Source organism: Actinophytocola sp. (genome assembly GCF_036002505.1).
In the GTDB taxonomy this organism is placed as follows: Bacteria; Actinomycetota; Actinomycetes; order Mycobacteriales; family Pseudonocardiaceae; genus DASYTH01.
Map to the genome: position 1 here is coordinate 1 of NZ_DASYTH010000369.1, position 42028 is coordinate 42028.

At 70.4% G+C, this 42028-nt stretch carries 46 protein-coding genes and 2 pseudogenes; 25 read left to right on the forward strand and 23 right to left on the reverse strand.

From position 1 onward, the window contains the following. Positions 1-17: 17 nt before the first annotated feature. The 11 genes and pseudogenes from VGR06_RS32470 to VGR06_RS32520 form a co-directional block, all read right to left on the reverse strand. Entirely contained in the window at positions 18-206 is a 189-nt protein-coding gene (locus tag VGR06_RS32470; RefSeq protein ID WP_327563000.1) for a hypothetical protein, read from the reverse strand. Next, a complete protein-coding gene (locus tag VGR06_RS32475; protein ID WP_327563001.1) occupies positions 196-567 on the reverse strand; it encodes a hypothetical protein in 372 nt (123 codons plus the stop codon). The genes VGR06_RS32470 and VGR06_RS32475 overlap by 11 nt, the downstream gene beginning before the upstream one ends. 24 nt (positions 568-591) lie before the next feature. Beyond that, entirely contained in the window at positions 592-1362 is a 771-nt protein-coding gene (locus VGR06_RS32480) for an ESX secretion-associated protein EspG (RefSeq protein WP_327563002.1), read from the reverse strand. A gap of 19 nt (positions 1363-1381) precedes the next feature. After that, complete coding sequence (locus VGR06_RS32485; RefSeq protein ID WP_327563003.1) at positions 1382-2659, reverse strand: hypothetical protein; 1278 nt, start codon at positions 2657-2659, stop codon at positions 1382-1384. 1 nt (position 2660) lies between these two features. Further along, positions 2661-3293: a DUF3558 domain-containing protein gene (locus tag VGR06_RS32490; protein ID WP_327563004.1), complete on the reverse strand. Its 633-nt coding sequence runs from the start codon at positions 3291-3293 to the stop codon at positions 2661-2663. Positions 3294-3310: 17 nt separating this feature from the next. Continuing rightward, positions 3311-3778 (reverse strand): hypothetical protein, encoded by a 468-nt coding sequence (locus tag VGR06_RS32495; RefSeq protein WP_327563005.1) that lies wholly within the window; start codon positions 3776-3778, stop codon positions 3311-3313. Positions 3779-3897: 119 nt separating this feature from the next. Further along, entirely contained in the window at positions 3898-4644 is a 747-nt protein-coding gene (locus tag VGR06_RS32500) for an ABC transporter permease (RefSeq protein ID WP_327563006.1), read from the reverse strand. A gap of 141 nt (positions 4645-4785) precedes the next feature. Next, a pseudogene (locus VGR06_RS32505) lies at positions 4786-5676 on the reverse strand (protein kinase domain-containing protein); the annotation flags it as partial. A 42-nt stretch (positions 5677-5718) separates the two neighbouring features. Beyond that, positions 5719-6132 (reverse strand): annotated as a pseudogene (locus VGR06_RS32510) (toll/interleukin-1 receptor domain-containing protein); the annotation flags it as partial. A 67-nt stretch (positions 6133-6199) separates the two neighbouring features. Then, the gene (locus VGR06_RS32515; protein WP_327563007.1) at positions 6200-7696 is read right to left on the reverse strand and encodes a CoA-acylating methylmalonate-semialdehyde dehydrogenase; all 1497 of its coding nucleotides are present in this window, start codon (positions 7694-7696) and stop codon (positions 6200-6202) included. Positions 7697-7866: 170 nt separating this feature from the next. After that, the gene (locus VGR06_RS32520; protein WP_327563008.1) at positions 7867-9156 is read right to left on the reverse strand and encodes an aspartate aminotransferase family protein; all 1290 of its coding nucleotides are present in this window, start codon (positions 9154-9156) and stop codon (positions 7867-7869) included. Positions 9157-9239: 83 nt separating this feature from the next. Between VGR06_RS32520 and VGR06_RS32525 the strand changes: the two genes are divergently transcribed. Together VGR06_RS32525 and VGR06_RS32530 are read left to right on the forward strand one after the other, a co-directional pair. Continuing rightward, entirely contained in the window at positions 9240-10880 is a 1641-nt protein-coding gene (locus VGR06_RS32525) for a PucR family transcriptional regulator (protein ID WP_327563009.1), read from the forward strand. A gap of 27 nt (positions 10881-10907) precedes the next feature. After that, positions 10908-11303, forward strand: a complete 396-nt coding sequence (locus tag VGR06_RS32530) for an SSI family serine proteinase inhibitor (protein WP_327563010.1) — start codon at positions 10908-10910, stop codon at positions 11301-11303. Between the two features lie 83 nt (positions 11304-11386). On the opposite strand, the gene VGR06_RS32535 is transcribed toward VGR06_RS32530, so the two are convergent. Further along, complete coding sequence (locus VGR06_RS32535) at positions 11387-13045, reverse strand: peptidoglycan-binding domain-containing protein (RefSeq protein ID WP_327563011.1); 1659 nt, start codon at positions 13043-13045, stop codon at positions 11387-11389. 244 nt (positions 13046-13289) lie between these two features. On the opposite strand from VGR06_RS32535, the gene VGR06_RS32540 reads away from it, so the two are divergent. Genes VGR06_RS32540 through VGR06_RS32555 form a run of 4 tightly spaced genes read left to right on the forward strand, consistent with a single transcriptional unit; the run spans position 13290 to position 18075 of the window. Continuing rightward, positions 13290-14816, forward strand: a complete 1527-nt coding sequence (locus tag VGR06_RS32540; RefSeq protein ID WP_327563012.1) for an NCS1 family nucleobase:cation symporter-1 — start codon at positions 13290-13292, stop codon at positions 14814-14816. A gap of 14 nt (positions 14817-14830) precedes the next feature. Next, positions 14831-15673: a nitrilase-related carbon-nitrogen hydrolase gene (locus VGR06_RS32545; RefSeq protein WP_327563013.1), complete on the forward strand. Its 843-nt coding sequence runs from the start codon at positions 14831-14833 to the stop codon at positions 15671-15673. 5 nt (positions 15674-15678) lie between these two features. Then, entirely contained in the window at positions 15679-17064 is a 1386-nt protein-coding gene (hydA, locus tag VGR06_RS32550; protein WP_327563014.1) for a dihydropyrimidinase, read from the forward strand. A gap of 15 nt (positions 17065-17079) precedes the next feature. Then, positions 17080-18075, forward strand: a complete 996-nt coding sequence (locus VGR06_RS32555; RefSeq protein ID WP_327563015.1) for a TIGR03842 family LLM class F420-dependent oxidoreductase — start codon at positions 17080-17082, stop codon at positions 18073-18075. Between the two features lie 11 nt (positions 18076-18086). Here the strand turns inward: VGR06_RS32555 and VGR06_RS32560 are convergent, their stop codons facing one another. Both VGR06_RS32560 and VGR06_RS32565 read right to left on the reverse strand, forming a co-directional pair. Next, on the reverse strand, positions 18087-18386 hold the full coding sequence (locus tag VGR06_RS32560; RefSeq protein ID WP_327563016.1) for a hypothetical protein: 300 nt from the start codon (positions 18384-18386) through the stop codon (positions 18087-18089). 32 nt (positions 18387-18418) lie between these two features. Continuing rightward, entirely contained in the window at positions 18419-18649 is a 231-nt protein-coding gene (locus VGR06_RS32565; RefSeq protein WP_327563017.1) for a hypothetical protein, read from the reverse strand. Positions 18650-18989: 340 nt separating this feature from the next. Here VGR06_RS32565 and VGR06_RS32570 point away from each other — a divergent pair, with 340 nt between their 5' ends. Both VGR06_RS32570 and VGR06_RS32575 read left to right on the forward strand, forming a co-directional pair. Continuing rightward, entirely contained in the window at positions 18990-19544 is a 555-nt protein-coding gene (locus VGR06_RS32570; RefSeq protein ID WP_327563018.1) for a hypothetical protein, read from the forward strand. Then, positions 19544-19978: an OsmC family protein gene (locus tag VGR06_RS32575; RefSeq protein ID WP_327563019.1), complete on the forward strand. Its 435-nt coding sequence runs from the start codon at positions 19544-19546 to the stop codon at positions 19976-19978. Before VGR06_RS32570 ends, VGR06_RS32575 begins: the two co-directional genes overlap by 1 nt. Here VGR06_RS32575 and VGR06_RS32580 read toward each other — a convergent pair. Continuing rightward, on the reverse strand, positions 19952-20818 hold the full coding sequence (locus VGR06_RS32580; protein ID WP_327563020.1) for a PPK2 family polyphosphate kinase: 867 nt from the start codon (positions 20816-20818) through the stop codon (positions 19952-19954). The genes VGR06_RS32575 and VGR06_RS32580 overlap by 27 nt on opposite strands. 161 nt (positions 20819-20979) lie before the next feature. Between VGR06_RS32580 and rocD the strand changes: the two genes are divergently transcribed. Continuing rightward, the gene (gene rocD / locus VGR06_RS32585) at positions 20980-22206 is read left to right on the forward strand and encodes an ornithine--oxo-acid transaminase (RefSeq protein ID WP_327563045.1); all 1227 of its coding nucleotides are present in this window, start codon (positions 20980-20982) and stop codon (positions 22204-22206) included. Between the two features lie 70 nt (positions 22207-22276). Here rocD and VGR06_RS32590 read toward each other — a convergent pair whose 3' ends face one another. Continuing rightward, positions 22277-23503 carry a cytochrome P450 gene (locus tag VGR06_RS32590; RefSeq protein ID WP_327563021.1) on the reverse strand — a complete coding sequence of 409 codons (1227 nt, stop codon included), beginning with the start codon at positions 23501-23503 and terminating at the stop codon, positions 22277-22279. Then, positions 23481-23891 carry a hypothetical protein gene (locus tag VGR06_RS32595; protein ID WP_327563022.1) on the reverse strand — a complete coding sequence of 137 codons (411 nt, stop codon included), beginning with the start codon at positions 23889-23891 and terminating at the stop codon, positions 23481-23483. Before VGR06_RS32595 ends, VGR06_RS32590 begins: the two co-directional genes overlap by 23 nt. A gap of 56 nt (positions 23892-23947) precedes the next feature. Between VGR06_RS32595 and VGR06_RS32600 the strand changes: the two genes are divergently transcribed. Further along, positions 23948-24562 (forward strand): TetR family transcriptional regulator, encoded by a 615-nt coding sequence (locus VGR06_RS32600; RefSeq protein WP_327563023.1) that lies wholly within the window; start codon positions 23948-23950, stop codon positions 24560-24562. An 80-nt stretch (positions 24563-24642) separates the two neighbouring features. Here VGR06_RS32600 and hemW read toward each other — a convergent pair whose 3' ends face one another. Further along, a complete protein-coding gene (hemW, locus tag VGR06_RS32605) occupies positions 24643-25872 on the reverse strand; it encodes a radical SAM family heme chaperone HemW (protein WP_327563024.1) in 1230 nt (409 codons plus the stop codon). Between the two features lie 286 nt (positions 25873-26158). Between hemW and VGR06_RS32610 the strand changes: the two genes are divergently transcribed. The 11 genes from VGR06_RS32610 (at position 26159) to VGR06_RS32660 (ending at position 36303) form a co-directional block, all read left to right on the forward strand. Then, on the forward strand, positions 26159-27865 hold the full coding sequence (locus tag VGR06_RS32610; protein WP_327563025.1) for a nitrite/sulfite reductase: 1707 nt from the start codon (positions 26159-26161) through the stop codon (positions 27863-27865). Between the two features lie 157 nt (positions 27866-28022). Further along, on the forward strand, positions 28023-28205 hold the full coding sequence (locus VGR06_RS32615; RefSeq protein WP_327563026.1) for an Insertion element protein: 183 nt from the start codon (positions 28023-28025) through the stop codon (positions 28203-28205). Beyond that, entirely contained in the window at positions 28202-28903 is a 702-nt protein-coding gene (locus VGR06_RS32620; protein ID WP_327563027.1) for a phosphoadenylyl-sulfate reductase, read from the forward strand. Before VGR06_RS32615 ends, VGR06_RS32620 begins: the two co-directional genes overlap by 4 nt. Then, positions 28785-29951, forward strand: coding sequence for a sulfate adenylyltransferase subunit CysD (gene cysD, locus VGR06_RS32625; RefSeq protein WP_327563028.1), 1167 nt, complete (start codon positions 28785-28787; stop codon positions 29949-29951). The genes VGR06_RS32620 and cysD overlap by 119 nt, the downstream gene beginning before the upstream one ends. Next, positions 29951-31408: a sulfate adenylyltransferase subunit 1 gene (locus tag VGR06_RS32630; RefSeq protein ID WP_327563029.1), complete on the forward strand. Its 1458-nt coding sequence runs from the start codon at positions 29951-29953 to the stop codon at positions 31406-31408. The genes cysD and VGR06_RS32630 overlap by 1 nt, the downstream gene beginning before the upstream one ends. Before the next feature lie 18 nt (positions 31409-31426). Beyond that, positions 31427-32503, forward strand: a complete 1077-nt coding sequence (locus VGR06_RS32635; RefSeq protein WP_327563030.1) for an ABC transporter substrate-binding protein — start codon at positions 31427-31429, stop codon at positions 32501-32503. Positions 32504-32540: 37 nt separating this feature from the next. Further along, positions 32541-33344: an ABC transporter ATP-binding protein gene (locus tag VGR06_RS32640; protein ID WP_327563031.1), complete on the forward strand. Its 804-nt coding sequence runs from the start codon at positions 32541-32543 to the stop codon at positions 33342-33344. After that, positions 33331-34236, forward strand: coding sequence for an ABC transporter permease (locus VGR06_RS32645; RefSeq protein WP_327563032.1), 906 nt, complete (start codon positions 33331-33333; stop codon positions 34234-34236). Before VGR06_RS32640 ends, VGR06_RS32645 begins: the two co-directional genes overlap by 14 nt. Continuing rightward, on the forward strand, positions 34236-34991 hold the full coding sequence (locus tag VGR06_RS32650; protein WP_327563033.1) for a sirohydrochlorin chelatase: 756 nt from the start codon (positions 34236-34238) through the stop codon (positions 34989-34991). The genes VGR06_RS32645 and VGR06_RS32650 overlap by 1 nt, the downstream gene beginning before the upstream one ends. A 67-nt stretch (positions 34992-35058) precedes the next feature. Then, positions 35059-35529 carry a DUF4396 domain-containing protein gene (locus tag VGR06_RS32655; protein ID WP_327563034.1) on the forward strand — a complete coding sequence of 157 codons (471 nt, stop codon included), beginning with the start codon at positions 35059-35061 and terminating at the stop codon, positions 35527-35529. A 9-nt stretch (positions 35530-35538) separates the two neighbouring features. Then, on the forward strand, positions 35539-36303 hold the full coding sequence (locus tag VGR06_RS32660) for an enoyl-CoA hydratase-related protein (RefSeq protein ID WP_327563035.1): 765 nt from the start codon (positions 35539-35541) through the stop codon (positions 36301-36303). Here VGR06_RS32660 and VGR06_RS32665 read toward each other — a convergent pair. Further along, complete coding sequence (locus VGR06_RS32665) at positions 36300-36749, reverse strand: ribonuclease domain-containing protein (RefSeq protein ID WP_327563036.1); 450 nt, start codon at positions 36747-36749, stop codon at positions 36300-36302. The two genes, VGR06_RS32660 and VGR06_RS32665, sit on opposite strands and share 4 nt — an antisense overlap. Continuing rightward, positions 36746-36937: a hypothetical protein gene (locus tag VGR06_RS32670; protein WP_327563037.1), complete on the reverse strand. Its 192-nt coding sequence runs from the start codon at positions 36935-36937 to the stop codon at positions 36746-36748. Before VGR06_RS32670 ends, VGR06_RS32665 begins: the two co-directional genes overlap by 4 nt. 229 nt (positions 36938-37166) lie before the next feature. Between VGR06_RS32670 and VGR06_RS32675 the strand changes: the two genes are divergently transcribed. From VGR06_RS32675 to VGR06_RS32690, 4 genes are read left to right on the forward strand one after another with little or no spacing between them, the layout of a single operon-like run. After that, positions 37167-38132, forward strand: a complete 966-nt coding sequence (locus tag VGR06_RS32675; protein ID WP_327563038.1) for a zinc-binding dehydrogenase — start codon at positions 37167-37169, stop codon at positions 38130-38132. Then, the gene (locus VGR06_RS32680; RefSeq protein WP_327563039.1) at positions 38129-38578 is read left to right on the forward strand and encodes a phosphohydrolase; all 450 of its coding nucleotides are present in this window, start codon (positions 38129-38131) and stop codon (positions 38576-38578) included. Before VGR06_RS32675 ends, VGR06_RS32680 begins: the two co-directional genes overlap by 4 nt. Before the next feature lie 36 nt (positions 38579-38614). Beyond that, positions 38615-38962: a metalloregulator ArsR/SmtB family transcription factor gene (locus VGR06_RS32685; protein WP_327563040.1), complete on the forward strand. Its 348-nt coding sequence runs from the start codon at positions 38615-38617 to the stop codon at positions 38960-38962. Further along, positions 38962-39387, forward strand: a complete 426-nt coding sequence (locus VGR06_RS32690; protein ID WP_327563041.1) for an SRPBCC domain-containing protein — start codon at positions 38962-38964, stop codon at positions 39385-39387. The genes VGR06_RS32685 and VGR06_RS32690 overlap by 1 nt, the downstream gene beginning before the upstream one ends. On the opposite strand, the gene VGR06_RS32695 is transcribed toward VGR06_RS32690, so the two are convergent. From VGR06_RS32695 to lepA, 3 genes are all read right to left on the reverse strand, one after another. Then, complete coding sequence (locus tag VGR06_RS32695; RefSeq protein WP_327563042.1) at positions 39384-39761, reverse strand: MmcQ/YjbR family DNA-binding protein; 378 nt, start codon at positions 39759-39761, stop codon at positions 39384-39386. The genes VGR06_RS32690 and VGR06_RS32695 overlap by 4 nt on opposite strands. Further along, positions 39754-40311 carry a Uma2 family endonuclease gene (locus VGR06_RS32700; protein WP_327563043.1) on the reverse strand — a complete coding sequence of 186 codons (558 nt, stop codon included), beginning with the start codon at positions 40309-40311 and terminating at the stop codon, positions 39754-39756. Before VGR06_RS32700 ends, VGR06_RS32695 begins: the two co-directional genes overlap by 8 nt. Positions 40312-40405: 94 nt before the next feature. Then, positions 40406-42028 (reverse strand): translation elongation factor 4 (gene lepA / locus VGR06_RS32705; RefSeq protein WP_327563044.1); only part of this gene is annotated, 1623 nt, incomplete at its 5' end.

Sequence of the window (42028 nt, forward strand, 5' to 3'; positions counted from 1 at the left end):
CCCCCTTCATCGCACCTCTACGTCGTGTCGGCCAGGTCCGCCCGCACCCGGCCGGCCCGCTCCGCCTCGCCGAGCGCCGCGCTCACCCTGGTCAGCAACCACGACGCGCGCCGCGCCCTGCTCCGCAACCGCAGTACCGCGGCCAACAGCACACCCGCCGCGAGCACCAGCAGCAACCCGGCGGCCAGCAGCAGCTCACCGGACACGGTGCAGCCTCACGTCCGCCTCGACCCCGGCCGCGGTCAGGTTCTCCCGCACCCGGCCGACCACTCTGCGATGAATCACGTCCCGCAGCAGCCGCGGGGTCAGCATCGACAGCGGCCGGGCCACCCAGGTCTCCCGGTGCGCCAACTCGAACAGGTTGAGCAGCTCCACCGAGATCACGTGCCGATCCTCGTTGCCGAATACCCGCGACAGGTCCGGCGGCAGCGCCTCCACCCGCCGCGCCACCCGCTCGGCCCGCTCCCCCAACGCCCGCACCTGGATCCGCAGCCGCACCAGAACGAACCCGGCCACCCCGAGCCCCAGCACCCCGACGAGCAGCAACACCACCGCCACGGTCTCCACGGAGCGGGATTCTCCCAGGCGCGGCTACCCGGACAGGGCCCGGTGCATCTCCTGCAGCCGCACCACGAGGTCGCGGCGGCTGGCGGGGGCGATGAGGATGCGGTTTTCGCCGCCGTTGACCGGGGTCATGAGGTTGAGCCAGCGGCCGGAGGCGGTGTCGGCGAAGCGGAGGGGGTGCGGGCTGGAGCGGCGGCGGCCGAGGCTGTCGCGGATGGCGACGGAGAGTTGACCGCCGCCGGTGGTGGGGAGTTCGGCGATCTTCTGGGCGAGGCGGACCTCGGTGCTGGCCGGGCGGGTGCCGACGCCGGCCTCGGTGCGCTGGCGGCCACCGACCGAGGCGAGCGCGTCGGCCTGCATGAGGCTGAACGCCTCGCCGCGGCCGGGCGGCAGGTCGGCGGTCTGGGCGACGAGGGCCTCGGGCAGGGTTTCCGGGCGGATCTGGCTCAGGGACACCAGGTCTCCGTCACGGATGGCGAGGATCGCCTCGCGGCCGATGGCGGCGGCGAGGACCGCGACGGTGTTGCCGCCCGTGGTGATCCAGCCGTAGAACTCGGCGCCCGGGCGGCACAGGACGGCGAGTGAGGCGACCACCTCGACGTCGAGCCGGCCGCGCCGGTCGAACAGCCCCATCCGGGCGAACTCGGCGCGGGCCGCGGTTTCCTCCTCGTGCTCGAGCTGCTGGGGCCGCCACACACCGGCCGGCTTCAGCGTGACGTGCAGCTCGCCGAGATTCTCCAGCGCCACCAGCCGGACCAGGGCCTCGGCCGGGAGCGTGAGCGGCTTCGGCAGCACCACCGGCCGCTCCCCCTTTCTGCTATTCGCCGATCACCGGCGGTGCGGTGACCTCGTCGGTTCCGAACGTCTCATCCGGGTCGGCCTCGACCAGGAACGACGGGCGCTGGTGCTCGCCGTCCTCGCCACCCTGCCCGCGCGCGCCGCCGCCCATGGGCATGCCGCCGCCCGCGCCGCCGCGCCCACCCGGGCCGGCCGCACCTCGGGCCGCCGCGGCCTCGGCCGCCGCCGCGCCACCGGCCCCCAAGCCGCCGGCGGCACCGCGCGATCCGAGCCGGCCGCCCTCCTCGGCGCCACCGGCGCCACCGCCACCCGGGCCGAAGCCGCGCGCACCGGACCCGCCGGAACCAGGACCGCCGAGACCGCCGCGGCCGCCCGGCCCGGTGCCGGTGCCCGATCCGCCGCCCCCGCCGGTCGGCCCGAAGCCGGTCGCCGGCAGGAAACCCGAGCCGAACCCGGGCCCACCGGGACCGGTGCCCGGCCCGGTCGGTACCGGCACGCCGGGACCCGGCCGTCCCGGCAGCGGCTGACCCGGCACGTACTGGTCGGGACCGGTCCGCCCGCCATTCGTCCCACCGGTCCCACCGTCGGTTCCGTTGGTTCCGCCCGTCCCCCCGGTCGAGCCGTCCGTGCCGCCGGTACCGGGCGGCGAGGTCGGCGTCCGGGTCGGCGAGTTGCCGGGATCCGAGGTCGTCCCGCGCGGCTGCGGCGGGACCGGCCGGGGCTCCGGCGGCAACACCGGGCCCTGCGGCTGCATCACCCCGATCGCCGAGTGGTCCGGCTCGATGGACCCGTACGACGTCGGCATGGCCGACGTGTTCTGACCGGTGACCGTCTCGTACGAGGACATCACCGTGACGTTGTGCTGGTTGGCCGAGTTGTACTGGTCCAACTTCTGCTCGTAGGAGTCGCCCGCGCTGCCGAGGGACGTCAGGTTGTCCCAGAAGCTCGGCTCCTTCGGCTGGTCCGGAACCTTCATCACCGAGTTCTTGGCGGTGTTGAACGCGGACACCTGGCTTTGCAGCGTGTCCTGCGCGATGTTCATGTCCGGCGCGGCCACCCCGTGCTCGACCGCCAGCGGACCGGCGCCCCGTTGTGCCGCCCCGCCGGCGTCGCCCTGCCAGGCCGACTCCATCTTCATGGTCAGCGTCGTGATCGACTGAGCCCGCTGCTCGTAGCTCTTGACCAGGTCCTGGATCTGCTTGGATGCGGTCGACATCCCGGTGCCGCCGACGCCGTTCTGGAAGTTGTTGTAGATCGCCTGACCGGACATGCACGAGCTTGCGCCGGATCCGTCCATGTCACGCCCCCTTCTTCAGTGTCTTGATCACCGCCGCGGCGGCTTCCTTGGCTCGATCACAGGACTTGACCCCCAACTTCGTGTCCTGCACGCCGACCCGGAACTCCGACGTGTCGGAGATTCCGACCGTGATGTTGCAGGTACCGTCGCTGCGGTAGTCCTGGATGTCGTTGAGCACCGCAGGATATCCGTCCACTTCGGTCGGCTCGAAGTAGCCTTTGAACCGGTCCTTGCCCTGGTACGTGTCGGAGAGTCCGTTCTTGTTCGCGGTCAGGAAACCGATCTCGACACCCGAGCCGGCATCGCGATCGAACCACGAGCAGCCCGGCCCGGCGGTCTTGGCCGTCTCACTGTCGGTGTCGGGCTTGCCCTGAGCGGGAAGGTGCAACGCCTGGAGCTGATCGGGCGCGATCGCCCCGCACGGTTGGCTGATGAACTTGCTCGCGTCCAGCGGATCCGTCACCTTCGGCGCGCCGCCCGACCCGCCCGGGTTCGAAGTGGACGTGGGGTCGTCGGTCGGCTGCGACCCGGACCCACCCGGGGTCCCCGTGGGACTGCCGGACTCCTTGCTCGAGCAACCCGCGACGAGAGCTGCCGCGACAGCCATCCCGAACACGATCGTGCGCACGCTCACCTGTGACGCCCCGGTCCCTAGTAGACGTTGTCCATCGTGGACTTTCCGCTCTGGTCTGTGTTGGCCATGCTCGCACGGCTGGCCTCGAGTTTCTTGATGTACTCGTCCGCGTACTTGAACATCTCCTGGTTGTGTTGGTAGAGCGCGTTCAGTGACGCAAGGGATGAGTCCTTCATGCCACCGCTCATGCCATCACCGGCGGGAGCCACTATGGCGCCGGCGGCCTGCCGGATCTTTCGACCGTCCTCGAAGATGGCCTCTTTCTGTTCCTTCCACTGGGCGATCACCGCGTCCAGGTCGGCGAGGCTGGTGAACATGTACTGGCCCCCGGTGCCCCCGCCGCCGGCCGAGGTCTCCCAATCCTGGCCGAACAGGTTGCCGAGCCAGTTCTTCACCGCGCCCAGCGAGATCTGCTGCTGGATCTGCTGGTCCGGGGGCAACGGTTCGGCGCCACCCTGCTGATCGGTGCTGGTTCCCTCCGGCACGACGATCCCTCCCCTCACTCAGTGCACACGCAACCCGACCCGGAGCTTACCGCCGGTGATTGTCTCAGGAACAACTGGTACTCCGAGGGTGTATGACGGAGTGTGGTTCCCACTGACTTTCAGTGGTGCACAATGTGACCCAGCAGTCCGCGCGCGACCATCTCGACGGTGACCAGCACGGCCACCGACTCCGCGGCCAGCAGCGAGATCAACACCAGTAGCTGCGTGACGCCGGCCTGGACCGGGCTGCCACCGCCGAGCAGCACCCCGACGAACGCGCCGGGCAGCGTCACCACCCCGACCGTCCGGGTCTGGTCCAGCACCGGGATCAACGCCTGCCCCGCCGACGGCCGGCTGATCTCCAACGCCGCGCCGCGCGGCAGAAAACCCAGCGCCAGCGCCGCTTCGTACTCGCCGTACCGCGCGGTGAGCTCGCCGAGCGCCCGCACCCCGGCCAGCGACGTCGCCGTCATCGCCCCGCCGATGACGATGCCCGCCACCGGAATCAGCACCACCGGCCGCATCGCCACCGACCCGGTCCCGAGCAGCAGGGCGAGCACCGGCACCACCCCGCCCCCGATCGCCACCCCGGCCCGCCACGCCGTCCGCACCGTGCCGATCCGCCGCGCCGACGTGCCCGCCGCCACCGTGAACATCACCACCACGAACCCCGCCGTTCCCCACGGCGATCCGAGCACCGCCGTGATCAGCAACGACACCGCGGCAAGCTGGACGGTCGCCCGCACCGCGGCGAACAGCACCGCCCGCCCGTCGCCGACCCGCCCCAGCCACACCACCACCGTGCCGGCCAGAGCGAGGAACCCGAGCACAACCACCAGAAGCGGTCCCACCGCGATCGGAGCCATGCACAGAGATCCTGCCGGCGCTCAAACCCTGAGGCTGGGTGGGGCCTACCGGCCCGTGCCTTTGAACCACCGGCGTGGCCGCGAACCGGGTCCGTCCTGGCCACTCCCCGGGTCGAGCCCGTGGTTGGCTGGGTATGCGAGCGCGAGGGGACGCTCCCCGGAAAGCACTCGGACCAGGTCGGCGCGCATCTCGGCGGCCGACACGTACCTGTCGGCCGGATGCTTCATCATCGCCTTGAGCACGACGGCGTCCAGCGCCGGGTTCACCCGCGGGTTCAGCGCGGACGGCGGCCTGGGGTCCTCGCGCACATGCTGGTAGGCCACCGCAACCGGGGAGTCGCCGGTGAACGGGGGTTCGCCGGTGAGCAACTCGAACAGCACGCACCCGGCGGCATAGACGTCGCTGCGGGCATCGACCGCCTCGCCTCGGGCCTGCTCGGGAGAGAGGTACTGCGCGGTGCCGATCACCGCGACCGGAGTGACCGTCTCGCCGGTGGAGATCACCCGAGGAAGGCCGAAGTCCATCACCTTGACCGCGCCGGTAAGTGTGATCATCACGTTGCCCGGCTTCAGATCCCGGTGCACGATCCCGTGCCGGTGACCGAAGTCCAGCGTGGCGCAGACATCGGCCATGATCTCCACGACGCGCTGGCCCGGCAATGGACCCTCGGTCCGCACGATCTCCCGCAGCGTCCGGCCGGCCACGTACTCCATCACGATGAACGGCTCCGGGCCGTAGTCACTGGGAGTCTCTCCGGTGTCGTACACCGCGACCATGGCCGGATGGTTGAGCCTGGCGGCGTTTGTGGCCTCCTGCCGGAACCGCTCCCGGAACAGCGGGTCGCGAACCAGATCGGCGCGGAGAACCTTCACCGCGACGTCACGGCCGAGGCGGACATCGCGTCCTCGATGAACCTCGGACATGCCGCCGTGACCGAGCGTCTCACCCAGCTCATAGCGATCGGCCAGCAATCGTGGCGCCGCGGCCGGCCGCGGCGCTTCCCGGCGGGGTTCGTCGACAACAGCTTTCAACTGCGTCAGCAGATTGCTGAGATCCGAGCGGAACGTGTCATGGTCGAGTCGGATCGCGTTGCGCCGGGCGAATGTGGCCAGTTGGTCCGGAAGCTCATCTCGCCGGGGCATCCGGGCACCGTCAACGAGAACGGGAATGACCCGGACACCGCGCTCCAGGGCGGTTTGGATCTCCAGTACCACGAAATCGTCCGGGTCCTCCAGCCGCCGCCGACCCCGCTCGTCGAGAGCGTCGATCCAGCCGGGTCCGATGACGGCCAGGAGCACCGCACACGTGCTGAGCTCGCGCTCGATGGTCTCGGCGAAATCGACCCCCGCCGGAATGGAGTCGACGTCGACAAAGACGTGGCCCGCCCCGAACTCGTCAGCCAGCCGGTCGCCGAGCCGGCCGACCAGGTGACGGGTCTCGTCCCGACGGTAGCTGACGAACACGCGCCCGACATCGCCGCTGCCCATCGAGATCCGCACTCCCGAAAACGCGATACAGGGTGAACCTGCTCACCTTATATCGGTCGGCAGATTTCTAGTCGTTGCGCGGGAAGCCCAGGTTGACACCGCCGTGCGAGGGGTCGAGCCAGCGGCTGGTGACGACCTTGTTCCGGGTGAAGAAGTGGATGCCGTCGGGGCCGTAGGCGTGGGTGTCGCCGAAGAGGGAGTCCTTCCAGCCGCCGAAGGAGTAGTAGCCGACCGGGACCGGGATCGGGACGTTGACGCCGACCATGCCGACTTCGATCTCGTTCTGGTAGCGGCGGGCGGCGCCGCCGTCGTTGGTGAAGATCGCGGTGCCGTTGCCGTAGGGGTTGGCGTTGACCAGTTCCACCGCGGACTCGTAGGTGGGGACGCGGACCACGGAGAGGACCGGGCCGAAGATCTCGTCGGTGTAGATGGACATGTCCGGGCGGACGTGGTCGAAGAGGGTGGGGCCGAGCCAGAAGCCGTCTGAGGAGCCGTCCACCGGGTGGTCGCGGCCGTCCACCGCCAAAGTCGCGCCTGACCCGACGCCGGAGTCCACATAGGACGCGACGCGGTCCCGGTGCGCGGCCGTCACCAGCGGGCCCATCTCGCAACCGGTGCGGCGGCCGTCGCCGACGTGCAGGCGAGCCATCCGGTCGGAGATCTTGCCGACCAGCTCGTCGCCGGTGGGGCCGACCGCCACGACGACGGCGATGGCCATGCAGCGCTCGCCGGCCGAGCCGAACCCGGCCGACACCGCGGCGTCCGCGGCCAGGTCGAGGTCGGCGTCGGGCAGCACCACCATGTGGTTCTTGGCGCCGCCCAGCGCCTGCACGCGCTTGCCGTGCCGGGTGCCGGTCTCATAGACGTAGCGGGCGATCGGGGTGGAGCCGACGAACGAGATGCCGCGCACGGTCGGATGGGTCAGCAGCCCGTCCACCGCGACCTTGTCACCGTGCAGCACGTTCAGCACGCCGTCCGGCAGTCCCGCCTCGGCCCACAGCTCGGCCACGAAGTTCGACGCCGACGGGTCCTTTTCGGACGGTTTGAGCACGACCGCGTTGCCGCAGGCGATGGCGTTCGGCACGAACCAGAGCGGCACCATGGCCGGGAAGTTGAACGGCGAGATCACGCCGACCACACCGAGGGGCTGGCGGATCGAGTACACGTCCACCCGGCGCGAGACGTTCTCGCTGAACCCACCCTTGAGCAGGTGCGGCACGCCGCAGGCGAACTCGACCGCCTCCAGCGCGCGCTGGATCTCCCCGGCCGCGTCGTCGAGGACCTTGCCGTGCTCGGCGGTGACGATCTCGGCGAGGTCTCGGCGGCGGGCGCTGAGCAGCTCCCGGAACGCGAACAGCACGTTGGACCGGGCAGCCAGCGACGTGTCCCGCCAGCCCGCGAACGCGCGCGCGGCCGCGGACACCGCCTCGTCCACTTCGGATGGTGAGGCGAAGTCCACGCGGCCGGACACCTGGCCGGTCGCCGGGTCGTACACCTCACCGGTCCGCTGGGCCACGCCGGCCCAGGGCTTCCCGTCGATCCAGTGGCTGATCCGCTTGGTCACTAGTCCGCCTCCCCGGAATTCAATGCGGTGGTTACGTTCCAGCGAACGCTGCGGCTGTCGGGATGATTGTGGCTGGGTACCGTCACGGTCCCCTGAGGTTCCGTTGGCCGGCACGAGGCTATGTCAACCCGTCCGCGATGTTCCATCAGACACGGCCCATCTGACACGGCTTACTTCCCTTCCTGTGCCGCGGCGATCGCACCCTCGAGGGCGCCGAGCGCCTCGTCCATCTCGTCCTCGGTCACCGTCATCGGCGGCGCCAGCCGGATCACGTTGTTGTGCAGGCCCCCCTTGCCGACCAGCAGGCCGCGCGCCCGGGTCTCCTCGAGCACCCGGGCGGCCGCCGCGACGCTCGGCGTCCGGCCGCCCGGTTCGACCAGCTCGACGCCGACCATGAGGCCCTTGCCCCGCACGTCACCCACCACCGGGTAACGCTCGGCGATCGCCCGCAGCCCGGTGATCAGCCGCGCGCCGAGCTTGGCGGCGCCGGCCTGCAGGTCGTGGTCGAACACGTAGTCGATCACCGCCCGGGCGCCGACCGTGGCCAGCGGGTTGCCGCCGAACGTGGAGATCGAGTTGGCGGTCAGGCAGTCCATCACGTCCGGCCGCGCCACCACGCCGCCGATGGCCAGCCCGTTGCCCAGCCCCTTGGCGAACGTCATCAGGTCCGGCACCACGCCGTGCGCCTGGATGCCCCAGAAGTGCTCGCCCGTGCGCCCCCACCCGGTCTGCACCTCGTCGGAGATCAGCAGGATCCCGTGCTCGGCGAGGACGTCCGCGAACGCGCCGTACAACCCGTCCGGGGGCAGGGTGAACCCGCCGACACCCTGGATCGGCTCGACGATCATGCACGCCACGTCCCCGGAGGTGGTGGTCTGGATGACCTCGCGCAGGTCCTCCACGCACGCCCTGATGTAGTCCACATCGGACAGTGCGGAGAACGGGCTGCGGTAACGGTAACCGCCATGCACGTAGCTCACCTTCACCGGCGACAGGGAACTTGCCGACCAGCCGCGGTTTCCGGTGATCCCCACGGTGCCGAACGCCCGCCCGTGGTAGGAGTTGCGCATCGCCAGGACCTGGTTGCTGCGCCGGAACTGGGTGGCCAGCATCAGCGCGGTCTCGTTGGCCTCGGTGCCGGAGTTGGTGAAGAACACCTTCGCGTCCGGGATCCCGGACAGCTCCGCGATCCGCTCGGCCAGCTCGATCTGGTTGCGGATCAGGTACAGCGTCGAGGTGTGCATGATCCCGGTGTCCAGCTGCTTGCGCACCGCGTCGCCGACCTCCGCGACGTCGTAGCCGAGCGCGTTGGTCAGGATGCCGGCGAAGAAGTCGAGGTAGCTCTTGCCGTTGGCATCGGTGACCCGCCGCCCGTGACCGTGCACGATCTCGATCGGGTCGGCGTAGTACAGGGCGATCCAGTTCGGCAGCACGGCGCGGTGCCGGTCGATGAGGGCCATACGCCGAGTGTGGCGGCGGCACGGGCGGACCGCCATGGACAACCTGTATCACCGTCGCCGCCCGCGCTTTACAGTCTGTGTCCATGTACCCGACCGTGTCCGACGCGCTCGCGCTGCCGGTGATCCGGCAGGGCCGGCCGCGGGTGGTGGCCGGCGCGGCGGGACTGCGCCGGCGGGTGCGGTGGGTGCACGTGGCCGAGGTCGCCGACATCGCGCACCTGCTGCGGGGCGGCGAGCTGGTGCTGACCACCGGGATCGCGCTGCCCGATGATCCGGTGGCGCTGACCAGGTACGTCGACGAGCTGGCCGAGACCGGGGTGGCCGGGCTGGTGGTCGAGCTGGTCCGGCACTGGCACGAGGCGCTGCCCGACGCGCTGGTCGCCGCGGCCGAGGGGCACGGTATGCCGCTGGTCACCCTGTCCCGGGAGACCCGGTTCGTGGCGGTGACCGAGGCCGTGGTCGGGCTCATCGTGGACGCCCAGGTGGCCGAGCTGCGCGCGGCGGAGCAGGTGCACGAGACGTTCACCGCGCTCACCGTGGCCGGCGCGGAGCCGGCCGAGGTGCTGCGCGAGGTGGCCCGGGCCTCCGGGCTGCCGGTGGTGCTGGAGACGCTCGCGCACGACGTGCTGGCCTACGACACGGCCGGCCTCGACCCGGGCGAGCTGCTCGCCGACTGGGCCCGGCGGTCCCGCGCGGTCACCGTCACCGAGCGGACCAGCTACGACGGCGACGCCGGCTGGCTGGTCACCGTGGTCGGCGCGCGGGGCAACGACTGGGGCCGGCTGGTGCTGCACTGCCCGGAGCCGCCGCAGCACCGGCAGCTGGTGATCGCCGAGCGGGCCGCGTCGGCGCTGGCCGTGCACCGGCTGGTCGCCCGGGACCGGGAGGGCCTGGAGCGGCATGCGCACCGCACCCTGCTGACCGAGCTGCTGGCCTCCCCCACCCCGCCCGGCGACCTCACCGCGCGTGCCACCGCGCTCGGGTTTCCGTTGCAGCGCAGACAACTCCTCGGCATGTCGGTGCGGCCGAGCACCACCGTCATGATCAAACCGGCACGCTCCATGGCCACCCAGGAGGTGCTGCGCGACCTGGCCGAGGCCACCGCGCTCGCCGCCCGCCGGGCCCGGGTGGCGGCGCTGGTCGGGGTCATCGACGACACCAGCGTGCGCGCGCTGCTCTCGCTCACCCCGCAGGCCGACGCCGACGCGGTGCTGCGCCGGTTGACCCAGGAGATCCACCACGCGGCCGCCGCCGCGCCGCGCGCGCTGCCGGTGGTGATCGCGGTCGGCAGCACGGTGGCGACGGTGGCCGAGGCCCGCCGGAGCCTGATGGAGGCCGCCCAGGTCGCGCAGGCCGCCCTGCGCACCGCCGGCTCCCCGGACGGCCGAGCCTTCCACCGGCTCGAGGACGTCCGGCTGCGCGGCCTGCTGCAACTGCTGGCCGAGGACGACCGGGTCGCCGCGTTCGCCGACCGCGAGCTCGGGCCGCTGCTCGCCCGCGACGCCAGCCACGGCAGCCGCCTCGTCGAGGCGCTGCGGCACTACTGCGAGCACGGCGGGAACAAGTCCGCCGCCGCCAGCGCGGCGCACATGTCCCGCACCGCCTACTACCAGCAGCTGGCCCGAATCGAGCAGGTCCTCGGCGTCTCCCTGGACGACCCCGAGTCGGTGCTCTCCCTGCACGTCGCCCTGCTCGCGATGACCACCCGATCCGGTGGCCAGTGATGCCCGTCACCTGCCGATAACAAGATCATGCGTCCAACACTGCTCGGAGCGGCCGCCGCCGCGATCGCCACCGCCATGCTGTGTATCCCGGCCGCCGCCACCGAAGCGGGTTCGGCCTCGTCGCTGGTGATCACCGCGTACGACGGCGAGGACACGTCCTGGCCGGTGGGCTCGGAGGTGACCCTGAAGTGCGAGCCGACGGGTGGCAGCCACACCGAGGCCGAGGATGCATGCGCCTCGCTCACCGAGGCCGACGGCGACCTCGACGCGCTGCCCGACCGCGAGCTGATCTGCCCAGAGGTGTACCAACCGGTGACCGTCGAGGTCGGCGGCAAATGGAACGACATGGTGGTGGAGTTCGAGCGCACCTACGCCAACCTGTGCTTCGCGTTCAGCGAAAGCGACGGGGTGTTCAAGTTTTAAGGGCGTGTTCAGCCGGCAGTGCGATGAACGACGCTTTCCTCACGCTCACGGTGAGGAACGACGCTTTCATCGCACCCCGGCCCCTAGATCGTGAACGTGCCGTTGTGGTCGTCGCCGCCCAGCTCAGCGGGCAGCCAGGCGTGCAGGCGCCAGGCGCCGGTACCGATGTTGTTGCTGGCATCGGGGAGGGCGAAGGTGAACATCTCGCCGACCGCGGCCGGGACGCCGAACGGGCCGAACAGGTGCACCTGCACGGACCTGCCGTCGGAGTCCCGGACCAGGTCCGCGGTCGCGACGAACCGGTTCGCCTCGATCGGCTCGTTTCCCACGTTGAAGGCGAAGACCTCGAGCTGGTCCACGCCGTCGTTGTAGAAGACCCAGTCGTCCTCCTGCATCCAGCGCGCCTCCGGGCCCTGCTCGGTGTAGGTGTGCGGGACACGTCCGTCGGTGCTCGGCGGGCGCGCGTCCTCGCTGCGCAGCGACGCCCAGGTCTGGTTGCCGACGATGCCGTCGTGCTGCAGGCTCCGGTCCTGCTGCAGGCGCAGCACCGCGGTCAGCGTGCCCTGGCCGAAGTCGCCGTCGATCCTCACCTGGTAGCCGGCGGCGACCAGCAGCTCCTGCAGGTACTCGACCCAGCCGTCGACGCCCTTGTCCCCGATCCGCAGCGTCGGCTCGTCGGTCTCCGGCGGCGGTGTCTCCTTCGGCTCGGTGCCCCCGCCCCCGCCACCGCCGCCTCCGCCACCGCCGCCGTGGTCCCGCAGCACGAACCGGACCGGGGTGTTCTCCTTCTGGTCGCTGGGCATCAGCGGCGGGCCGGTCTGGTACCGGTCCACGCTGGCGCCGTCCAGGCGGTCGTTGGCGGTGTTCGGGCCCTGCTCCGGGTTGATCCACTGCACGGTCCACAGCGCGTGCGCCGGGTCCTGGGTGACCGAGTAGCGGGCGAACCCGCTGACGCCCTCGCGGCGGTGGTCCGGCCGCAGCTTCTCGGACACGGTGAACGTGGTCTGGCCGTCCGGCGGGATCTCGTCGTCCGGGAACGAGACGATGTCGCCGTCGTTGAAGTGCGTCTCGTTGAGGAACAGGGTTTCCTTCGTCTCGTTCATGATCGTGATCACGCACGAGTTCTTGTCCACGACGCCGTCCGGGCCGCCGCCGAAACCCTCCTCCAGCAACACGAACTCGAACGGCACCAGGGTGGAGCCGGTCTGCGCGAACGCCACGGTGAACTTGTAGTCGATCACCGTGCCGTCCGGCTCGGTCTGCCCGTTCGGGAAGACGATCTCCGCGTCGGCGTGGTTGTCGGCGTCCTCGCCAGGGGTCTTGCCCTCCGGGTTGTTCCAGTGGATCGTCCACTGGCTGTGCTCGGGCGCGCCGACGGCGTACACGACCCAGCCCTCGTCGCCGCCGAGGCCGAGGAAGCTGGACGGCGACTCGCCGGACAGGAACGTGCCGGTCTCCCCCGGCCCGATCTGGTTGGGCGGCAGGATCTTCAGCGCCCCAGCACCGGTCTGCCCGTTGTGCTCCCGGGTCTCCGACATGAAGTGCAGCGTGTGCTGGGTGCGGTTGACCACGCTGATGGCGCTGGTGTTCTTGTTGACCAGCAGGTCCTTGAGGTCGAGGCCCAGCTCCTTGGCCAGCTTGATGTAGTCCGGCAGCTTGAGCAGGTCCTCCGGCCCCAGGTTCAGCTCGTGGGCGACCGCGCGCTCCTCGTCGGTCAGCTCGACCTGGTCGGTGTCCGCCATCACGAGCCCCTTTCCCGCCACCGCTACCTGGCCCGACGCTGCCAGCCGGGCCGATCACGCCCCACGGCCTACGGCGTGACCAATCGGGCAAACGGGAACGCACGGACGGGCAAACTCGCGCAACTAACACAATGTTCACCGAGTAGATCAACGGTTAACACTGTGACACTGCCCCCAGGTGCTCCGGACACCCACGATGCCGGGATGGAACTCCCGCCGCTGGCCCGAGCACCGGAGTAGGCACATGGCGACCATCCCCCTCACCACCACGCACGACGACGGACGCGTGGACCTTCCCGACCACAGCACGATCGAGCGGAGCCGCTTCTACAACCCGGAGCTCGCCCCGGTGCCGATCGAGCGACGCACCTGGACCACGTACAACTACTTCGCGCTGTGGATGGGAATGGCGCACAACATCCCCAGCTACACGCTGGCCGCCTCGCTCATCGCGCTGGGCATGGACTGGGTGCAGGCGTTCGTCACGATCACCCTCGGCAACCTGATCGTGCTGATCCCGATGCTGCTGAACAGCCACGCCGGCACCAAGTACGGCATCCCGTTCCCGGTCTTCTCCCGGGCCTACTTCGGTCTGCGCGGCGCCAACCTGGCCGCGCTGCTGCGGGCGTTCATCGCCTGCGGCTGGTTCGGCATCCAGACCTGGGTCGGCGCCGAGGCGCTGAACGTGATCCTGGGCAAGCTGATCGGGGACTCGTGGACCGGCTCGGCCATGGTCGCCGGCCAGCACTGGACGCTGTGGCTGTGCTTCGCGGTGTTCTGGGTGTTCCAGATGCTGATCATCTGGCGGGGCATGGACGCCATCCGCCGGTTCGAGAACTGGACCGCGCCGCTGGTCTCGGTCGGCTTCCTGATCCTGCTGGGCTACGTGCTGGTCAAGGCCGGCGGGTTCGGTCCGATCCTGTCCGCGCCGTCCAAGCTCGGCTGGGGCCCGGACTTCTGGAAGGTCTTCGCGCCGACGCTGATGGCCATGATCGCGTTCTGGTCCACGCTGTCGCTGAACATGCCGGACTTCACCCGGTTCGGCGGCGGGCAGCGCCAGCAGGTGCGCGGGCAGATCCTCGGCCTGCCGACCACGATGTCGTTCATCGCGATCGTGGCGATCCTGACCACCTCCGGCGGCCAGCTGCTCTACGGCGAGGCGATCTGGGACCCGTCGCAGCTCGCCGCCCGGTTCTCCAGCCCGGTCGTGGTGGTCGTGGCGCTGTTCGCCCTGGTGTTCGCCACGGTGTCGTGCAACCTGGCGGCCAACGTGGTCAGCCCGTCCTACGACTTCTCCAACGCCTTCCCCAAGCGGATCACGTTCGCGCTCGGCGGGCTGATCACCGGCGTGATCGGGATCGTGATCCAGCCGTGGCGGCTGATCTCCGACCCGAACGTCTACATCTTCTCCTGGCTCGGCTTCTACGGCGGCGTGCTGGGCGCGGTGGCCGGCGTGCTGATCGCCGGCTACTGGCTGCGGGACCGGACCGAGCTCGCGGTCGCCGAGCTGTACGACCCGAACGGGCGGTACTGGTACAGCGCCGGGTGGAACTGGCGGGCAATCGTGGCCACCGGGATCGGAGCGGTGCTCGCCGTCGGCGGGGCGTACAACGGGCCGTTCCCGGCAGACGGGCTGATCCCGGTCCTCAAGCCGCTCTACGACTACAGCTGGGTCGTCGGTCTGGTGGCAAGCTTGCTCACGTTCGTGGTGCTGTCCCGCCCGGCTCAGCGCCGGGAGCCGGTGGCGTCACCCGAACCGGCAGCGGCATAGAAGGAGAAAACACTGTGGCAGAGATCGTCAGGGCCGGTCTGGTCCAGCAGCGGTGGACCGGCGACAAGGAGTCGATGATCGCCAACGCGGTCAGCGCCATCGGCACGGCCGCGTCCCAGGGCGCGCAGGTGGTCTGCCTGCAGGAGCTGTTCTACGGCCCGTACTTCTGCCAGGTGCAGGACGCGGACTACTACTCCTACACCGAGCAGATCCCGGACGGGCCGACCACGCAGCTCATGTGCGAGCTGGCCGACCAGCACAACGTGGTGCTCGTGGTGCCGATGTACGAGCAGGAGCAGCCCGGCGTCTACTACAACACCGCCGCGGTGATCGACGCCGACGGCACCTACCTCGGCAAGCACCGCAAGAACCACATCCCGCAGGTGAAGGGGTTCTGGGAGAAGTTCTACTTCCGGCCCGGGAACCTCGGGTACCCGGTGTTCGACACCGCGGTCGGCCGGATCGGCGTCTACATCTGCTACGAGCGGCACTTCCCGGAGGGCTGGCGGGCGCTGGGCCTGGCCGGCGCCCGGATCGTGTTCAACCCGTCGGCCACCAGCCGCGGGCTGTCCGAGTACCTGTGGCGGCTGGAGCAGCCGGCCGCCGCGGTGGCCAACGAGTACTACGTCGGCACGATCAACCGGGTCGGGGTGGAACCGTTGGGCGACAACGACTTCTACGGCCAGTCCTATTTCGTCGACCCGCGCGGCCAGATGGTCGGCGAGGCCGCCTCGGACACCGAGGAGGAGGTCGTGGTTCGCGACCTGGACATGGGCCGGCTGGCCGAGGTTCGGGACCTGTGGGCGTTCTACCGGGACCGCCGGCCGGACACCTACGACTCACTGACAAAGGCGTGACAGCAATGCGCACCCTCATTCGCAACGGAACGGTCGTCAACGCGAACGGCGCGGTGGCGGCGGATGTGTTGGTAGACGGTGAAACGATCGCCGCGGTGACCGCACCGGGCGTGTTCCCGGAAGCCGACTCGATCATCGAAGCCGCCGGGAAATATGTGCTGCCGGGCGGGATCGACGCGCACACGCACATGGAGATGCCGTTCGGCGGCACGTTCTCCGCGGACACGTTCGCCACCGGCACCACGGCGGCCGCGTGGGGCGGCACCACGACGATCATCGACTTCGCCGTGCAGGCCAAGGGAACCTCGCTCCTGGCCACATTGGACAAGTGGCACGAGAAGGCGGACGGCAACTGCGCCGTCGACTACGGCTTCCACATGATCATCTCCGACGTCAACGACACCTCGTTGAAGGAGATGGAGTCCTGCATCGACGCCGGGGTGAACAGCTTCAAGATGTTCATGGCCTATCCCGGGGTCTTCTACGCCACCGACGGCGAGATCCTGCTGGCGATGCAGAAGGCCACCGAGACCGGCTCGATGATCATGATGCACGCGGAGAACGGCATCGCCATCGACCAGCTGGTGGCGCAGGCCATCGCCAGCGGGCGCACGGATCCGGTGCACCACGGCATCACCCGGCCGCCGGAGCTGGAGGGCGAGGCCACCTCGCGGGCCATCCAGCTCGCCAAGGTCACCGGCGCGCCGCTCTACATCGTGCACCTGTCCTCGCGGCACGCCCTGACCGCCGTGGCCGAGGCGCGGGACACCGGGCAGAACGTGTTCGCCGAGACCTGCCCGCAGTACCTGTTCCTGTCCCTGGACGACCTGGCCCGCCCGGACTTCGAGGGGTCCAAGTTCGTCTGCTCGCCGCCGCTGCGGCCCAAGGACCACCAGAGCGACCTGTGGCGCGGCCTGCGCACCAACGACCTGTGCGTGGTGTCCACCGACCACTGCCCGTTCTGCTTCAAGGACCAGAAGGAGCTCGGCCGCGGCGACTTCTCCAAGATTCCCAACGGGATGCCGGGTGTGGAGCACCGGATGGACCTGCTGCACCAGGGGGTGGTGCGCGGCGAGATCACGCTGGCCCGCTGGGTGGAGATCAGCTCAGCCACGCCGGCCCGGATGTTCGGGCTCTACCCGCGCAAGGGCGTGATCACCGCGGGCGCGGACGCGGACATCGTGGTGTACGACCCGGCGGCGACCCAGACGCTGTCCGCGGCCACGCACCACATGAACGTCGACTACTCCGCCTACGAGGGTTGGGAGCTCACCGGCCGGGTGGACGCCGTGCTCTCCCGGGGCTCGGTCGTCGTCTCCGGCGGGGAGTTCCACGGCCGGGAGAGCCACGGAAAGTTCCTGGCGCGCGAGCTTTCCCAGTACCTCAACTGACAGGGAGCGTCCACAATGGACTTCGGGGTGGTGCTGCAGACCGACCCGCCGGCGCGCGAGGTGGTCCGGCTGATGGTCGACGCCGAGCGGCGCGGCTTCCGGTACGGCTGGACGTTCGACTCCTGCGTGTTGTGGCAGGAGCCGTTCGTGATCTACTCGCAGATCCTCGCGCAGACCTCGTCGATGATCGTCGGCCCGATGGTGACGAACCCGAGCACCCGGGACTGGTCGGTCACCGCGTCGCTGTTCGCCACGCTCAACGACATGTTCGGCAACCGCACCGTGTGCGGCATCGGGCGGGGCGACTCGGCCCGGCGGGTGATCGGTCAGCGGCCGGCCTCGCTGGCCGTGCTGGCCGAGTCCATGTACGTGATCCGCGAGCTGGCCGAGGGCCGCGAGGCTCAGCTGCACGGCGCCGCGGTCAAGATCCCGTGGGTGCGCGACGGCCGGCTGGAGATCTGGATGGCCGCCTACGGCCCGAAGGCGCTCAAGCTGGTCGGCGAGCAGGCCGACGGCTTCATCCTGCAGACGGCCGACCCGGCCATCGCCCGGTGGACCATCGGCGCGGTGCGCGAGGCCGCGGCCGCCGCGGGCCGGGACCCCGGCGGCATCACGATGTGCGTGGCCGCCCCGGCCTACGTCGGCGACAACGTCGCCCACCAGCGCGACCAGCTCCGCTGGTTCGGCGGGATGGTCGGCAACCACGTTGCCGACCTGGTCGCCCGCTACGGCGAGTCCGGCCCGGTCCCGCGTGAGCTCACCGACTACATCAAGGGCCGTGAGGGCTACGACTACGCCCACCACGGCAAGGCCGGGAACCCCTCGACCGACTTCGTGCCGGACGAGATCGTGGACCGCTTCTGCCTGCTCGGACCCGCCTCCGCCCACATCGCGCGCCTGGAAGAGCTCGCCGACCTCGGGGTCGACCAGTTCTCCCTTTACCTCATGCACGACGCGAAGGAGCACACCCTCGCCGCCTACGGCGACGAGATCATCAACAAGCTGGACTGACCCTTCGCGGGTCAGGCCATGGCGGCGTTGGCCTGCGACTCCAGCAGAGCCAGTTCGTTCTCGAACCGGCTACCCACGTCGTCGAGGACGTCGGCCTCGGCGCTCAGGCCGTGGTCGCGCAGGCAGCGGGCCAGCTGGTTGTGCGCGGTGGCGATCGCGTAGCCGCTGTAGCCGCCGAGCAGCGCGCCGACGAGCAGCGACAGGCCGAGCGTTTCCGGGGCTGCCGCCGCGGCGGCGGCAACGGCGACGATCGCCTGGGCGATCTCCTTGTCGTAGTTTTCCCGCTGATCCTGGCACGGGTCGTCAGACATGTCTTTTCCCTCCTAGCAAAAAGGCCTTGTGGTCACTGCGGGCTCAGGACGCTCGGGTCGACCCCGATGTACTGAAGCCATTCCTCGGTGCTGCCGACCTGCATCAGGGCCGCAATGGTCGGGAACTGCGACAAGTCAACGACCGGGTCGCTCTGCTGCGAGCCGTCGCTTCCATCCTGGCTCTGGACCGGCTGCCATTCCGTGCCGTCCCACCAGTAGTTGCCATCCTCGGAGTACTGGACGTCTCCCGAAGGTTCGGACATGTTCTCTCACTCCCTCAGTCGCGGGCGATGCGTCGATCGTCTCCGCTGGACACCCTCGGCGAAACGATCCGGGGTGCGCCCCATGAGACGTGCCCGGCCGCCCGATGGGGCGACTAGCCCGCCTGTACCCGTCAGCCGTGCGAGCTCGGCTGCGGTCGGCGGGAATGACGTACCCAGGGAGCGTCCACGGTGGAGCATCCGGGCCGGATGTGGCCAGGCACCCAAATAGGCTGCCCACTTGGGTACTTGACAACACCCGTTGAGCCGCACCTGTGCCCGCGACGACGACCCCGCGCACTGGCCACAGTGAACTGGAGGTTCACCGGCGGAGGGCGGATCAATGACCATTCCCGAGGGCGCACAACTGTCCGAGGACGGCTACTACTGGTGGGATGGCAGCCAATGGCAGCCCGTCCCGGAGACACAGGCGAGCTACGACCCGGACAGCGGTGACGGCGCACAGGCGAGTTTCGATCCGGGCTATGCCGACCCGGCCAGTACCGACGAGGGGTACGGGTATGCCGACCCGGCCACCTATCTCGGTGACGGGGCTGGCGGCGCTGGGGGGTACGACGGCGGTAGCGAGGGTCGCGGCCCCACCGACAACGGGCCTGGCCCGACCCAGGATTTCGGGGAGTGCATGCGCGACTTGGGTATCCCCATTCCGGATTCGTGGTACGGCGATGCCGGGGTGGCGCTCGCCGCCGTGCGGGCCCTGCAGAGCGCGCTCGCCACCGCCGAGACCCTTGCCACGGAAGCCACGCTGGCGGAGGTGGCCGCCGCGGTCGGTCTGACGGAGGTGCTGTCCATCGCCGGCGGGCTGCTGGCTGCCGCGTTCATCGGCGCCTGCCTGGCGTGCCTTGCCAACGGCGGCTCCGGCGCATACGCCGACTGATGCCGATTCCACTGATCGTCGCGGTGGGTCGAGGCCCGCTCGGCACCGGGGAGCGGGCCAAGCCGGCGCTGACCACCCGGCTCTTCGCGCCGCTTCCCGGCCCGACCGGTCGACAGCCGCAGCAGAGCTACGGCACGGCGCTCGTCGTGTGCTTCTTTCGGGCGCTGGCCGCCGCGGCCACCCGACACGGCGTCCGTGTCGACGACGCGTCGGTCACGGTCGAGGTGGGCATCGACGGCACAGTGGCGGCGCCGCGGCTGACCGTCGAGATCACCGTCGCGGTGCCCGGTGTGCCACAACAGCTGGCCGACCGGCTGGTGATCGTCGCCGAGCGAACGTGCCCATTCGTGACCGACGGCAGGCGGTTCGGCACGATCGATGTCAGGACCACCGAACCCGGCGCCAGCTCACCCGGGCTGGCCGGATCCGCGTAGCCGGGCGAGCTCGGCTTGAGGGTCGAAGCCGGGCGTGGGGGTTTGAGGTTTGAGCTCCTCGAGGGTTTCGAGGAGGAGGTTGCTGACCGCCCAGTTGCGGTACCACTTGCGATCGGCCGGAATGACGTACCACGGAGCGTCCACGGTGGAGCATCGGGCCAGGGCGGCGGCGTAGGCCTCCTGGTATTCCGCCCAGTGGTCCCGCGCGTCAAGATCGTCGGGGCTGTACTTCCACTGCTTGGCCGGATCCCTGAGCCGGGCGATCAGGCGCTCCTTCTGCTCCTCGGCGGAGATGTGCAGGAAGCACTTGACGATCGTGGTGCCGGCCGCGGTCAGCTCGGCCTCGAACTCGTTGATCTCGTCGTAGCGGCCCTGCCAGACGTGCTCCGGGACGAGCGCGTTGACCCGGGCGACGAGCACGTCCTCGTAGTGCGAGCGGTTGAACACGCCGATCATGCCGGGCGCCGGGGCCCGGCGCCGGATGCGCCAGAGGAAGTGGTGGCGCAGCTCCGCCTTGGTCGGCTTCTTGAACGCGGCGATGTGCAGGCCCTGCGGGTTCACCTGGCCGCACACGTGCTTGATCGTGCCGTCCTTGCCGCAGGTGTCCATGCCCTGCAGGACGAGCAGGACACTGCGGTGGCCGCCGGTCACGCCCTCGGCGTAGAGCGCCTCCTGCAGCTCGGCGAGCCGGGCGCCGGTGGCCGCCATCGCCTCGGCCCCGTCGGCCCTGGCGCGCGGTCCGACCGGCCTCGAGCCGGGCTCCAGCGGGACGCCGGCGGCACCCGGCGGAACCCGCAGCGCATCCCGGACCGACGGCGTGGCCTGCGCTTTCTTCGCCATGGGCGGAGCATAACCAGATCCGCACGGGCTGCCACCGGTGCAACAATCGATCGTGTATCAGGCAGATGGCGCAATGAAGTGACGTCAGACGCAATGCCCGGCGGATGAATCCTCCGTTGATGTTGCCCTAACCTGGTGATATGACCCTCACTGCGGATCCCATGGACCCCACCACGGACGAGGCGCCGCGGTCCGCGGCCGAGTTCGTCGCCCTCGACGAGCGGTGGAGCACGCACAACTACCACCCGCTGCCGGTGGTGATCGCCGAAGCCGAGGGCGCCTGGGTGACCGACGTGCACGGCCGGTCCTACCTCGACTTCCTGGCCGGCTACTCGGCGCTCAACTTCGGGCACCGCCACCCGGCGCTCGTCGCCGCCGCGGTCGAGCAGCTCGGCCGGGTCACGCTGACCAGCCGGGCGTTCCACCACGACCAGCTCGGCCTGTTCTGCCGTGAGCTGGCCCGGCTCACCGGCACGGACATGGTGCTGCCGATGAACTCCGGCGCTGAAGCCGTCGAGTCCGCGCTCAAGGTGGCCCGCAAGTGGGCCTACCGGGTCAAGGGCGTGCCGGACGGCACCGCGGAGATCGTGGTGGCCGGGTCCAACTTCCACGGCCGCACCACCACGATCGTCTCGTTCTCCACGGATCCCGTGGCCCGCAACGACTTCGGCCCGTTCACCCCGGGCTTCACCGTGGTCAGGTACGGCGACGCGGAAGCCCTCGAAGCCGTGATCACCGACCGCACCGCCGCCGTCCTGGTCGAGCCGGTGCAGGGCGAGGCCGGCGTGATCGTGCCGCCCGCCGGCTACCTGCACGAGGTGCGCCGGATCTGCGACGAGTACAACGTGCTGCTCATCGCCGACGAGATCCAGTCCGGGCTGGCGCGCACCGGTCCGCTGTTCGCCCTCGACCACGACGGCGTCCGGGCCGACCTGTACACGTTGGGCAAGGCGCTGGGCGGCGGGATCCTGCCGGTGTCCGCGGTCGTCGGCAGCGCCGCGGTGCTCGGCGTGCTCAAGCCCGGCGAGCACGGCTCCACCTTCGGCGGCAACCCGCTGGCCTGCGCGGTCGGCCGGGCCGTGATCCGGCTGCTGTCCACCGGCGAGTTCCAGGAGCGCTCCCGGATCCTCGGTGAGCACCTGCACACCCGGCTGGGCGAGCTGGTCGGCCGCGGCGTCGCCGAGGTCCGCGGCCGCGGGTTGTGGGCCGGCGTGGAGATCGCTCCCGGCGGCCCCACCGCCCGCGCGGTCTCCGAGTCCCTGATGGAGCGCGGCGTCCTCTGCAAGGAAACCCAGGACACCACCCTCCGCGTGGCTCCCCCACTGGTGATCACCCGCGAGGAGCTCGACCACGGCATCAACGCCATCGCCGACGTGATCACCGGATAAGGCCACGAACGTCGAACTCGCTTGCCTGAGCGTCGAACTCGGTTGCTGGAGCGTCGAACTCGCGGGATTCTTACCGCACCGAAACGGGCAGCTTCGCGGGGCCGCGAAGGTTGATCCGGCCGTTCCACTCCACCGGGCCGGCGAACGCCAGCTTCGGGAACCGGGACACCAGCCGGCCGACCGCGACCCGGCCCTCCAGCCGGGCGAGCGCGGCGCCGAGGCAGTGGTGCGGCCCGGCGCCGAACGAGACGTGCTGGTGCGCGTCGGGCCGGTCCAGCCGCAGCGTGCCGGCGTCGCCGCCGAAGTGCCACTCGTCCCGGTTGGCCGAGGCCAGGCAGGCGATCACGAACGTGCCGGCCGGGATCTCCTTGTCCCGCAAGGGATACGGCGCGGTGGTGATGCGCCGGGTCTGCTGCACCGGGCTGTCGTAGCGGAGGAACTCCTCCACCGCGTTGCCGATCAGGTCCGGTCGCTCGCGGAGCAGGGCGAGCTGCTCGGGGTGCCGCAGCAGCGCCACCACCCCGTTGGCGATCAGGTTCACCGTGGTCTCGTGCCCGGCCACGTACAGCAGCACGACCTGCGCGATCAACTCGTCGTCGCTGAGCACCTGGCCCTCGTGCTCGGCCGCGATCAGCGCGGTGAGCAGGTCGTCTGCCGGATTGTCGCGCTTCCAGGCGATCAGGTCCCGGGTGATCTCGGTCAGCTCCCGGCTGGCCTGGTAGATCGCCTTCATGGTGTCCTCGTCCACCACCACCTCGAGCGAGCGGACCAGCGTCCCGGACAGCTCCCGGATCCGCGCGTGGTCGGTCGGCGGCATGCCGAGCATCCGCGAGATCACCGCGAACGGCAGCGGAAACGCCAGCTCCTCGACCAGGTCCACCCGGCCGGCCTCGGCGATGCGGTCGAGCGCCAGGTCGACCAGCCCGGTGACCTCGGGCTCGAGGGCGGCGACCGCGCGCGGGGTGAACACCTTGGTCACCAGCGAGCGCATCCGGGTGTGGTCCGGCGGGTCGCGGTCCAGCATGGACAGGTTCAGCACGCTGCGCTCGTCGTTGCCGGTCATCTGCTCGTACTGGTCCTTGACCAGCCCGCCACCGAGGTTGCGCTCCTCGACCGAGAGCCCGGAACGCAGCAGCGCGGACACGTCCTCGTGCCGGGTGAGGAACCAGAACCCGAACGGGTGCTCGTGCACGGAGTCGACCTCGCGCATCCGCTGGTACTGCGGGTACGGGTCGTCGGTGAAGCCCGGTGCGAACGGGTTGAACAGGAACTCCTCAGGCCGGAATGTCTCGGTCATGCCTTCTCCCCTGCATGGTCAGTCCGGTGGCGGCCAGAAGGGTCCGCCGGTGGTGCTCGTCCAGTTCCTCTAATGCCGGGTGCTCAGTGTGCGCGTCGAGCAGCAGGCGGGCCGCGGGCATCACCTCGTCCACCACGCGCCGGACCTCGGCGACCGCGCCGGTCAGATCGTCCGGATCCTGCTCCAGAACGGCGTCGAGGCGGGCGTCGAACGCCCGGTACCAGCGCCGGCGCACGTCCCGCAGGAAACCGCCGAGATCACCGAACTCGGTCTCCAGGCCGGCGCGGAACCGGGACGCGATCTCCGGCCGCCCGGTCCGGGCGATGTCCTCCAGCACGGCGTGCACCAGGCGGTGGCGCCGGTGGCTTCGGTTCCACGAGTCGGTCAACCCCATCACCTACTCAGCGTCGGTAACATACGCTATGTATGTCATATACTCCGCGCGTGTCCACTGTCAAGAGCCGGCGCGAGCAGTACTCGCAGGCCACCCGGGCGGCGCTGATCGAGGCGGCCACTCGCCGGTTCGCCGAGCGGGGCTTCGCCGGCACCTCGCTGGAGGATGTCGCCGCCGACATCCAGGCCACCCGCGGCGCGGTCTACCACCACTTCACCAGCAAGACCGCGCTCTTCGAAGCCGTGTTCGACCAGCTGGAGACCGGCGTGGTCGAGCGCTCCGCGGCCGCGGCGGCGCGGGCGGCCGACCCCTGGCAGGGCGCCATCGCGGCGCTCAACGTGTTCCTCGACGAGTGCTGCGATCCGGTCTACGGCAAGGTGGTCTGGCGCGAGGCGCCGCTCGCCCTGGGCTGGCACCGGTGGCGGGAGTGCGAGGAGCGGTACGCCTACGGCCTGATCTCGCAGCTCATCGGTGCGCTCATGGACAGCGGGTACCTCGAGCGGCAACCGCTTGCCACCACCACCTCGATCACCTTCCACATGCTCGGCGCCGCCGGCCTCGCCCTCGCCGAGGCGGCCGAACCGGACAAACCTCGGGTACGCGACGAGTACGCCGCCGTGATCGGCCGCCTCATGTACGGCCTGCGAGCCGAGCCTCGCCCGTGACCCACGGCAACAACGGCGACAGTGCGATGAAGGGGGCCTTCCTCACGCCCGGGGTGAGAAAGGCCCCCTTCATCGCACTCCTAAACCAGGCGGCGGATCACCGCGTCGGCGAGGAGGCGGCCGCGCGGGGTGAGCACGCAGCGGCCGAAGTGGCCGTTGACGCCGGCCATGGCATCGGGTTCGAGCAGGCCCTCGGCCGCGGCGGCCCGGGCCTCGGCCTGACCGGGCTTGTCCAGGAGATCCACCGCGAGGCCGTCGGAGAGCCGTAGCTCCAGCATCACCCGCTCGACCTGACGGTCCTTTGTGGACAGCACCTCGCGCCCGGCGGCCGGCGAGGAGCCCGTCGCGAGCAGGGCCGCGTAGCGCGCCGGATGCTTGACGTTCCACCAGCGCACCCCGCCCACGTGGCTGTGCGCACCCGGACCGGCGCCCCACCAGTCGCCGCCCCGCCAGTAGCCCAGGTTGTGCCGGCACCAGGCGTCCGGGCCCGCCGCCCAGTTGGACACCTCGTACCAGTGCAGGCCGGCCGCCGACAGCGCGGCGTCCACCTGCTCGTACCGCTCCGCCAGCACGTCGTCGTCCGGCGCCGGCAGCTCACCGCGGTGGATCCGCCGGGCCAGTGCCGTGCCCTCCTCCACGATCAGCGCGTAGGCCGAGACGTGATCGACGCCGGCGGCGAGCACCGCGTCCAGAGATGCGGCCAGGTCCGCCGGCCGCTCCCCCGGCGTGCCGTAGATCAGGTCCAGGTTCACGTGCTCGAACCCCGCCGCCCGGGCCTCCCGCGCCGCGGCGACCGGCCGGCCCGGCGTGTGCGTGCGGTCCAGCACCGCCAGCACGTGCGGCGCGGCCGACTGCATGCCGAGCGAGACCCGGGTGTACCCGGCCGTCCGGATCCCGGCGAAAAACTCGGGCGAGGTCGACTCCGGGTTGCACTCCGTGGTCACCTCCGCGCCGGGCGCAAGCCCGAACGCGTCCCGCACCGCCTCGAGCACCGCTGTCAGTCCGCTCGAGCCGAGCAGCGACGGCGTGCCCCCGCCGACGAACACCGTGCCCGCCGGCGGCGGTGTCCGAAGCACCCGCGCGGCAAGGGAAAGCTCGTGGCGCAGCCCCTCCAGCCAGGAGCCCGGCGACGCCGCCGTGCCCAGCTCCCCCGCCGTGTAGGTGTTGAAATCGCAGTACCCGCACCGGGTCGCGCAGAACGGCACGTGCACGTACACCCCGAACGGGCGGCGCCCCAGCCCGGCCAGCGCCGCGGGCGGCAGCGCCCCGTCGGCCGGAGCGGGTTCCCCGTCGGGGAGCACGGAAGCCATACCCCAAGTGTGGCGCAGGTCAAAAGCGTCCCAGTATGCGGATGGCGGTGGACCACGCGTGGGACGCATGGCACTCTCGAAGCCATGTCCACCGCGACCGAAGTCCTCCTCGTGGCACGTCGCCACGTGGACTTCCGTCGCGTGTCCAGCGCGATGTGCCGGCGAGCCGGGTAACCCGCCGCCGCTTTCTGCCGTAATCCAGCCGGCGACGGGGTGCGCTGGCTGAAGCTCCGTCGCCCAGGGGCCGATCTCCGGTGCACGTCCGTCGCCACGACCGAAGGACACGATGGTGGCCCACCCCACCACACCACCCAGGACCGCACCGCCCGCGGCCAAGCGCGCCCACGCCCGCCGCGGCGAAGGCCAGTGGGCGCTCGGCTACCGCGAGCCGCTCAACCCCAACGAGCGCAGCAAGAAGGACGACAACCCGCTCAACGTCCGGGCCCGGATCGAGAACATCTACGCGCACACCGGTTTCGCCGGCATCGACCCGGCCGACCTGCGCGGCCGGTTCCGCTGGTACGGCCTGTACACCCAGCGCCGCCCGGGCATCGACGGCGGCCGCACCGCCACCCTCGAGCCGGAGGAGCTGGACGACGAGTTCTTCATGCTGCGGGTGCGCATCGACGGCGGGGCGCTGACCACCGGGCAGCTGACCGTCATCGGTGAGGTCTCCCAGACCTACGCCCGGGACAGCGCGGACATCACCGACCGGCAGAACATCCAGCTGCACTGGATCCGGATCGAGGACATGCCCACGATCTGGGCCAGGCTCGAGGGCGCGGGTCTGACCACCATGGAGGCCTGCGGGGACAGCCCCCGGGTGATCCTCGGCTCGCCGGTCGCCGGCATCGCCGAGGACGAGATCATCGACGGCACCCCGGCGATCGCGGAGATCAAGCGCCGCTACATCGGCGCCCCGGAGTTCGCCAACCTGCCGCGGAAGTTCAAGACCGCGGTGTCCGGCCTGCCCGATGTCGCGCACGAGGTGCACGACGTCGCCTTCGTCGGCGTCGACCACCCCGACCACGGGCCGGGCTTCGACGTCTGGGTCGGTGGCGGGCTGTCCACCAACCCGATGATCGGGCAGCGGCTCGGCGCCTGGGTCCCGCTCGAGGAGGTGCCGGACGTGTGGGCCGGCATCATCGGGATCTTCCGGGACTACGGCTACCGCCGGCTGCGGCACCGCGCCCGGATCAAGTTCCTGGTCAAGGACTGGGGCGCGGCGAAGTTCCGCGAGGTGCTGGAGAACGAGTACCTGAAGCACAAGCTCGCCGACGGTCCGGCACCGGCCGTGCCCGCGCAGCCGCGCGACCACATCGGGGTGCACCGGCAGCAGGACGGCAACTTCTACGTCGGTGCGGCCCCGGTCGCCGGCCGGGTGTCCGGCTCGACCCTGGTCGAGGTGGCGAAGGCGGCCGAACGGGTCGGTTCGAACCGGGTTCGCCTCACCCCGCAGCAGAAGCTCGTGGTGCTGGACGTGGCGCAGGCGGAGGTCCCGGCGCTGCGGGCGGAGCTGGCCAAGCTCGGACTGCAGACCGAGCCGTCCCCGTGGCGGCGCGGTGTGATGGCGTGCACCGGCATCGAGTTCTGCAAGCTGGCCATCGTCGAGACCAAGGCCCGCGCCGCCGAGCTGGTCACCACGCTGGAGGAGCGGCTGGCCGACATCACGCACGGCATCAGCGCGCCGATCTCCATCCACGTCAACGGTTGCCCGAACTCCTGCGCCCGGATCCAGACCGCGGACATCGGGCTCAAGGGCCAGATCGTCACCGACGCGGACGGCAACCAGGTCGAGGGGTTCCAGGTGCACCTCGGCGGCGGGCTCGGCCTGGACGCCGGGTTCGGCCGGAAACTGCGTGGCCACAAGGTGACCGGCGCCGAGCTGGCCGGCTACGTGGAGCGGGTGGTGCGGCACTACGTCGCCCAGCGCGAGCCGGACGAGCGGTTCGCCCAGTGGGTGGCTCGCGCCGAGGAGGCGGATCTCCAATGACGGCAATCGGAAGCGGACGTGAGGCCGCGGTGGCGGCTGGACGGAGGAGCAGCGCCCGGCGCATGGAACGCGCGAGCGAGCTTGCGAGCGAGCACGACAACAGCCGAGCGGCGCACGGAGGAAGCCGACACCTTCTGCGGCCGAGCGGGAGCGACCAATGAACACCGAACGTGCCACGCCGTTCTACTGCCCGTACTGCGGCGACGAGGACCTGCGGCCGGAGGAGGAACCCCATGCGGCGTGGCTGTGCGGCTCGTGCCGGCGGGTGTTCACGGTGAAGTTCGTCGGGCTCAACATCCCGGCGAAGGTAGAGGCAAACCCAGAGGGGGTGACGCGGTGACCACCGCGACGCGCAAGGAGGATCTCAAGGCTCTGGCCGAGGCGGCGTCGGCCGAGTTGGCCGAGGTGAGTGCGCACGAAGCGCTGGAGTGGACGGCGCGCACGTTCGGGGATTCCTGGATAGTGGCGTCCAACATGCAGGACGCGGTCCTCATCGACGTGGCGGTCAAGGTCAAGTCCAATGTGGACATCCTGTTCCTGGAGACGGGCTACCACTTCGCCGAGACCATCGGCACCCGGGACGCGGTCGCCGTGGTCTACCCCGAGGTGCGCATCGTCAACGCCGAGGCCGAGCAGTCGGTGGCCGACCAGGAGGCGGAGTTCGGCCTGCTCAACCGGACCGCGCCGGACCGCTGCTGCTTCCTGCGCAAGGTGGTGCCGCTGCAGAAGACCCTGGCGAACTACGACTGCTGGGTCACCGGGGTGCGCCGGGTGGATGCGCCGACCCGGGCGAACACCCCGATCGTGCAATGGGACGACCGCAACGGCCTGGTCAAGGTGAACCCGATCGCGGCGTGGAGCGACGAGGAGTTCGACTCCTATATCGCCGAGCACGGCATCCTGCAGAACCCGTTGGTGAGTGAAGGATACCTGTCCATCGGCTGCGCTCCCTGCACCGCGAAACCGTTGCCGGGAACCGATCCCCGCAGCGGGCGCTGGGCCGGCCTGGCCAAGACCGAATGCGGGCTGCACGGATGAGCTTGCGAATGCGAGAGCCGAGGGAGTTGGCCTACCACGACGAGGGTGGGCCGAGGAACGAGGTCTGCCCGAGGAGTGGTTCGGTGAGCCACCACCCGCGGCGACCCACGACCATGGCCAACCTTCCCGAGGTAGAGGGCACCGCATGACGACGAAAGCGATGGACGCGCTGGGCCGCCTGGAGTCCGAGGCCGTCCACATCTTCCGCGAGGTGGCCGGGGAGTTCGACCGGCCGGTGATCCTGTTCTCCGGCGGCAAGGACTCCACGGTGCTGCTGCACCTGGCGGCGAAGGCGTTCTGGCCGGCTCCGGTGCCGTTCCCGCTGTTGCATGTGGACACCGGGCACAACTTCGACGAGGTGATCGACTTCCGGGACCGCACGGTGGAGCGGTACGGGCTGCGGCTGATCGTGGCGAAGGTGCAGGACTGGATCGACGACGGCCGGCTGACCGAGCGGCCGGACGGCACCCGCAACCCGCTGCAGACCGTGCCGCTGCTGGACACCATCAACGAGCACCGGTTCGACGCGGTGTTCGGCGGCGGCCGCCGGGACGAGGAGCGGGCCCGGGCCAAGGAGCGGATCTTCAGCCTGCGCAACGCCTTCGGCCAGTGGGAGCCACGCCGGCAGCGTCCCGAACTGTGGAACCTCTACAACGGACGGCACCGCCCGGGCGAGCATGTCCGGGTGTTCCCGCTGTCGAACTGGACCGAGCTCGAGGTCTGGCGCTACATCGCCCGCGAGAAGGTGGAGTTGCCGTCCATCTACTTCGCGCACCGGCGGGCGGTGTTCCCGCGGGACGGCATGCTGTTGACGTCCGGGCCGTGGGGTGGGCCCCGGCCGGGCGAGCCCGTCCGGGAGCTGACCGTGCGGTACCGCACGGTGGGCGACGGCTCCTGCACGGGCGCGGTGGAGTCCGACGCGGCCGGCATCGACGACGTGATCGCCGAGGTCGCCGCGTCGCGACTCACCGAACGCGGCGCCACCCGCGCAGACGACCGGCTCTCCGAGGCGGCCATGGAGGATCGTAAGCGGGAAGGCTACTTCTGATGACTGAGCGGCGGAGCCCGGAGGACATCGCGGCACTCGAGGTGACCACAGAGCGCGCGCCCGGCGAACGCCACGCTATCGCGGTGGCGGGGCACCCTACCGGGATCGTGACATTCCCCGCCCCGCCTGCCCCGCCGGAGCGATCGCGTCCGCGCGCGAAGTCGCGGGAAGGACGCATTGACCTGCTACGCCTGGCGACGGCCGGCTCCGTAGATGACGGGAAGTCGACTCTGGTGGGCCGGCTGCTGTACGACACGAAGTCCGTGCTGGCCGACCAGCTGGACGCGGTGCACCGTGCGAGCGTCGACAAAGGACTGTCCACTCCGGACCTGTCGCTGCTGGTGGACGGGCTGCGCTCGGAGCGCGAGCAGGGCATCACGATCGACGTGGCGTACCGGTACTTCGCCACCCCGCGCCGGTCCTTCGTGCTCGCCGACACCCCGGGCCACGTGCAGTACACCCGCAACACGGTCACCGGCGCGTCCACCGCGCAGCTGGCCGTGCTGCTGGTCGACGCGCGCAAGGGCGTGCTCGAGCAGACCCGCCGGCACGCCGCGGTGCTCGCCCTGCTCGGCGTGCCGCGGCTGGTGGTCGCGGTCAACAAGATCGACCTGGTGGACTACGACGAGGCCGCCTTCGAGGTGATCGCCAAGGAGTTCACCGACCACGCCACGGCGCTGGGCTACCCGCTCGGCTCGGTGCTGGCCATCCCGGTCTCCGCCCTGATCGGCGACAACGTCGTCAACCACAGCGACCGCACGTTGTGGTACGCCGGGCCGACGCTGCTCGAGCACCTGGAAACCGTTCCGGTCGAGCCGGATCCGCACCACATCCCGTTCCGCTTCCCGGTGCAGTACGTGATCCGGCCGCGCACCCCGGAGCATCCCGACTACCGCGGCTACGCCGGCCAGGTCGCCTCCGGCACCGTCACGCCGGGCGACGAGGTGGTCGTGCTCCCCGCGGGCCTGCGCACCACGGTCACCCGGATCGACACCCCGGACGGCCCGCTGGCCGAGGCGAGCGCCGGGGCGTCGGTGACCCTGGTGCTGGCCGACGACCTGGACATCGCCCGCGGCGACCTGATCGCGGTGGCCGCGGCGCCGCCCCGGGTGACCGGCGAGTTGGACGCCACGCTCGCCTGGCTCGCGGACAAACCGTTGCGGCACAACGCCCGCGTGCTGGTCAAGCACGGCACCCGCACCGTGGCGGCGATCGTGACCACCCTGGTCTCCCGGTTCGACGAGCAGCAACTGTCCACTGTGGGCAATCCGGAGAACCTGCAGCTCAACGAGATCGGCCGGGTGCTGCTCCGCACGGCGGAACCGCTGCCGGTCGACGACTACGCCGCCAACCGCCGCACCGGGTCGTTCCTGGTGATCGACCCGGCCGACGGCACCACCCTGGCCGCCGGGCTGGTCGGCACCCCGCAACCGCTGTCCGGCATCCGACCCAACTGACCAGAGAGGGCTCCCCCCGTGCGCATCCGACGAGCACGCATCACGACCGCCGCGATCGCCGCCGTTCTGCTCACGGCGCTCGGTGCCTGCTCACGTGCGGACAGCGGGAGCACCGCCGGTGGCAACCAGGCCCCAGCCGTGGACAAGGGTCCGGCCGCGGAGCTCCGGCTCGGCTTCTTCCCCAACGTCACCCACGCGGCCGCGCTGATCGGGCTGGACAAGGGCCTGTTCGCCAAGGAACTGGGCAGCACCAAACTGACCCCGGCCAGCTTCAACGCCGGACCGGACGAGATCAACGCGCTGCTCGGCGGGTCGCTGGACGCCGGCTTCATCGGCTCCGGCCCGACCATCAACGCGTTCGCCAAGTCCAAGGGCGAGGCGATCCGGCTGATCGCCGGCGCGGCCTCCGGCGGCGCGCAGCTGGTGGCCAAGCCGGAGATCCGCAAGCCGGAGGACCTCGCCGGCAAGACCGTGGTGACCCCGCAGCTGGGCAACACCCAGGACATCTCGCTGAAGAAATGGCTCAAGGACAAGGGTCTGACCGACAAGGTGCAGGTCACCAACCTGGACAACGCGCAGACCCTGGACTCCTACAAGCAGGGCAAAGTGGACGCCGCCTGGCTGCCCGAGCCGTGGTCCTCCCGGCTGGTCCTCGAGGGCGGCGCCAAGGTGCTGCTGGACGAGAAGGAGATCTGGCCGGAGGGCAAATTCCCGACCACGGTGCTGATCGTGCGGACCGCGTTCCTCAAGGACCACCCGCAAACCGTGCAGGCGCTGCTCCGTGGCCTGGTGGCCGCCGTCGACTTCGCGAGCGGCAGCAGGACCGACGCCCAGGCCGCGGTGAACGGCAAACTCAAGGAGATCACCGGCAAGGCGCTGAGCGACGCGGTGATCCAGCGCGCCTGGGCCGGCATCGACCTGACCTTCGACCCGCTGGCCAGCCGCTTCCCCCAGCTGGCCAAGGACTCGGTGACCGCGGGCATCGCCAAGGAGGACACCAACCTGGCCGGGCTGGTCGACCTCAGCGCGCTCAACGCCGTGCTCAAGGAGAAGGGCAAACCCGAGGTCAACGCGTCGGGTCTGGACAAGAAGTAGCGAACCCGTGGACACCCGAGGAAGGCAGGCGACGACGATGACCGCCACTCTCGACGCCCCCGCGACCCGAATCCGCACCACGAGCGGCGCCGCCGTGCGGCTGTCCGGGGTCGGCAAGACCTTCGGGCAGGGACGGCGCGCGGTCACCGCGCTCGACGAGGTCGACCTGGAGGTCGCGCCCGGCGAGTTCGTCTGCCTCCTCGGCGCGTCCGGCTGCGGCAAGACGACCGTGCTGAACCTGGTGGCCGGGCTGGACAAGCCCACCGCGGGGGTGATCGAGCTGAGCACCTCGCGGCCGGCGGTGGTGTTCCAGGAGGCCGCGCTGATGCCGTGGCTCACCGCCGGGCGCAACGTCGAGCTGGCGCTGCGGCTGGCCGGCGTCGGCCGCGCGGCCCGGCGGACCCGCACCGCCGAGCTGCTGTCCCTGGTCCGGCTCGACGGCGCCGGCGACAAGCGCCCGCACGAGCTGTCGGGCGGGATGCGCCAACGTGTCGCGCTGGCCCGGGCGCTCGCCTCGGCGCTGCACCAGGCCGCCGCCGACGAGCAGCCGCTTCTGCTCATGGACGAACCGTTCTCCGCGCTGGACGCGATCACCCGGGACGTGCTGCAGGCGGAGCTGGTGCGGATCTGGCGGGCCACCGGCACCGCGGTGCTGTTCGTCACCCACGACGTGCGCGAGGCGGTCCGGCTGGGACAGCGGGTCGTGCTGCTGTCCTCCCGGCCCGGCCGGGTCGTCGAGCAGTGGCAGGTGGACGGCCTCACCGGCGCCGACGATGTCGTCATGATCGAGACGATCAACGCGCGCCTGCGCGAGGTGATCAGCAGCCATGCCGCAGCCTGACGGTGCCCTTCAGGACACGCAGGCGGGTACCGAGAACGATGCGGCGGTCGGGGCCGGCCTGGACGCGCTGGACACTCCGGCCGCCGGCCAGGAGCGCACCGGCCGGCTGACGGGTTTCCTGCGCCGGGCGCTGCCGCCGGTCGTGGCGATCGTCTTGCTGATCGCGGTGTGGCAGGCGTTGTGGGCGGCCGCGATCTGGCCGGAGTACCAGCTGCCGGCGCCGAGGGACGTGTGGGCCCGGATCGCCGAGCTCATCCCCGACGGGGAGATCTTCTCTCTGCTCTGGGTCTCGGTGCACCGTGCGGTGATCGGGTTCCTGGTCGCGCTGGCCGTCGCGGTGCCGCTCGGTCTGGTGATCGCCAACGTGCGCCCGGTCCGCCGGGCCATCGGGCCGCTGATCACCGGGCTGCAGAGCCTGCCGTCGGTGGCCTGGGTGCCCGCGGCGGTGCTCTGGTTCGGGCTCACCGACCCGGCGATCTACGTCGTGGTCCTGCTCGGCGCGGTGCCCTCGATCGCCAACGGGCTGGTGTCCGGCATCGACCAGATCCCGCCGATCCTGCCGCGGGTCGGCAAGGTGCTCGGGGCGGGCCGGATCGCCGGCGTGCGGCACATCCTGCTGCCCGCGGCGCTCCCCGGCTTCCTCGCCGGGCTCAAGCAGGGCTGGGCGTTCTCCTGGCGCTCGCTGATGGCCGCCGAGCTGATCGCCACCTCGCCGCAGCTCGGCGTCGGGCTCGGCCAGTTCCTGCACAACGGCAGCTCGCTCAACGACATGTCCATGGTCATCGCCGCGATCCTGCTGATCTTCTTCGTCGGCGTCGGGATCGAGCTGCTGGTGTTCCGCCCGCTCGAACGCTCCGTGCTGCTGGCCCGGGGCCTGACCGGATCGTTCTGATGTCGACAATCCCCCTCGTCGCCGTGGCCCACGGCAGCCGCGACCCGCGCTCGGCCGCGACCGTGACCCGGTTGCTGGCCCGGGCCCGCTCGGTACGTCCGGATGTCGACATCCGGGGCGCGTTCCTGGACCTGTCCGCGCCACGGCTCGGCGACGTGCTCACCGCGCTGCACGGCCAGGGCCACCGCGAGGCCGTGGTCGTGCCGCTGCTGCTGGGCCACGCCTACCACGCCCGGGTGGACGTCCCGACCCTGATCACCGAGGCGACCGCGCGGCTGCCCCGGCTGTCCGTCACGGTCGGCGAGGTCCTCGGCCCGGACCCCCGGCTGGAGGACGTCGCGCTCGCCCGGTTGCTCGCCGCCGGCGCACAGAAGGACGACGAGGAGCTGGGCGTCGTGCTCGCCGGTGCGGGCTCGAGCCACCCGCCGGCCAACGCCGCGGTGTCCGCCGTGGCCCGGCGCTGGGCGGCACGGCACGGGTGGGCCGGCGCCGTCGCGGCGTTCGCGGCCGCCGCCGACCCGGGCGTGCCGGCCGCGATCCGGTCGTTGCGGGCCCGCGGAGCCCGGCGGATCGCGGTGGCGTCCTGGTTCCTCGCACCGGGCCGGCTGCCCGACCGGATCACGGCGCTGGCCCGCGCGGCACATCCCACGGTGCTCGTGGCCGGCCCGCTCGGTGCCGCCACCCCCCTGGCCGAGCTCCTGCTCGACCGCTATGACGAGGCCCTGGCCGGCGCCGAGAACCTGCAGTACGCCTGAATTCCCGACCCGGTGGACAGCGTCCGTGCTTGCGTTCGCAATACCCTAGGGGGGTATAGTCGTGGTCATGAACACACCATGGCGAACCGCGATGAGCGCGACCCTGCACTGCCTCACCGGCTGTGCCATCGGCGAGGTGCTCGGCATGATCATCGGCTCGTCGCTGGGCTGGTCGAACCTCGCCACCGTGATCCTGTCCATCGTGCTGGCGTTCCTGTTCGGCTACTCGCTGACCATGCGGCCGGTGCTGCGGGCCGGCGTGGCGCTCGGCGCGGCGATCTCGGTGGCGCTGGCCGCGGACACCGTCTCGATCACCGTCATGGAGATCATGGACAACGCGGTCATGCTCGTCATCCCGGGTGCGATCACGGCCGGCGTGCTGGACTGGCTGTTCTGGGCAAGCCTGGCGATCTCGTTCGCGGTGGCCTTCGTGGTCACCGTCCCGGTCAACAAGTGGCTGATCGGCCGCGGCAAGGGGCACGCCGTGGTGCACCAGTACCACCACCACCACGACGAGCACAGCGAGCACGCTCACTAGGGTGCTGGCATGGCTGAGCTCGTGCACTACGCGGTGGCCGGCGGCGTTGCCACGATCACGCTGGACTCACCGCACAACCGCAACGCGCTGTCCACCCAGCTGCGCCGCGAGCTGCGGGCGCACCTGAGCGCCGCGGAGGGCGACGAGGCCGCCCGGGTGATCGTGCTCGACCACACCGGGCCGGTGTTCTGCGCCGGCATGGACCTCAAGGAGGCCGGCGGAGCGTCCACTTCGGACCAAGGGGTCAACGAGTTTCCGGCGATCCTCGAACAGATCTGGAACAGCCCGAAGCCGGTGCTGGCCAGGCTTGCCGGCCCGGCCCGGGCCGGCGGGGTCGGCCTGGTCGCCGCGGCGGACATCGCGGTGGCCGCGCAGGACGCCACGTTCGCGTTCACCGAGGTGCGGATCGGCGTGGTGCCCGCGGTGATCTCGGTGACCGTGCTGCCCCGGCTGCTCCCCCGCGCCGCGCACGAGCTGTTCCTCACCGGCGAGCAGTTCTCCGCGCGGCGGGCCGTGGAGATCGGCCTGCTCAACTCAGCCGTCCCGGCCGCGGAGCTGGATGCCGAGGTCAGCCGCTATGTCGGAATGTTGACATTGGGTGGCCCGAACGCGCTGGCGGCGACCAAGCAGATGCTGCGCCGCGAACGCCCGGCGAGCCTCACCGAGGACTTCGCCGCGATGACCGCGCTGTCCGCCGGCTTCTTCGCCGGTGCGGAGGGCCAGGAAGGCATCCTCGCGTTCGCCCAGAAACGCAAACCCAACTGGGTTCCCTAACGGGACGCATCGACCACCACGAACGACCGGTAGTGATCACCGGTGTAGTACAGCTCGTGGCCCGCCCCGGTGACGAGCCTCCGGAGCCCTCGGTCCGGGCTGCCCGGGGTGGGCACCGTGTACTCGTGGTAGTAGCCGGAACCCTTGCCCGGCAACACCTGCTCGCGGTTCTCGAACACGGCGCCGTCATTGCGGGGATACGGAAACGGCCCGCCGCGCTGCACCAGCCGCCAGGTGCTCGCCGCCTCCGCCGGCAGCGCGGACAACGTCCGGACCGGCAGCCCGGAGTCCGCGCCGGGCACACCCGTGGACACGCTGGCCGGGCTGCCGGCGGGGGATGTTCCATTGTCGACAACCTGCGTCCGGACGAACCAGCCAACCACCACCAGGACAACGAGTCCCACGAGAGCCGCGGTGATCCGCCCGCGTGAACGGGATGCGGTCATCGCGCGCCAAGCGGCGGCTCATCCTCATCGGACGGCCCGAACCACGCCGACGCGTAGTCCACGATCCGGTCGATCAACCACGCCACCATCACGCACGCCGGCACCACAACCGCCATCACGAGGGCGAACTGGAACGGAAACGCCAACCCGAGCACCCACAGCTCGACGTCGTTCCACCAGTCACCCACGGGTTCAAACTTAGACCGTGTCGATTGGCTCGCTCCGCTCGCGTGCGCGGGCCTTGACGCGGTGTCTTCCCTCCTGCGCTGCTCGGTCGCTCGTCCCTCGCTCCCTGCGCTGCTCGCAGTGTTCAATTCCGGCTCGATGGCGTAGCGCCAGTCAGGCACCGCCGGCCCGCGCGGGATCTCAATCACTGTCGTGGCGCGGGGCGTCGTTGCCACCGATAGGTTTGCCAACATGTTCGCCGTCTACGCCGATGCGCCGAGCCCGGACGACCCGATCGCCGCCCTGCGGGTGGGTGAACGGCCGGAACCCGAGGTGCCGGACGGCTGGGTGGCGGTCCGGATGCGCGCGGCCAGCCTCAACATGCACGACGTGTGGACGTTGCGCGGGGTCGGCATCAAGGCCGAGCAGTTCCCCATGATCCTCGGCTGCGACGGCGCCGGCGTGCTCGGGGACGGCACCGAGGTCGTGCTGCACTCGGTCATCGGCGACCCGCAGTGGGCTGGCGACGAGACCCTCGATCCGCGGCGCACCGTGCTCACCGAGAAGTACCAGGGCTCGTTCGCCGACCTCGTGGTCGTGCCGGCGCGCAACGTCCTGCCCAAACCCGCCGGGCTGTCCTTCGCCGAGGCCGCCTGCATGGGCACCGCCTGGCTGACCGCCTACCGCATGCTGTTCGTCAAGTCCGGTCTGCGCCCCGGGCAGACCATGCTCATCCAGGGTGCCTCCGGCGGCGTCGCCACCGCCCTGATCGCTCTCGGCCGGGCCACCGGCCTGCGGGTCTGGGTCACCGGCCGCACCGAGGAGAAACGCGCCCTGGCCGAGCAACTCGGCGCGCACGCCACGTTCGAGTCGGGCGCCCGGCTGCCGGAACGGGTGGACGCGGTGTTCGAAACTGTCGGCAAGGCCACCTGGGCCCACTCCATGCGCGCGCTGAAGCCCGGCGGCATCATCGTGATCTCCGGCGCGACCAGCGGTCCCGACCCCGGCGCCGACCTGCAGCGCCTGTTCTTCCTCCAGCTCCGAGTGGTCGGCTCCACCATGGGCACCCGCGACGAGCTGGCCGACCTGCTCCGGTTCTGCGACGTCACCGGTATCCGCCCGGCGATCGGCGCCGAGCTCCCCATGACCGAGACCGAGACCGCCCTCCGCCAGATGCTCGATGGCGACACCGCCGGCAAGATCGTCCTCACCCGATGACCATCCGGTTCACTCTCGATGACGCCATCCAGCTCGCCCGCCGCGCCCACGAGGGCCAACTGGACATGGCCGGCCGCCCCTACATCGGCCACCCGCTCCGCGTCATGGGCCGCCTCACCGGCGACCGCGAACGCATGGTCGCCGTCCTGCACGACGTCATCGAGGACACCCCGGTCACCGCCGCGGACCTGACCGCCACCGGCTGCCCGCCTGACGTGGTCACCGCGGTCGTCGCCATCAGCAAGAACCCCGGCGAGGAGCAAACCGCCTACCTCGCCCGAGTCGCCGCCAACCCGCTGGCGCTCACCGTCAAACGCGCCGACATCGCCGACAACATGTCCCCCGACCGCCTGGCCCGCCTCGACGCCCCCACCCAGGCCCGCCTCACCTCGAAGTACACCGCCGCGCTCCGCCTCCTCGACGAGCTCGAGGCATCGCACAGGTAGCTTGACGATCCTCAACGTTTATCATAAGTTTTATCCATGACAGGAGCGGGGAGGCCGCGGGCCGACCGGGACGTGTTCCGGGCGATCGCGGATCCGACCCGGCGGGCCACCCTGGAAGTGCTGGCCAGAAGCGGGGAGCAGACGGTCAGCGGGCTGGTCGAGACCGTCGGGGTGGAGATGCCGGTCCTGTCACGGCACCTCGCCGTACTCCGCGAGGCCGGACTGGTCACCCAGAAGCAGGCCGGCCGGAACCGGCTCTACTCGATCGAACCTGAAGGGCTGCGCCAGGTCTTCGACTGGGCCGCCCTGTTCACCGAGTTCTGGACCGACAAGATCAAGAACCTGCAGGACTACCTGGACAAGCCACACAAGAAGGAGCGTTGATGTCGCGCACCATCACGATCGACGTGGTTCTCCCGCACCCGCCGGCCGAGGTCTGGCGCGCGCTCACCGACCCCACGGCGCTGGCCGAGTGGCTCATGCCGGTCGAGGACTTCGCCCCGATCGTCGGCCAGAAGTTCATCCTGCGGGCGAAACCGATGCCCGGCTGGGACGGTGTCGTCAACTGCGAGGTCACCGAGGTCGACGAACCGCACCGCCTGGCCTACACCTGGCACGGCAGCAACATGCGCCACCCCACCACGGTCACCTGGCAACTGTCCGAAGTAGACAACGGTACCCGCCTCCAGCTCGAGCACGGCGACTTCTCCGGCATCCTGCTCGCCTTTCTCCACCGCAACGGCTGGCGCCGCATCGTCCACAAGCGCCTCGCCACCCACCTCACCCGAGCCGAGGCACACGAAGACTAGCCATCGAGCTCGGCCACCAACCGCTTCGGCGCCACCACCCGGTAGGCATCCGCAACGATCTCCGCGACCTCCACCCAGTCCACCGGCACATCCAGGTACACCCCGAGCCACCCGCGATGCCCCACATACGGCGGCCGGAAGTACCGCTCCGGACTCGACCCCACCAGAGCATCCTGCACTCCCGGCGGCGCCGCACACCAGAACCCCAGCCGGTCATCATGATGATGATTGGCATACGTGACAAAGGTCTTCTTGTCCCGCACGAACCACGTCGGCTCCCCATGACTGAGCCGCTCAGTCACCTCGGGCAACGCCAGACACAACTTCCGCAACGACTCCAACGGATCACCCGAAGACGCTCGAACCTCAGCCATCAGTATCCAACAACTCCGCCGGCACGATCCGCACCGCGAATGGACGCTCCGCCACGAACACTTCGTCGCCGTTGACCTCCGCCACCTGTCGATACCGTCCGTCGTCCAGTTCGAACACGATCAGGCTCGGCTGTCGCGGATCGACCACCCAGTAGCAGGGAACACCCATACGCTCATAGGCCGCCTTCTTGTTGTTGAGATCGTTAATCTCGGTGCTGGGCTCGAGCACTTCAATGGTCAGCACGGGCGCCGCGGCAAGGTGTGTCTCACCTAGATCATCAGCTCGAGCAACCAGGGCATCGGGCCGTAGCTCAGTGTCATCGGATGGCCGAACCGCGAGAGGCCCCAGCAACACGTGCATGCTATCGGGGCAGGCACTGTCAAGCGCTACCACCAGCTTGAGCAGGGCTCTCTGATGGCGCCTACCGGGAGTTGGACTCATGATGAGCATCCCATCGATGAGTTCATGCCGTCTGCCGTCATCGGGCATCGCCTCCAAATCGTCCACAGTGAACGGGCGCCAGGGTGGGATGCCGGACGTGATGGTCATGGCGGCTATGGTGCCCGTTCTTCCCGTCGTGGACCACTTCAGCAGACTTCGCTGGCGGGGGCGAACGGCTGTCCACAGGCGCGTGGCCTGTGGACTACTTGCGGCTCTTGGACTTGTCGGTGGGCTCGTCGGTGGACAATGCGGCGACGAAGGCTTCTTGGGGGACCTCGACGCGGCCGACCATCTTCATGCGCTTCTTGCCCTCTTTTTGCTTCTCGAGGAGTTTGCGCTTGCGGGTGATGTCGCCGCCGTAGCACTTGGCGAGGACGTCCTTGCGCATGGCTCGGATGGTCTCGCGGGCGATGACGCGGGCGCCGATCGCGGCCTGGATGGGGACCTCGAACTGCTGGCGCGGGATGAGCTGGCGCAGCTTGGTCGCCATCCTGGTGCCGTAGGCGTAGGCCGCTTCGCGGTGCACGATGGAGCTGAACGCGTCGACCGGCTCGCCCTGCAGCAGGATGTCGACCTTGACCAGGTCGGCGGCCTGCTCACCGGCTTCCTCGTAGTCCAGGGAGGCGTAGCCGCGGGTGCGCGACTTCAGTGCGTCGAAGAAGTCGTAGATGATCTCGGCGAGGGGCATGGTGTAGCGCAGTTCGACCCGGTCGGTGGACAGGTAGTCCATGCCGCCGAGCTGCCCGCGCCGCGACTGGCACAGCTCCATGATCGAGCCGATGTAGTCCGACGGCGCGATCACCGTGGTCTTCACCACCGGCTCGTACACCTCGGCGATCTTGCCGCCCTCCGGCCAGTCCGACGGGTTGGTCACCACGTGCTCGGTGCCCTCGTCCATGACCACCCGGTACACCACGTTGGGCGCGGTGGAGATCAGGTCGAGCCCGGCCTCCCGCTCCAGCCGCTCGCGCACGATCTCCAGGTGCAGCAGGCCGAGGAACCCGCACCGGAAGCCGAACCCGAGCGCGGCCGAGGTCTCCGGCTCGTAGCTCAGCGCGGCGTCGTTGAGCCGCAGCTTGTCCAGCGCCTCGCGCAGGTCCGGGTAGTCCGAACCGTCCACAGGGTACAGTCCGGAGTAGACCATCGGGCGCGGTTCCCGGTACCCGGCAAGGGGTTCCGTGGCGCCCTTGCGTTCGGCCGTCACCGTGTCGCCGACCCGGGACTGCCGGACGTCCTTCACCCCGGTGATCAGGTAGCCGACCTCGCCCACGCCCAGCCCGGCGCTCGGCTTGGGCTCCGGCGAGATGATGCCCACCTCGAGCAGCTCGTGCGTGGCGCCGGTGGACATCATCCGGATCCGCTCCCGCGGCGTGATCTTGCCGTCCACCACCCGGATGTAGGTGACCACGCCGCGGTACGTGTCGTACACCGAGTCGAAGATCATCGCCCGGGCCGGGGCGTCCGCGCTTCCCTGGGGCGGCGGCACCAGCCGCACCACCTCGTTGAGCAGCTCCCGCACGCCCTTGCCGGTCTTGGCCGACACCCGCAGCACGTCGTCCGGCTCGCAGCCGATGATGTGCGCGAGCTCCGCGGCGTACTTCTCCGGGTCCGCGGCCGGCAGGTCGATCTTGTTGAGCACCGGGATGACCGTCAGGTCCTTGTCCAGCGCCAGGTAGAGGTTCGCCAGCGTCTGCGCCTCGATCCCCTGCGCGGCGTCGACCAGCAGGACCGCGCCCTCACACGCCTCCAGGGCACGGGACACCTCGTAGGTGAAGTCCACGTGCCCCGGCGTGTCGATCATGTGCAGCACGTGGTCGCGCCCGCC

Coding starts and splice junctions, on each gene's coding strand:
- VGR06_RS32485 (WP_327563003.1), bottom strand. CDS start 2,659: ATGGACGGATCCGGCGCAAGCTCGTGCATGTCCGGTCAGGCGATCTAC.
- VGR06_RS32500 (WP_327563006.1), bottom strand. CDS start 4,644: ATGGCTCCGATCGCGGTGGGACCGCTTCTGGTGGTTGTGCTCGGGTTC.
- VGR06_RS32520 (WP_327563008.1), bottom strand. CDS start 9,156: ATGGCCCTCATCGACCGGCACCGCGCCGTGCTGCCGAACTGGATCGCC.
- VGR06_RS32525 (WP_327563009.1), top strand. CDS start 9,240: ATGTACCCGACCGTGTCCGACGCGCTCGCGCTGCCGGTGATCCGGCAG.
- VGR06_RS32530 (WP_327563010.1), top strand. CDS start 10,908: ATGCGTCCAACACTGCTCGGAGCGGCCGCCGCCGCGATCGCCACCGCC.
- VGR06_RS32535 (WP_327563011.1), bottom strand. CDS start 13,045: ATGGCGGACACCGACCAGGTCGAGCTGACCGACGAGGAGCGCGCGGTC.
- VGR06_RS32540 (WP_327563012.1), top strand. CDS start 13,290: ATGGCGACCATCCCCCTCACCACCACGCACGACGACGGACGCGTGGAC.
- hydA (WP_327563014.1), top strand. CDS start 15,679: ATGCGCACCCTCATTCGCAACGGAACGGTCGTCAACGCGAACGGCGCG.
- VGR06_RS32555 (WP_327563015.1), top strand. CDS start 17,080: ATGGACTTCGGGGTGGTGCTGCAGACCGACCCGCCGGCGCGCGAGGTG.
- VGR06_RS32560 (WP_327563016.1), bottom strand. CDS start 18,386: ATGTCTGACGACCCGTGCCAGGATCAGCGGGAAAACTACGACAAGGAG.
- VGR06_RS32565 (WP_327563017.1), bottom strand. CDS start 18,649: ATGTCCGAACCTTCGGGAGACGTCCAGTACTCCGAGGATGGCAACTAC.
- VGR06_RS32570 (WP_327563018.1), top strand. CDS start 18,990: ATGACCATTCCCGAGGGCGCACAACTGTCCGAGGACGGCTACTACTGG.
- VGR06_RS32575 (WP_327563019.1), top strand. CDS start 19,544: ATGCCGATTCCACTGATCGTCGCGGTGGGTCGAGGCCCGCTCGGCACC.
- VGR06_RS32580 (WP_327563020.1), bottom strand. CDS start 20,818: ATGGCGAAGAAAGCGCAGGCCACGCCGTCGGTCCGGGATGCGCTGCGG.
- rocD (WP_327563045.1), top strand. CDS start 20,980: ATGGACCCCACCACGGACGAGGCGCCGCGGTCCGCGGCCGAGTTCGTC.
- VGR06_RS32590 (WP_327563021.1), bottom strand. CDS start 23,503: ATGACCGAGACATTCCGGCCTGAGGAGTTCCTGTTCAACCCGTTCGCA.
- hemW (WP_327563024.1), bottom strand. CDS start 25,872: ATGGCTTCCGTGCTCCCCGACGGGGAACCCGCTCCGGCCGACGGGGCG.
- VGR06_RS32610 (WP_327563025.1), top strand. CDS start 26,159: ATGGTGGCCCACCCCACCACACCACCCAGGACCGCACCGCCCGCGGCC.
- VGR06_RS32615 (WP_327563026.1), top strand. CDS start 28,023: ATGAACACCGAACGTGCCACGCCGTTCTACTGCCCGTACTGCGGCGAC.
- VGR06_RS32630 (WP_327563029.1), top strand. CDS start 29,951: ATGACTGAGCGGCGGAGCCCGGAGGACATCGCGGCACTCGAGGTGACC.
- VGR06_RS32640 (WP_327563031.1), top strand. CDS start 32,541: ATGACCGCCACTCTCGACGCCCCCGCGACCCGAATCCGCACCACGAGC.
- VGR06_RS32645 (WP_327563032.1), top strand. CDS start 33,331: ATGCCGCAGCCTGACGGTGCCCTTCAGGACACGCAGGCGGGTACCGAG.
- VGR06_RS32650 (WP_327563033.1), top strand. CDS start 34,236: ATGTCGACAATCCCCCTCGTCGCCGTGGCCCACGGCAGCCGCGACCCG.
- VGR06_RS32655 (WP_327563034.1), top strand. CDS start 35,059: ATGAACACACCATGGCGAACCGCGATGAGCGCGACCCTGCACTGCCTC.
- VGR06_RS32660 (WP_327563035.1), top strand. CDS start 35,539: ATGGCTGAGCTCGTGCACTACGCGGTGGCCGGCGGCGTTGCCACGATC.
- VGR06_RS32665 (WP_327563036.1), bottom strand. CDS start 36,749: ATGACCGCATCCCGTTCACGCGGGCGGATCACCGCGGCTCTCGTGGGA.
- VGR06_RS32675 (WP_327563038.1), top strand. CDS start 37,167: ATGTTCGCCGTCTACGCCGATGCGCCGAGCCCGGACGACCCGATCGCC.
- VGR06_RS32680 (WP_327563039.1), top strand. CDS start 38,129: ATGACCATCCGGTTCACTCTCGATGACGCCATCCAGCTCGCCCGCCGC.
- VGR06_RS32685 (WP_327563040.1), top strand. CDS start 38,615: ATGACAGGAGCGGGGAGGCCGCGGGCCGACCGGGACGTGTTCCGGGCG.
- VGR06_RS32690 (WP_327563041.1), top strand. CDS start 38,962: ATGTCGCGCACCATCACGATCGACGTGGTTCTCCCGCACCCGCCGGCC.
- VGR06_RS32695 (WP_327563042.1), bottom strand. CDS start 39,761: ATGGCTGAGGTTCGAGCGTCTTCGGGTGATCCGTTGGAGTCGTTGCGG.
- VGR06_RS32700 (WP_327563043.1), bottom strand. CDS start 40,311: ATGACCATCACGTCCGGCATCCCACCCTGGCGCCCGTTCACTGTGGAC.